General features: G+C 68.9%; 56 protein-coding genes and 1 tRNA gene (1 of these 57 cut by a window edge). 8 read left to right on the forward strand and 49 right to left on the reverse strand.

Annotation, left to right across the window (positions count from 1 at the left end; translation table 11 throughout):
* On the forward strand, positions 1–1,336 hold a 1,336-nt coding region (locus tag GXW79_RS06830; protein ID WP_211873609.1), incomplete at its 5' end, for a hypothetical protein.
* A gap of 69 nt (positions 1,337–1,405) precedes the next feature.
* Here GXW79_RS06830 and GXW79_RS06835 read toward each other — a convergent pair.
* The 4 genes from GXW79_RS06835 to GXW79_RS06850 all read right to left on the reverse strand — a co-directional run bounded on the left by GXW79_RS06835 (position 1,406) and on the right by GXW79_RS06850 (position 3,084).
* Positions 1,406–1,921: a hypothetical protein gene (locus GXW79_RS06835; protein ID WP_211873610.1), complete on the reverse strand. Its 516-nt coding sequence runs from the start codon at positions 1,919–1,921 to the stop codon at positions 1,406–1,408.
* Between the two features lie 82 nt (positions 1,922–2,003).
* The gene (locus GXW79_RS06840) at positions 2,004–2,354 is read right to left on the reverse strand and encodes a DUF952 domain-containing protein (protein ID WP_211873611.1); all 351 of its coding nucleotides are present in this window, start codon (positions 2,352–2,354) and stop codon (positions 2,004–2,006) included.
* Between the two features lie 14 nt (positions 2,355–2,368).
* Positions 2,369–2,809 (reverse strand): cell wall hydrolase, encoded by a 441-nt coding sequence (locus tag GXW79_RS06845; protein WP_211873612.1) that lies wholly within the window; start codon positions 2,807–2,809, stop codon positions 2,369–2,371.
* A complete protein-coding gene (locus GXW79_RS06850; protein ID WP_211873613.1) occupies positions 2,809–3,084 on the reverse strand; it encodes a hypothetical protein in 276 nt (91 codons plus the stop codon). Before GXW79_RS06850 ends, GXW79_RS06845 begins: the two co-directional genes overlap by 1 nt.
* A gap of 114 nt (positions 3,085–3,198) precedes the next feature.
* Between GXW79_RS06850 and GXW79_RS06855 the strand changes: the two genes are divergently transcribed.
* On the forward strand, positions 3,199–3,417 hold the full coding sequence (locus tag GXW79_RS06855) for a hypothetical protein (RefSeq protein ID WP_211873757.1): 219 nt from the start codon (positions 3,199–3,201) through the stop codon (positions 3,415–3,417).
* A 314-nt stretch (positions 3,418–3,731) separates the two neighbouring features.
* Here the strand turns inward: GXW79_RS06855 and terL are convergent, their stop codons facing one another.
* The 11 genes from terL to GXW79_RS06910 all read right to left on the reverse strand — a co-directional run bounded on the left by terL (position 3,732) and on the right by GXW79_RS06910 (position 15,143).
* A complete protein-coding gene (terL, locus tag GXW79_RS06860; protein WP_211873614.1) occupies positions 3,732–5,156 on the reverse strand; it encodes a phage terminase large subunit in 1,425 nt (474 codons plus the stop codon).
* The gene (locus GXW79_RS06865) at positions 5,134–5,466 is read right to left on the reverse strand and encodes a hypothetical protein (RefSeq protein ID WP_211873615.1); all 333 of its coding nucleotides are present in this window, start codon (positions 5,464–5,466) and stop codon (positions 5,134–5,136) included. Before GXW79_RS06865 ends, terL begins: the two co-directional genes overlap by 23 nt.
* Positions 5,463–7,742 carry a glycosyl hydrolase family 28-related protein gene (locus GXW79_RS06870; RefSeq protein WP_211873616.1) on the reverse strand — a complete coding sequence of 760 codons (2,280 nt, stop codon included), beginning with the start codon at positions 7,740–7,742 and terminating at the stop codon, positions 5,463–5,465. Before GXW79_RS06870 ends, GXW79_RS06865 begins: the two co-directional genes overlap by 4 nt.
* A gap of 26 nt (positions 7,743–7,768) precedes the next feature.
* Positions 7,769–8,299, reverse strand: coding sequence for a hypothetical protein (locus GXW79_RS06875; RefSeq protein ID WP_211873617.1), 531 nt, complete (start codon positions 8,297–8,299; stop codon positions 7,769–7,771).
* On the reverse strand, positions 8,299–10,179 hold the full coding sequence (locus GXW79_RS06880; protein ID WP_211873618.1) for a hypothetical protein: 1,881 nt from the start codon (positions 10,177–10,179) through the stop codon (positions 8,299–8,301). Before GXW79_RS06880 ends, GXW79_RS06875 begins: the two co-directional genes overlap by 1 nt.
* Positions 10,176–10,748: a hypothetical protein gene (locus tag GXW79_RS06885; protein ID WP_211873619.1), complete on the reverse strand. Its 573-nt coding sequence runs from the start codon at positions 10,746–10,748 to the stop codon at positions 10,176–10,178. The genes GXW79_RS06880 and GXW79_RS06885 overlap by 4 nt, the downstream gene beginning before the upstream one ends.
* A gap of 117 nt (positions 10,749–10,865) precedes the next feature.
* The gene (locus GXW79_RS06890; RefSeq protein ID WP_211873620.1) at positions 10,866–11,696 is read right to left on the reverse strand and encodes a phage capsid protein; all 831 of its coding nucleotides are present in this window, start codon (positions 11,694–11,696) and stop codon (positions 10,866–10,868) included.
* Between the two features lie 237 nt (positions 11,697–11,933).
* Entirely contained in the window at positions 11,934–12,659 is a 726-nt protein-coding gene (locus GXW79_RS06895; RefSeq protein WP_211873621.1) for a capsid assembly protein, read from the reverse strand.
* The gene (locus tag GXW79_RS06900; protein WP_408901544.1) at positions 12,656–14,125 is read right to left on the reverse strand and encodes a portal protein; all 1,470 of its coding nucleotides are present in this window, start codon (positions 14,123–14,125) and stop codon (positions 12,656–12,658) included. The genes GXW79_RS06895 and GXW79_RS06900 overlap by 4 nt, the downstream gene beginning before the upstream one ends.
* Before the next feature lie 140 nt (positions 14,126–14,265).
* Positions 14,266–14,772 carry a hypothetical protein gene (locus GXW79_RS06905; protein WP_211873622.1) on the reverse strand — a complete coding sequence of 169 codons (507 nt, stop codon included), beginning with the start codon at positions 14,770–14,772 and terminating at the stop codon, positions 14,266–14,268.
* A complete protein-coding gene (locus GXW79_RS06910) occupies positions 14,769–15,143 on the reverse strand; it encodes a hypothetical protein (RefSeq protein ID WP_211873623.1) in 375 nt (124 codons plus the stop codon). Before GXW79_RS06910 ends, GXW79_RS06905 begins: the two co-directional genes overlap by 4 nt.
* Positions 15,144–15,264: 121 nt before the next feature.
* On the opposite strand from GXW79_RS06910, the gene GXW79_RS06915 reads away from it, so the two are divergent.
* Complete coding sequence (locus GXW79_RS06915; protein WP_211873624.1) at positions 15,265–15,909, forward strand: S24 family peptidase; 645 nt, start codon at positions 15,265–15,267, stop codon at positions 15,907–15,909.
* Positions 15,910–15,915: 6 nt separating this feature from the next.
* Here GXW79_RS06915 and GXW79_RS06920 read toward each other — a convergent pair whose 3' ends face one another.
* The 11 genes from GXW79_RS06920 to GXW79_RS06970 all read right to left on the reverse strand — a co-directional run bounded on the left by GXW79_RS06920 (position 15,916) and on the right by GXW79_RS06970 (position 29,953).
* Entirely contained in the window at positions 15,916–16,644 is a 729-nt protein-coding gene (locus tag GXW79_RS06920) for a hypothetical protein (protein WP_211873625.1), read from the reverse strand.
* 9 nt (positions 16,645–16,653) lie between these two features.
* Positions 16,654–17,646 (reverse strand): protein-L-isoaspartate O-methyltransferase family protein, encoded by a 993-nt coding sequence (locus tag GXW79_RS06925; protein WP_246503791.1) that lies wholly within the window; start codon positions 17,644–17,646, stop codon positions 16,654–16,656.
* Complete coding sequence (locus tag GXW79_RS06930) at positions 17,643–20,066, reverse strand: hypothetical protein (protein ID WP_211873626.1); 2,424 nt, start codon at positions 20,064–20,066, stop codon at positions 17,643–17,645. The genes GXW79_RS06925 and GXW79_RS06930 overlap by 4 nt, the downstream gene beginning before the upstream one ends.
* Positions 20,063–20,932, reverse strand: coding sequence for an alpha/beta fold hydrolase (locus GXW79_RS06935; RefSeq protein ID WP_211873627.1), 870 nt, complete (start codon positions 20,930–20,932; stop codon positions 20,063–20,065). The genes GXW79_RS06930 and GXW79_RS06935 overlap by 4 nt, the downstream gene beginning before the upstream one ends.
* Positions 20,933–21,023: 91 nt before the next feature.
* Positions 21,024–22,130 carry a DSD1 family PLP-dependent enzyme gene (locus tag GXW79_RS06940; RefSeq protein WP_211873628.1) on the reverse strand — a complete coding sequence of 369 codons (1,107 nt, stop codon included), beginning with the start codon at positions 22,128–22,130 and terminating at the stop codon, positions 21,024–21,026.
* A 49-nt stretch (positions 22,131–22,179) separates the two neighbouring features.
* Positions 22,180–22,530: a gamma-glutamylcyclotransferase family protein gene (locus tag GXW79_RS06945; protein ID WP_211873629.1), complete on the reverse strand. Its 351-nt coding sequence runs from the start codon at positions 22,528–22,530 to the stop codon at positions 22,180–22,182.
* Between the two features lie 16 nt (positions 22,531–22,546).
* A complete protein-coding gene (locus GXW79_RS06950; protein WP_211873630.1) occupies positions 22,547–23,521 on the reverse strand; it encodes a Bug family tripartite tricarboxylate transporter substrate binding protein in 975 nt (324 codons plus the stop codon).
* 62 nt (positions 23,522–23,583) lie between these two features.
* On the reverse strand, positions 23,584–24,996 hold the full coding sequence (gene pgmG / locus GXW79_RS06955; protein ID WP_211873631.1) for a phosphoglucomutase/phosphomannomutase PgmG: 1,413 nt from the start codon (positions 24,994–24,996) through the stop codon (positions 23,584–23,586).
* 11 nt (positions 24,997–25,007) lie between these two features.
* Positions 25,008–26,315: a UDP-glucose dehydrogenase family protein gene (locus tag GXW79_RS06960; RefSeq protein ID WP_211873632.1), complete on the reverse strand. Its 1,308-nt coding sequence runs from the start codon at positions 26,313–26,315 to the stop codon at positions 25,008–25,010.
* Positions 26,316–26,360: 45 nt separating this feature from the next.
* Positions 26,361–28,307: a lysylphosphatidylglycerol synthase domain-containing protein gene (locus GXW79_RS06965; protein WP_211873633.1), complete on the reverse strand. Its 1,947-nt coding sequence runs from the start codon at positions 28,305–28,307 to the stop codon at positions 26,361–26,363.
* Entirely contained in the window at positions 28,304–29,953 is a 1,650-nt protein-coding gene (locus GXW79_RS06970; RefSeq protein WP_211873634.1) for a lysine--tRNA ligase, read from the reverse strand. The genes GXW79_RS06965 and GXW79_RS06970 overlap by 4 nt, the downstream gene beginning before the upstream one ends.
* 149 nt (positions 29,954–30,102) lie before the next feature.
* Here GXW79_RS06970 and GXW79_RS06975 point away from each other — a divergent pair, with 149 nt between their 5' ends.
* From GXW79_RS06975 to GXW79_RS06985, 3 genes are all read left to right on the forward strand, one after another.
* Entirely contained in the window at positions 30,103–31,125 is a 1,023-nt protein-coding gene (locus tag GXW79_RS06975; RefSeq protein WP_211873635.1) for an aspartate-semialdehyde dehydrogenase, read from the forward strand.
* On the forward strand, positions 31,100–33,895 hold the full coding sequence (locus GXW79_RS06980; protein ID WP_246503792.1) for an ATP-dependent DNA helicase: 2,796 nt from the start codon (positions 31,100–31,102) through the stop codon (positions 33,893–33,895). Before GXW79_RS06975 ends, GXW79_RS06980 begins: the two co-directional genes overlap by 26 nt.
* Before the next feature lie 249 nt (positions 33,896–34,144).
* A complete protein-coding gene (locus tag GXW79_RS06985) occupies positions 34,145–34,459 on the forward strand; it encodes a hypothetical protein (RefSeq protein ID WP_211873636.1) in 315 nt (104 codons plus the stop codon).
* A gap of 171 nt (positions 34,460–34,630) precedes the next feature.
* Here GXW79_RS06985 and GXW79_RS06990 read toward each other — a convergent pair.
* The 13 genes from GXW79_RS06990 to GXW79_RS07050 form a co-directional block, all read right to left on the reverse strand.
* A tRNA-Arg gene (locus GXW79_RS06990) sits at positions 34,631–34,707 on the reverse strand.
* Between the two features lie 51 nt (positions 34,708–34,758).
* Positions 34,759–35,871 (reverse strand): 3-isopropylmalate dehydrogenase, encoded by a 1,113-nt coding sequence (gene leuB, locus GXW79_RS06995; RefSeq protein ID WP_211873637.1) that lies wholly within the window; start codon positions 35,869–35,871, stop codon positions 34,759–34,761.
* Between the two features lie 13 nt (positions 35,872–35,884).
* Complete coding sequence (gene leuD / locus GXW79_RS07000; RefSeq protein WP_211873638.1) at positions 35,885–36,499, reverse strand: 3-isopropylmalate dehydratase small subunit; 615 nt, start codon at positions 36,497–36,499, stop codon at positions 35,885–35,887.
* Entirely contained in the window at positions 36,496–37,917 is a 1,422-nt protein-coding gene (leuC, locus tag GXW79_RS07005; protein WP_211873639.1) for a 3-isopropylmalate dehydratase large subunit, read from the reverse strand. Before leuC ends, leuD begins: the two co-directional genes overlap by 4 nt.
* A 102-nt stretch (positions 37,918–38,019) precedes the next feature.
* On the reverse strand, positions 38,020–38,436 hold the full coding sequence (gene rplS / locus GXW79_RS07010; RefSeq protein WP_211873640.1) for a 50S ribosomal protein L19: 417 nt from the start codon (positions 38,434–38,436) through the stop codon (positions 38,020–38,022).
* A 24-nt stretch (positions 38,437–38,460) separates the two neighbouring features.
* Complete coding sequence (gene trmD / locus GXW79_RS07015; RefSeq protein ID WP_211873641.1) at positions 38,461–39,198, reverse strand: tRNA (guanosine(37)-N1)-methyltransferase TrmD; 738 nt, start codon at positions 39,196–39,198, stop codon at positions 38,461–38,463.
* 2 nt (positions 39,199–39,200) lie between these two features.
* Complete coding sequence (gene rimM, locus GXW79_RS07020) at positions 39,201–39,719, reverse strand: ribosome maturation factor RimM (RefSeq protein ID WP_211873642.1); 519 nt, start codon at positions 39,717–39,719, stop codon at positions 39,201–39,203.
* A 4-nt stretch (positions 39,720–39,723) separates the two neighbouring features.
* The gene (rpsP, locus tag GXW79_RS07025) at positions 39,724–40,059 is read right to left on the reverse strand and encodes a 30S ribosomal protein S16 (protein WP_211873643.1); all 336 of its coding nucleotides are present in this window, start codon (positions 40,057–40,059) and stop codon (positions 39,724–39,726) included.
* A 19-nt stretch (positions 40,060–40,078) separates the two neighbouring features.
* Positions 40,079–41,470, reverse strand: coding sequence for a signal recognition particle protein (ffh, locus tag GXW79_RS07030; RefSeq protein WP_211873644.1), 1,392 nt, complete (start codon positions 41,468–41,470; stop codon positions 40,079–40,081).
* Between the two features lie 254 nt (positions 41,471–41,724).
* A complete protein-coding gene (gene infC / locus GXW79_RS07035) occupies positions 41,725–42,237 on the reverse strand; it encodes a translation initiation factor IF-3 (RefSeq protein WP_211873645.1) in 513 nt (170 codons plus the stop codon).
* Between the two features lie 69 nt (positions 42,238–42,306).
* A complete protein-coding gene (thrS, locus tag GXW79_RS07040; RefSeq protein ID WP_211873646.1) occupies positions 42,307–44,265 on the reverse strand; it encodes a threonine--tRNA ligase in 1,959 nt (652 codons plus the stop codon).
* A 61-nt stretch (positions 44,266–44,326) separates the two neighbouring features.
* Complete coding sequence (locus tag GXW79_RS07045; RefSeq protein WP_211873647.1) at positions 44,327–45,244, reverse strand: glycosyltransferase family 9 protein; 918 nt, start codon at positions 45,242–45,244, stop codon at positions 44,327–44,329.
* On the reverse strand, positions 45,241–46,368 hold the full coding sequence (locus GXW79_RS07050) for a glycosyltransferase family 4 protein (protein WP_211873648.1): 1,128 nt from the start codon (positions 46,366–46,368) through the stop codon (positions 45,241–45,243). The genes GXW79_RS07045 and GXW79_RS07050 overlap by 4 nt, the downstream gene beginning before the upstream one ends.
* Positions 46,369–46,456: 88 nt before the next feature.
* Between GXW79_RS07050 and GXW79_RS07055 the strand changes: the two genes are divergently transcribed.
* Positions 46,457–46,786 carry a multidrug DMT transporter permease gene (locus GXW79_RS07055; RefSeq protein WP_211873649.1) on the forward strand — a complete coding sequence of 110 codons (330 nt, stop codon included), beginning with the start codon at positions 46,457–46,459 and terminating at the stop codon, positions 46,784–46,786.
* A gap of 9 nt (positions 46,787–46,795) precedes the next feature.
* Here the strand turns inward: GXW79_RS07055 and GXW79_RS07060 are convergent, their stop codons facing one another.
* Both GXW79_RS07060 and GXW79_RS07065 read right to left on the reverse strand, forming a co-directional pair.
* Positions 46,796–47,695 (reverse strand): NAD(P)-dependent oxidoreductase, encoded by a 900-nt coding sequence (locus GXW79_RS07060; RefSeq protein WP_211873650.1) that lies wholly within the window; start codon positions 47,693–47,695, stop codon positions 46,796–46,798.
* A gap of 156 nt (positions 47,696–47,851) precedes the next feature.
* Positions 47,852–48,247: a carboxymuconolactone decarboxylase family protein gene (locus GXW79_RS07065; protein ID WP_211873651.1), complete on the reverse strand. Its 396-nt coding sequence runs from the start codon at positions 48,245–48,247 to the stop codon at positions 47,852–47,854.
* A gap of 84 nt (positions 48,248–48,331) precedes the next feature.
* Between GXW79_RS07065 and GXW79_RS07070 the strand changes: the two genes are divergently transcribed.
* Positions 48,332–49,222, forward strand: coding sequence for an alpha/beta fold hydrolase (locus tag GXW79_RS07070; protein WP_211873652.1), 891 nt, complete (start codon positions 48,332–48,334; stop codon positions 49,220–49,222).
* On the opposite strand, the gene GXW79_RS07075 is transcribed toward GXW79_RS07070, so the two are convergent.
* The 8 genes in view from GXW79_RS07075 to GXW79_RS07110 are tightly spaced (at most 48 nt apart) and all read right to left on the reverse strand, a layout consistent with a single transcriptional unit that may run on beyond the window.
* Entirely contained in the window at positions 49,219–49,623 is a 405-nt protein-coding gene (locus GXW79_RS07075; protein ID WP_246503803.1) for an ATP-binding protein, read from the reverse strand. The two genes, GXW79_RS07070 and GXW79_RS07075, sit on opposite strands and share 4 nt — an antisense overlap.
* On the reverse strand, positions 49,623–49,964 hold the full coding sequence (locus GXW79_RS07080) for an STAS domain-containing protein (RefSeq protein WP_211873654.1): 342 nt from the start codon (positions 49,962–49,964) through the stop codon (positions 49,623–49,625). The genes GXW79_RS07075 and GXW79_RS07080 overlap by 1 nt, the downstream gene beginning before the upstream one ends.
* A 48-nt stretch (positions 49,965–50,012) precedes the next feature.
* Complete coding sequence (locus GXW79_RS07085; RefSeq protein ID WP_211873655.1) at positions 50,013–51,131, reverse strand: PP2C family protein-serine/threonine phosphatase; 1,119 nt, start codon at positions 51,129–51,131, stop codon at positions 50,013–50,015.
* On the reverse strand, positions 51,131–52,153 hold the full coding sequence (locus GXW79_RS07090) for a GNAT family N-acetyltransferase (protein WP_367614828.1): 1,023 nt from the start codon (positions 52,151–52,153) through the stop codon (positions 51,131–51,133). Before GXW79_RS07090 ends, GXW79_RS07085 begins: the two co-directional genes overlap by 1 nt.
* Entirely contained in the window at positions 52,150–53,352 is a 1,203-nt protein-coding gene (locus tag GXW79_RS07095) for a pyridoxal phosphate-dependent aminotransferase (protein WP_211873656.1), read from the reverse strand. The genes GXW79_RS07090 and GXW79_RS07095 overlap by 4 nt, the downstream gene beginning before the upstream one ends.
* 31 nt (positions 53,353–53,383) lie before the next feature.
* Complete coding sequence (locus GXW79_RS21600; RefSeq protein ID WP_281414685.1) at positions 53,384–53,881, reverse strand: GNAT family N-acetyltransferase; 498 nt, start codon at positions 53,879–53,881, stop codon at positions 53,384–53,386.
* Positions 53,842–55,044, reverse strand: a complete 1,203-nt coding sequence (locus GXW79_RS07105) for a pyridoxal phosphate-dependent aminotransferase (protein WP_211873658.1) — start codon at positions 55,042–55,044, stop codon at positions 53,842–53,844. The genes GXW79_RS21600 and GXW79_RS07105 overlap by 40 nt, the downstream gene beginning before the upstream one ends.
* Positions 55,045–55,080: 36 nt before the next feature.
* Positions 55,081–55,618: the 3' portion of an ABC transporter permease subunit gene (locus tag GXW79_RS07110; RefSeq protein WP_211873765.1), read on the reverse strand. The gene runs 263 nt beyond the window's last position; only the last 538 of its 801 coding nucleotides appear in the window; its start codon lies off the right edge, out of view — the gene reads right to left on this strand; its stop codon occupies positions 55,081–55,083.

A 55,618-nucleotide genomic window follows, 5' to 3' on the forward strand; every position in this document is an offset into this window, starting at 1 on the left:
CGCCGTGCCGCCGCGGGCGCAGGCACCGACGCCGCCCTCCGCGCCGGCCACCCCGCCGCCGGCTGTCCTCGCGCTGCCGCCGCCTGATGAGGCGCCCGCCATTCGCCGGCTGCGCGCCCTGTTCCCGGCCGACGTGCAGATGAGCTACCGCACGGCCACCGTGGTCGATGAGGCGAGCCAGCGCGTGCGCCTCGAAGGCGTGACGCTGCGCCGCCCCGATTCGACCGTCACCTTCGACGACGTGACGGTCGAGGGCCAGACCGACACCGGTGTCCGCGATGCCGACCTGCGCGGCATCACCATCAGTGCCAACGGCACCCAGCTCTCGATGGCGCGCCTGCGCATCACCGGCCTCTCGATCCCGACTGCCGCCGGCGGCGCCGACCCGCAACCCGAGGAGGTCACCCTCGATCGCCTCGCGGTCGAGGGCGTGCGCATGGACAGTGGTGCCGACGGGATCTACTCGCTTGCCGGCCTGATCATCGAGGATCTTGGCATCGGGCGCAGCACGCGCGTGCGGCTAGAGAATTTCGGTGGCGAGCGCACGACGCCCACCGCGACCAACGGCTTCTCCCTCGCCCGCGCCGCGCTCAGCGGCATCGATGTCGCGACCTTCATTCGTGACATGCGCACCGCCGGTCGCGCGCAGCCGCAGGCCGGTCGCATCGAATTGACCGCCGAAGCCTTCACCTTCTCCGATGGCGGCCGCCCGGTCGGCAGCCTCGACAGCTTCCGTCTCGAATCCGACACCGATGCGGGCCAGAACGGCACCGGTCGCCTGGCGCTGCGCGGCTTCCGAATGGACGGCGTGCCACAGCTCGCGGCCGCCATCCGCCAGCTCGGCTATCAATCCCTGGTCGCGGATCTGACGATGGACGCGACCTTCCAGGCCACTGGCGGCCTGCTCGGCGTGCCGGCGCTGGTGCTATCGGTCCCCGAGTATGGTCGCCTCACCTTCTCTGCGGATTTCGATCGCTTCGTGCCGGGCTCGCCCCCGGAAACGATGATGACGGCGGTGCGCCTGGTCGGCCTGGGGGTACGCTATCGCGACGAAGGGCTTCTGGGGCGCGCGCTGCGCGCCCAGGCGCAGGAACAGCGCCTGACGGAAGCGCAGCTGCGCGAGCAACTGATCGGGATGGTGCGCGGCGGCGCCTCCGGGCCCGGGATGGCCGTGCTGCGCGACCCGGTGGAACGCTTCCTGCGCGGCCAAGCCAGTGAATTGGAGCTGACCGCGCGGCCGCCGCAGCCCATCCCCATTGCTGCTCTCAGCTCGACGCCGCCGCGCGACGCGGCGGATGCGCAGCGCCGCTTCGGGCTGAGTGCGACGGCGCGGTAGGCGTCTGGCCTCGATCACGGCCGGATCAGCCCTGGTCTGCGCCGTCGCTCGCTCGGCGCCCGGACCACATCAAGGCGCGCCGAGGCCGTCCAAGTAGACCCAGCTGCCACGAATCTTCATCGTGATCCCGCTCATTGTTCCCAAAACCGCCCCGACGGAAGCGATCATCGTGCGGTCGAAGGCGGTGCCCATGCGCAGCTGAATGTGCTGCGACGTCATCTCTGCAGAACGAGCGAGGGCTACCGCGCCTGAAATGACCCCTGACGCGACAGAGGCAATTTCGGCCAGATCTCGTTCTTCGTAATCGAATCTTGGTGACAGAAAAATCCAAACGATCCGGAGGATTTTACCATGGGTTGTCGGCCAGATATTAGAGTTTGCATGCATGATGGCATCGCATTGGCCAGACCGACTGAACGAAAAAATCCCGTATCGCGGATTTGGGGGATCTTCCAAGAGTATTTTTTCAACATGGGCCATCGCGAACGGCGAAAACGAATCAAAATTTTCACCGAGATCGACGCATTCTTGGCGCCATTGCGCTTGAATGTCTTTCCAGGATGATCGAGTAACGCGAGAAAGCATCAACATTTCTCCCCATTACGGTCGATCACCACGGCGCTCCGTCATTGAAAACATAGCCCCATTTTTACCATCATCCGATCACTCAAGCGATGCCCTTCGGAAATCGGTGAAGCCCGTCGGCACCCAACGGCAAATCATCCACCGATCGCACCGCACCCATCTGCAGCACGCCATAGAGATGCGGGAACAGTCCGGCCCGCGACCCCGCCGGCTCGAACCGCAGAGCGTCACCCAGCGCCGCCACCTCTACCGCGACCAGTACCAGCCCCGCCTCACCGGCCCGGTGCTTTGCCGCACTCGCGCGCAGCTGGTCCGCCGTGGAGAAATGCAGGAACCCGTCGCGGACGTCATCCGCGCTGCCCGCATAATGACCGAGACGCTCCGCCTCGGCCCAATCCGCGCCGCGCACCATGGTGTAGATGATCGTGTCCATGAGCGCCGCGTAGCTCACATCGCCAGCCGATAGAAGACCAGGCCGCCGATCTCCGCCTCCGGCACCCGCCCCACCGCCCAGGCCGGCAACCGCTCCGCCGCGTGGTAGTGCGTCGCCCCACCCGTGGAATCGGGCAGGACGCCCGAGGCCGCGCGCGCCGCAATGCGCCGGCAGATCGCCAGCGCCATGTCGTCCTCGCCCAACGCTAACATCGGCGCATGGCGCGGATGCCGCGGATGCCAGCACCCGAACTGGAACGGCGCCCGGCAAATGCCGCTCACCCCCCTGCCCCAATGCCGCGGCCCGTCCGGTGCGGCCACCATCCGAACCCGGTTGATGATCGCCGCCGCCACGCCCTCGATGGCGCGCACCGGTCGCTCCGCCGCCTCGCCCCACAAGGTCAGCGCCAATACCTCCACCGAAGTCGCGCTGCGCGCCTGCACCGCCGCCGACATCAGCGCGCATCCTTCTTCGGCGAGGAACACGTCGCACACCCGCGCCCGATCTCGTTGATCTTGCTCTCGATCCGCAGCATGTGCTCCGATAGCCGCCGATCCACATCGCGGATCAGCGACAACGGCACATAGGTCCGCGCCACCTCCAGCTTGTAATCCGCCAGGTCCTCGCGCGTGCGGGTCAGGGCCTCAGCCCCACGCTCGTCAATCCGATCCGACCGATTCAAAAAATCCTGGCGCAACCCGTGAATCATCCAGAACAGGCCAGCGGCCACCGGAATCTCCACGAACCTGACCCAGGACGCAGGATCAAACTCCACAGCCATGACGCGAACCCTTCTTTCTGAGGTGACTTGAAGCGCGAAAGGCCCGGCCCCACCCTGCGAATGATGTGGACCGAGCCCTACCTGGAAACCTGCTGCCGATCGGCGCTGCACCGCCTGACCCTGGTCGCCGACCACGGCCGGCCGCCCGGGCTCAAGGACGGCCCCTGCCTCGACCGCCTCACCAACCTCGGCCTCGCCCACCCCCGCCCCGACGGCCGGTACGAGATCACCGACCCCGGCCGAGCGCGCCACGCGACGGAAGTGCTGAAGGCGGTGGGGTAGAGAGCAAGGCAAGCAAGGCGGGGGGCTTTGCCCCCTCGACCCCCGCCAGGAGCCTGTGGCCCCTGGACCCCCCTTTGTTCGTTTTTGGGTTGGGGTAGGGCTGGGACTTCATCGATGGTGCGCCGGGGTGGGGAGGGGGCGCGTCTAGGGCGTTCCCGTGACAGGGGAGTTCGCTGCGCCCCCTCCCCACCCCGACACGCCTCCGGCGAGCCTCAAACCCCTTCCCAAAACCGAGAACCAACAAATGGAGGTCGAGGATCGACACGATCCTGGCGGGGTCCAGGGGCAGAGCCCCTGGCCTTGCTTTCTTTCTCCTACCCCCCCCGCCAGTCAGCACTCCGCGGCATGGGCGCCGCGCGGGCCAGGCGGACGGGTTCGGCCAGGAGGCAGCCCGCAACCGCGTCCAGGGCGTCGTCGGGTTGGTTGGGGGCTCCGGGGCGCCATTCGGACATTTCGGTCGGGAAGGGCGTTTGCCAGAGGCTGGTGTGGGCGTGGAGGCGCCGCGCTGCGAGTGCGGGTTCAATGGCGCCGAGGATGCGATCGTCCTTGGCGCGTCGGTTCGCGTGGTCGAGCACGGTGCAGGCAGCGCCGGCGCGGGCGAGTTCCCGGCGCAGCAGGGCGGGCAGGAATTTCCCGATACCGTTGGTCTCGATGCGGATGATGGGCAGCAGGAGGTCTCGGGCGATCTGGGCCACCTGGCGGCATTGCTGGGTGGCGGGGTCGTCCGCGGCGTCCGGGTCCACCGCGAGGTAGGCGATGCGGTGGAGGAAGTGGGCGCCCTCGGCGTCCGAATACAGCGCGGCAAGGACGGAGGCATCGCCTCCCGTTCGGCCGAAGGCGGGGTCCCAGAAGGCGCCGCCGGCGACCAGGCGGCGGCCGAGCAGCGTCAGCGTCGGGCGGCCGTGGACTTCGGCGTAAAGGGGTTCTTCGGCGTAGCGGATGAGGGCGGCGGGGTCGAGGCGGACGGCGGTTTCGTCCACCGCCTGGAGGAGCATCTGGCGGCGGAACTGGGTAGGGCCGACGCGGTCGCGCAGCGTGGCGATGGCGTCGGGCGGGAAGCGTTCGGGCCAGGCGCTGCGGCCGGCGGCGTCGGTGATGGGGATGGTCAGGCGCCGGTAGCCGCGGAGGTAGGCGTTGGGCTTGTAGAGGCTGTCGGCGGTGTGCGGGGTGCCGACGAACAGCAGCGTGCCGGTGGGGGTCAGGACGAATTCGGTTTCCGCCAAACGGTCGCGCAGCTCCTCGCGCTTGGCGGCGGTGTCGCAATTGCCGGCGACTTCGACGTCGTCGCAGATGACGAGTTCGGCGCGGTCGCCGGTGATGTTGCCGCCGATGCCCTGGGCGCGCATGGACGCGTCGCGCAGGGCACCGTCGCGGGCCACCGTGAAGCGGTCCGACGCCCAGGCATCGGCATTGCCGGGGATGAGGTGGGCACACAGCGGGTGGCGTTCGATGATGCGGCGGACATGGGTCACCATCTTGCCGGCGAGCATCTGGTCGGCGGCCAGCACCAGGATGCGCGTCTCCGGCCGCCGCGCGAGCAGCCAGGCGGACCACAGGCCGATGAGCGTGGACTTGCCGCAGCCGCGGAAGGCGGTCAGAGCCAGGCGCCGGTCGCCGGCCGCATCGCGCGCCATGAACCACCGCGCGATGCGGCGGTGGAGTGCGGGTGTGGCGAGCGTGTGGGCGTGATTCCAGATCCAGAGGAATTCGAGAAACTCACTCGTCCTTTGCGGACTCATCGATGTCCTGCTCCTCTTCGTGGGTCAGGGCGAGGGCGCGGCGCGCTTCCGCGAGGATGGCGGCGGCGCCGGCGTCGCGCGGGATGTCGGGGTTGAGCAGGCGAGCGACCTTGACCAGCTGCTCGCGATGGCCGAGCGCGGCGCGGCCGGCATTGTGGCGGGCGATGAAGGCCTTGGCGTCGGTATCCTCCTCGACGGGGGCGGTGGCGGCCATGAAGCGTTCGTATTCGCCGATGACCTTGGCGAGCGCGGCGTTGAGGTCGGGCGCCGGGCGCGGCTGAGCGGGCACCAGGGCCTGGCGCGGCTTCATGCTTTCACGACGCGGCCGCGCACGATCCCGGCGCCCAGGTCGATCGCGGCGGCGGAGCGGTTCCAGGCGGTGACGGTGACGATGTCCGTCGCCCCCACCTGGGCGAGGAAGACCACGCCCGAGGTGGCGAGCGAGAAGCTGGCCGAGGCGAAGTCGCCCGGCCGCGCGCCGGTGAGCGGCAGGTTGAACTGCGTGGTGCCATCGGCCGCGATGGAGGGCGGGTCCCAGGACTGCTCGGCGGTCAGCTCGCGCGCGCCATGCGGCAGGTCCGGCTGGCCGAACAGGACCGAGGGCGCGAAGCCGGGGTCGCAGGCCAGCGACATCGCGCGCACCTCATAGTCGCGGCCGATCCGGGCCACGCCGATGATCGCGTAGGCCACCTGCGGGGCGAGGCGGACGACCTGGCGGCGGGTGAGATCCGCGTCGGTCATGTCGACATTGCCCTGCCACCATTTGGCGGCCGCGTTCCAGATGAGCGCCTGGCCGGAGGCGGTGACCATGGTGCCGTCGGCATCGGTGAGCAGGGTCATGTTGGCGTCGAAGCACTGCACGATCATGCGCGGGTCATCGGCATCGATGACGAGGGCGAATTCGCGGCAGGCGTGGGCATCGGCGACGAAGCCCAAGCCGCGCCCGACGGTCAGGATCACGCCACGATCGGTGAAGGTGAAGTTCGACAAGCCGGGAAAGGCGTAGCCCGCGAGTGCGGTGGGCGAGCCGGCGACATTCGAAGAGAGGCAGGCGAGTTTTTCAAAACCCCATTCGGTGTTGGACCAGCGGATGCGCGCCGCGCGCAGGCAGGGCACGGATGCGACGGTACGGCTCGCCTCACGAAAGGCCGCGCCCTGGTGATAGGTGCGCACGACGGCGCCGACGCGGGTGACGCCCACGTAGTCGACCGAGACATTGTAGGCCTGGCTCGCCCAGGCGATTTCGTAGACATGGTCCTGCGCCGGGCCGGTGTGGCGCGCGACGTAGGGCGAGCATCCCTCCATCCGGATGGCGCGCGCCCAGACCGCGCGTGAGGAGACCTGGCACAGGAAGGGAATGCCGCTGATCGGGCGGCCCTCGGCCTGCAGCTCAAAGCCGGGCGCGTCGAAGATGTGGCGGTTGTGCGCGATGTAGGCGCCCGGCTCGGCGGACAGGCGGATGCCATAGCGATCCTGCGTCGGGTAGAGCGAGGAGGCGATGGCGAAGTGGCCGCCATAATAGCGCACGGATGTGTTCCACGCCGCGGCGGTCGCAGTGTGGATGTCGAGGCCGATCTTGTTGTTGATGATGCGGCCAAGCTGGAGCGTGGAGTCCTCGAAGCCGCGCTCCTCGCCGAGCGTGCGGATGCCGATGGTGAAGCCCTCGACCTGGCGGATTTCGATCTGCGTCGCGTCCATGTTGCGCAGCACCAGGCCGATATCGCCCTCGTTGGTCCAATCGGAGATCGCGGCGCGGATGACGCGCAGGCCGTGGTAGAATTTGGTCGCGTTTCGCGTGGCGCTGCCGTCGCCGATGGTGAGCGCGGTGGTGCCGGCCGGGCCGGCATAGACGATCGCGCCACGCATGATCATGCCTGCGGCGGCACCGGGCAGGACCAGCGGCTGGGTCGCGCGGTGGCTGCCTTCGCCGATCACCAGAAAGCGCCCGGCGGCGGCGGCGGCGTTCATCGCGGCCTGGAGCGCGGGCGTGTCGTCGGTGACGCCATCGCCCACGGCGCCGAAATCCCGCGTCGAGAGGGATTGCGAGAGCTTGTCCTCGACGGTCGTGGGGATCGCACCCGTGAAGGGCGCGGTCAGAAGCGTGGAGTTGCGGTCGAACAGCGTGATCGCACCGACGCTGTCAAAGCCGAGCACGCGGTTTGCCCGCGCACCGCGCAGCGGCAGGGTGGTGGTCGCACTGCCTTCGGCGGGGTCGAAGCGGAGCGTGTCGCTGACGTCGGCAGCCACGTCCTGCATGGCCGCGATCTGGTAGTCGAGCTCATCGTTCAGGGCGCTCGCGCGGAGGATCGCGTTGTCCTGGAAATCCGTGGTGCGCGAGATGCGCAGCCGGCGGCGCAGCGCCAGCCGCGTGCCCGGCAGCGGCGGTTCGACGAACCGAACCGTGCCGCCCTCGGAGAGACCCGCGCCGACCACTTCGAAGCCACCGTTCAGCGGCACGCCGTTGACGCGCAGCTCCAGATCCTCCTCGACGAAGATCGGGAAGGGGAAGGTGAAATCGGCCTGGATGCCGTCGGCGACATACTGCACGCGCGGCGCGATATCGCCGATGGTGATGTGCTCGGACATGGGTTTCTCCGGTGGGTCGCGGGGGCTCAGCCGAGCAGGTTGCGGGCGAGCGCGCCGACGCTGTTGCCGAGGGTCAGGTAGTTGGGCGACGCAATCGAGCTGGTGGCGAAGGACCCGCTGGCGGGCTGGAGCAGGCTGCGGCGATTGGCCGCGAGGCGGGCATTGAGCAGCGCGGAATCCTGCGCGTCGCTTGCAGCCGCATCCTGTTGCAGGCCATCGACCAGCGCCTGGGCGGAACCGCCGGAGGGATCCACGCCGCCCGCGGCGAGCCGCGCGCGCGCCTGGGCGATGGTGCGCTTGAGCGTCGCGTCGCGCTGGGCGCGGCTGGCTTCATCGGCCAGGCGCAGCTGCTCGGCGCGGGCCGCCTCATCGGCGACGGTCGCGGCGTTGCGGACGTCCACCTGCGCCTGGCGTTCCGCGACCTGCGCTGCCTGCTGCACCGCCTGCTGGCGCTGCGCTTCCTTCTGGCGCTTCTCGGCGTCCTGCTTCTGCTGGACCTGCCCGTAGATGCTGGCACCGGCGCCGATGACGCTGGCCAGCGATGCGATCTGTGCCATCAATTGGATGTCCTTGCCTCGGTGGTGACGGAAAGCAGCGTGAGCGGCAGCGGCGTGTCGCCCTCGATGCGCCAGGGCGCGTCGAGGCCGCCGCGTCGCCAGCCGATGGCACCGAGCGTGACGTCGCCGGTGAAGGGCTCCGGCGCGGCGTCGAGCCGGTTGAGGTCGAGCCTGCGGAACGGCACCGAGCGCAGGCCGCGCCCGACATCGGCAGTCAGCGCCGCGGTGTCGAGCACGCGGAAGGTGATGGTCACGCTGCGCCGCGGACCAGTGGTGATCCCGATGTTGCTGGCAGCCACGACCGGCATCGGTTCGATGCGGTGGGTGAAGAGCAACCCGGCCTGGCCGCTGCGCGCCGTGGGCGCCAGCGCGATCGCGCCGTTGTTCACCAGCGCGGGATCCCGCGGCGCGCCATCGGCCACCAGCCCCACCGTGCGACCTTCCAGATGATCGAGACCAGCGAGGCTCGTCCGTGCCGCGGTGCCGGCAAAGCTGATCGCGGCGTCGAGCCCGAGCGTGCCGTCGAAGCGCTCGAGCCGCTGGCTGCCATTGCGCTCCACCAGCGCCCAGATGGTGCCGTCGGTCTCCGCAAGGTCGCGGAACAGCCCATCGGTTTCCTGCCGCGTCCAGGCGGTGACCTGCTCGGCGCGGTAGATGGTGAGCGTGGCGAGCGAGCCATCGGCCATCGCGATATGCAACAGCCGAGACCGCGCGTCATAGGCCAGCGCACGCGGACCCTGCACCAGGTGCCGCGCGAGGATCGCGAGGTCGTTCGCCTGGTAGATCTGCTGGAGATCCGTGTAGGTGAACTCATGCACGCTCTGCCCCGAGCGCGAGGCGAAGATGGTCGCGCCATCCACATCGACGGTGGGCAGCATCCGGTCCGTGCGGCTGCCCACGCGCGTCTGCCGCGTGAGCTGGATGGAGGAGGGCGTCAGCGGCTCGCCGGTGACCATCCATTCCGAGCCTGAGGTGAAGACCTGCAGGTGCCGGCCGGAGAACACGCCGCGAATGGCATTGGCCTGGTCGGAGACGAGGGCGAAGTCGATGCCCTCGTCATCGAGGCCGGTGCCCGGGTCGAAATCGAAGCTCGACGCCGTGCGCGACAGGAACAGGCGGTTCGGCAGATCCCGCGTGCCGCCGATCACCAGGCGCTGCTGGTGGAAGCAGGCGCAGATCGGCCAGCCGCGCGCATCACCGAAGGCGGATTCATCCCAGGACGCGGTCGCGGCAGTCCCTGTGAGCGGCGCATCCACCACGGCGGCGGAGACCACGGTGGCGCTGTTCACCGTGTTGATCGAAACGCGCCGTCCATTGATGCGCAGGCGCGCACCCAGATGCCCGGCGCTGAACACCGGCGCCGACGCGGTGACCGTGACGAGACCGGTGGTGCCGGAGGTCGCGAGCGTGATGGCGCCATCGACGAAGCGATGGAAGGGCTCGCGCACCAGCGGCCAGGATGCGAGGCTCCAGCCCGTACCGTTTCGGGCGATGCGCTGCGGCGGCAGGTTCGGGTGCAGGATCAGCGCGGCGTCGTCGCTCTGCGTCCAGGCGATCTGCGGCAGCATCGGCCCGGTCCAGGGTGCCGCGATCTGCGCTGTGCGCACGTCACCCGTGTAGATCGAGAGCAGCCCGTCGGTGAGCACGAAGAGGTAGGTGAGCTCGGCATTCACCTCGAAGGGGATCAGCCGTGCCTCGCCCGGCAGGGTCGCGATGTGGCGAAGGCCGGGGCGGCGCGTGACGCCGCCTGTCGGCTGGATGAACACGTTGCGCAGGCGCCGCGCGCCCGTCTCATAGGCGCGCAGATCCACGCGGCCGAGCAGCTCGGGCGCGAGCTCGCCGGCGGTGAACGCCGTCTTGGCGCGGAAGGAGGCGCTCATGACCGCCCCCGCACGGTGATGAGCGGGTAGTCCTCGATCGCGCGTGGCGTGCCCTGCTGGCTGTCGGTCTGCCGCGCCGCGCGGAATTCGGTGTCGGCGAGCTTGTAGAGAAGCTCCGCGCGCTGCGTGCTCTCGGTCAGCGGAAGGCAGAATTCGGCGGCCAGGCGGGCAGCGAGAAGTGCGGCGAAGAAGGGCGGGAAGACGCTCTCATCGGGGCGGAAGATGTGGGTGAGGATGATCGAGTCCGCGTCCGTGTGCAGACGGTCCTCCAGCAGGCGGAACGGCACGCCGCGGCCGCGCACCCCCTGCCCGGCTGACAGCGCGCGCAGGAAGGTTGGCGGCAGCTGGTAGGCATAGGCGAAGTCCGCAACCGGTGTTGCGGCCAGGCGCGGCAGCGTAGCCTGGCCGGTCGCGAAGCTCCACGGGTGGGCGGAGAGCAGCGCGTCGCGCGTGCCGGCATACAGGGAGGCCGCGACCTCGGCTTCGGCCGTGCCGTCGTCGAAGGAGGCGACCGGGCGCGCGCCGATCTTCAGCAACGCGCGCGAGCAGAGCGCGAGGGCGTTCGCCATGGGTGTCTCCGGAAAAAGGGGAAAAGAAAGGTCGGGGAAAGGAATTTCCCCGGACCCCATTCTTTTATTTTTGCTTTTTGGTGCTGGCTGGGCGGCCAGCACCAAAGCTTGCTGCGCTTATTCCTTGGCGCGCATCCGGACCACGCCGGCGTCATCGATCATCACCGCGCCCTGCGACATCATGTTGTTGATGAAGCTGGCGGCGCGATCGCCATGCCAGGAGATGTCCGTCGTCACTTCCGCGTTCACGGCGTGGCCCACGGCCGTGCGGTGGTAGAAGTAGCAGTACCGCAGGTTGCCCACCTTCGTGAGGCCGGAATGCGGAATCCACAGCGCGCCGAGCCAGCGCTTCGCCTGGGTGCCGCGCCAGGGCAGCTGGTCGTCGCCGATATAGTCCGCGTTCACGAACTCATCGATCGCGAGCAGATCGCTCCACTGCTTCCAGCCGACCACCGCGAAGCGGTTGCCGTCATCGGGCACATTCGCATCGCCCATCTTCTCGAAGGCGAGCAGCACCTTCGCCTTGGTCAGCGGGTCCGTGTCCGTGGTGCCGGCGACGGTGCTGACCGCCTCGCGCGTCGCGGTGTCCAGCGCGGCGATGATCAGCTCGTCGGTCTTGCGGCCGAGGGCGTAGGCGCCGGCGTTGGCGATGACCGTGCGCTCATCGATGTTGGTCTTCAGCTCGTCGAGCTTGTCGATCCACTCGCCGGCATAATAATCCTGCAGGAAGCATTCGACGGCGTCGTAGGCCAGGTTCATCACCGGCACGGTGCCGTTGCGCGCCTTGGCCGCGGCCGTGCCGGTGCCGACCTTGGGGAAGGAGGTGCTGGCGCCGACGACGCCGGACTTGCTGCGCACGGTGGGGCGCAGCTTGGAGCCCATGCGCTGGTAGGCCTCATGGACCTCGGCTTCGAACTGCTTGACGAAGGCGACATCGATCGCGGGCATTGGGAATGTCCTTGGATGTGGGGGATGGGTGCGCCGCGCCCGGGTTCCCCCGAAGGGCCCGCGGCGCGGCGGCGTCCCGCGCGCCCTGGTGGGGTTGTGCGCGGGCAAAGGGATTGCTGGTGGGCGGGCAGCACGGGGGTGCTGCCCGCCCACGCCGGGCCGCGGCCGATGGCCGGCGGCCCCTGCGGCGGGGCGACATCCCAGGGAGGACCGGGACGCTCGAGCCCCGCCGCGAGCTCAGCTCTTCGTCAGGCGGCGGAAGCCTTCGGTGACGCGCTTGACGAAGTCGGGCTCGCGGGTGCGCCAGTAGCGCGGGTCGCGCATCATCACGCGCAGCTCCTGCTCCTGGGACGCGGCGGGCTGCTCGGCGGCGCGCATCAAAGCGGGCTCGCGCTTGGCCATCATGCCGTGCATGGCGACGACGCCGTCATGGCTGGTACTCAGCGCCTCGAAGACGTGCGGCGCCAGGTTCGCGCGGCCCCAGGCGGCGATCTGGCCGGCCATGCGGCGGAAGGCTTCGTCGCCACCGAAATGGGCGCGCAGGCGGTCCACCTCGCGCTCGGCCTCGACCTCGCGCACGGCGTCGGCGATCAGCGGCAGCAGGCGCTCAGCAGCCAGGTCGTAGACGAGTTGCGCCTGCTTCGGCGTGAAGCCCGCTTCGTGCAGACGCGCATTGATGGCGGCATCGGCGGAGAGCAGGTCATGCGGGGCGGTGATGGCGTAGCCATCGGGCTTTTCCGGCACACCGAGGGCGCGCAGGAAGCGCTGGCGCTCCTCCTCCGGCGCGTCGGGCGCCGGCGGGCCGGCGCGCTGGGACAGGCGGCGCTCCAGTTCCAGGTAGGATTTCAGCAGCGCCTCGGTGCGGAGCGTGCCGGCCTCGGCATCCCAGAATTTTTCCGGCACGCCATCGGGGATGGCGGCGGGTTCGGGCTTGCTGGCGGCTTCGAGCAGGTCCTGGCTCATGCGGGCGACACTCCGTTCTGCGTTGCTTGGAGAGGTTTCAGAATCTCGGCCGGGGCGTTGAGGCTGCGGGCGAGCCAACGGGTGGCCGCCGCGGCATCGACCTGTGCGGCGGCATCGGGGCCGAGCTGCCCCACCGCCTGGAGGAACAGCAGCGTATTGGCGGCATCCGCCCGGCCCTGGACCTGGGCGAGCGGGCTCGCGTAGCGCAGGCGCAGTTCCTGCCCATCCTGCGTCTGCGGCGCGATCTCGCCGCGGCGGCGAAGGATCGCGAGGCAGCGCGTCACCAGCGGGGTCAGCAGTTCTGATTGCAGCCGGCCATAGGTGGCGCCGAGGCGCCGGGCGGTCTCGGCGCTGCGGTCCATCACCTCGGTCGCCGTCATCCGGCCTTCGCGCTGCGGCGAGAGACGGTCCGCGAGCAGGGCGGTGCGGATGCGGGCGCGGAGGTCGTTGAGCACGAGTTGCGAGACATCGAAGCGGCCCGGCGCGGCGAGCGGCGTAAGGCCCGCCGAGCCCGGCGCCTTGGGGATGATCGCGCCCGGCACCAGGCGGATGGTCGCCGGGTTGAGCACGCCGTCATCCTCGGCCTGCCAGATTCCGGTGGCCGCGATGGAGGCGTTTTTCAGCACCAGCTCGACGACCAGGTTGGCGGTGCGGATATCCGGCAGCGCCTTGCCGACCGGGCCGCGGCCATAGGTCTCGCCGGGCGCCTTGAGCCAACGGAAGGCGATGAAGGGATTTTCGGCAAAGCGGCCCTCGGCGAGCGGCCATACATGGCCGTCATCGCCGGCGAGCAGCGCGGTGAAGCTGGTCGCGTGGGCATCTGGATGGACGGCTTCCAGGACGCGGTGCCGGGCGGGTTCGCCCTCGCCATCCGCGTGCAGGACGGCGGCGGGCAGCGTCGCGTCCGGGTAGCGGGCGGCGATGGCGGCGGCCGTCATGCTACGGGCGCGCCAGATGGTATCGAGCCGGCCGGAGGTGCCTTCCTCCAGCACCGTCTCCCGCAGCGGCACTGCGGCGAAACGCAGCGCGGAGGGCTCGCCGGGCGCGGCTTCCTCGACGAGGATGATGCCGGTGCCGGTGATGACCAGGTCGAGGAAGGCCTGGTGCATCTCGAGCGCGAAGTTGGAGCGGTCGAGGTGCAGCTGCAGCATCTCGGCCGCGTCTTCCAGCGCCAGCGCGGTGGCGCGGGCGGCGGGGCTGTCATCCAGCGGCCGCGCCGGGGCCAGGCCGAACCAGCGGGACCAGGGCGGGCAGAGTTCCGCCAGAAGCGAGGCGGCGAGCTGTTCCGCCGCATCGGCCGCGGTAGCGTCGAAGAGCTGCGCGGCCTTGCCAGGCTCCGGCAGGGTCTGGTCGTAGCAATCCTGCCAAAAAGCCTCGAAGGGGCGGCGGCGGTCGAGGGCGCGGGCATGGCGCGCCAGCATCTGCTCGAGCGGCAGGCTCTCGGGCGGCGTGGGCCGTGGGGTCACGCTGACACTCCTGCGACAATGGGGGGGCCCAAAAAGCCGCAAGCCCGGACCGCTCCGGTGAAGGAGCAGGCCGGGCCCGCGGAAGTTTGGGGAACGGGAGGAAGGCCACCGGGCGCACGTCGCCCGTTGACAGGAGCTTTCTAGGCGAGGCCGACGGAAGATGTCAAGTTTATTTTCCTATTCCCAAAACCTTTCTGCAACCTGCGGAAGAGCACCGCCGGCGTCAGCGCAAAGGGCGCGTCGGGACCGAGCAGGGCACGGCACAGGGCGACGCAGGTGAAGGGAAGGATCGGCGGAATCGTGCGTGCACGGCCCGGCATGGGCGTGAAGGGGCCGAGAACTGACAGGCCGGCGCGCGTATAGACCGCTGGCAGGTCGAACGCCGCGTCGAGCGGCAGCCGCTGCACCAGCAGCCGGCCCGAAAGTGGGTCGAGGATTGTCCATCCCTCCGCATCGGCGATGGCCGCGAAGCAATGCCGGAAGCCCGGCGAAAGCAGGCGAAGCCACCATTGGTCGGCGCGGCCGCCGAACACGATGTAGATGCGTTGGCCGGCATCGTCCGCGATGCGGCGATGCGCGATCCGAGGCGCATGAGGGCGCTGGAAATCCAGGTTTTCAAAGGCGAACTCATGCACGGCCTCGCTCATGCGACAATCCCCTTCACGCGCAGCGGCCATTCGAGGCGCGAGAGGGCTTCGGTCCAGATCGCGTGGTCGCGCGCCTCGCTCAGGTGGCGCGGCGACGGCTGCACGCCGCGCTCGCCCCACAGACGCAGGATGCGCGCGTGCACCAGGTCGATGCGGCGCTGGCGATACAGGCGATCAAGGCATTTCACCACGTCGTCGGGTTCGCAATTGCGCGGCACGGCCCCGCGATTGGCCACGATGCGGGCACCGTCGCGGCGCGCCATCAGCGCGGCCATGGTCCAGAACCAGGCTTCCTCGGCGGTGGCGAAGGGCACGGCCTTGGACAGCGAGGCGTAGCGGGGGGAGAGGGCGTGGTGGGGGGCAGCGCGCATGGCAGGGAGCCTTCGTTATGTGAACACAACAAGAACATACCCGCCAAGGTTGTGCTCGTCTATACGAAATCTTGAAAATGTTCCTATTGCATTCTGACGGAAGACCTAGGATGTTATCCCCATGCGACACGATGACATCTGGCGGGCGCTCGACGCCCTCGCCGCCGAGAACGGGCTTTCGGCCTCTGGCCTGGCCCGCAAGGCCGGGCTGGACCCGACGGCCTTCAACCCCTCCAAGCGCACAGGCGTGGACGGGCGGGCGCGATGGCCCTCGACCGAAAGCATCGCCAAGGTGCTGGACGCGACGACCACCGGCATCGAGGCCTTCGCCGAGCTCGTCACCGGGCAGCGCGCGCTGCTCTCGGGCCGTGGCCCGGCGCGGCGGCACATCCCGCTGATCGGCTTCGCCCAGGCCGGATCGGAGGGGTATTTCGACGATGGCGGCTTCCCAGTCGGCGGCAGCTGGGACGAGATCTCGATGCCCGAGATTACCGACCCGCACGCCTATGCGCTCGAAATCTCAGGCGAATCGATGGAGCCCGTCCTGCGCGATGGCGACACCATCATCGTCTCGCCGGCGGCCCCCGTGCGGCGCGGCGACCGCGTCGTCGTGCGCACGACCAAGGGCGAGGTGATGGCCAAGGAGCTCACGCGGCAATCAGCGCGGCGGATCGAGCTCAAGAGCCTCAACCCGGCGCATCCGAGCTACAGCTTCGACCTCGGTGACATCACCTGGATGCACCGCATCGTCTGGTCCACCCAGTAGGGCCCGTCAGCACCGCGCGCCGCGAACTGCCCAGAAGCCTGGGCGGGCGGCGGCAAGGGGTCCCAACAGATACAATACGAAGGTGTTGTCCGCATCGGTCGTGACGCGGTGTCTGGGCGATGCATGACCGTCGGTCTCCAGGCACACACCGTCGCGCCCGGCGTCGGGACAAACGCGGAGCAGATCGTCCGGAGGAACTGCCACGCGCCGCAGCGGCATCGGCGGTGGCGTACCCGTATCCACGGTCGCGCGGATCGTCCTGAGCGGTCCAAGCAGGACATTGTCCGCAACAGCATCCCAAAGCGCCGGCGCAGCACCTTCGAGGTGGAGCAGGATGAGGTAGCGGGCACCCGGAGCAGGGTACTCATGGGGATCGAACCAGACATGAAGCCCAGGACGCCGCTCGCTCGAAGACAACGCGAGGGCCCGATGGACGTGAATGGGTTCGACGCCGACGGGGGGCATCACGTCGGGGCCGATCCTGCCAGTCGCGTCCATGTAGCTCCGAACGCTTGATCCGCCCCCCAGCCGGTCCGCGACGGCATTGTAGCGCGCGACGAAAGCCAGCCGATGCGGCCACGCCAGAAAACAGGCACGGTGCGCGACGGTGTCGGACAAGTCCCAGAGCTCATCGAACGGGCTCTCGATGACGTGCGACGTCGCGACGCGGTCCTGGCCCTCAAGCACCGGATTTCGGCAGAGCGCACAAGGCATGCCTGGCCAGAAGATGGCCATGCCTACCGCTCAGGTGCGCGGCGGGTTTGCCGGCGGCCCTGGGGGTGCGACGGGCGTGCCCGGGGGCGCCGCGCGGCGCTGCATCTCGCCTGTCATCGGGATGAAGTAGACGCCCACATCCTTGCGGCTGCGCACGCGGCCCTCGGCATCCTTGGTGTAGATGTAGAGGAACTGCCCGCGGCGGAACGGCTGCCCAATCGGGATCAGCATCCGCCCGCCGGGCTTGAGCTGCGCCAGCAAGGCCGGCGGCACATATTGCGCCGCGCACGTCACGATGATGGTGTCGAACCCACCCTCGACCTCAGGCCATCCGAAGAACCCGTCGCCGACGCGGGTTTCGACATTGCCGTAGCCGAGCGGGGCATAGATGCGCTGCACGGCGCGGCCGAGCGGCTGGATGATCTCGATGGAATACTGCTTCGACACGATGCGCGAGAGCAGCGAGGACTGAAAGCCGCTGCCGGTGCCGATCTCGAGCACGACATGCTCCGGCTTCGGCTCGCAGGCCTGGGTCATGTAGGCTTGGCCGAGATAGTCGGACAGCGCCGAGCCATAGCCGATCGCCCAGGGCTTGGGGTCGGCTTCATACGCCTCGAGCGGGGCCGCGCGACCGCCCTCGTACATGTAGTGGTAGTACTCGCGCGGCACCTCCGCGAAGGCGCGCAGCACGGCCGGGTCGGCGGCTCCGAAGCGGGTGCGGAGATAATTCTCGATGCGGCGTAGCGCCTCGACCCTGCGCCCCTGGATGATGCGGAAATTCGGCTCGGTGAGCGACGTCTCCCGGCCGGAGGCGCGCATCGCCGCCAAGTAATTTGCGTGGCTCCAGGTGCCGCCCACCGGCGTCGTGGTGGGGATGGGCTGCGGCGTCGAGGGCGGGCGCGGCGCCGGCGGTTCCGCGACGGACGCCAATGGCGACTCCGTCGTCGGGTCCTGTGCCCGCGCCAGGTTGGGCAATGCGAGAGCCGCGCCGGCGGCAAACAGGTGGCGACGCTCAATGCTCATCGTGATTCATTCCGCGGGAAAACCGACATGGCGGTTACATAACACAACAATGCACCCACCAGCAGTGCGGAAAGCCCGCTCGTCTTCGCCAAGAGGTTTGCCAGTGGCGTGGAAACCACACTGAAGGCGCCGTTCAGCGCCCAGGCCCAGGGCAGCAGACGCGGCGCATCGCGCGCGAAGCGATCGAGCCCGAGCGGAAACGGCAGGCCGAGCGCAACACCCGCTGGCGCCGTCAACGCGACGACGAGTAAGGCACGCGCAAGCCAGGGCCAATCGAGCGTCGCACCCACCAGATCCCGCAGCCCGAACAGCGCCAGCGCCGTCCATGCAAGGATGACCGCGCCTGCCGCCAGCAAGGCACCGCGTGGCGCGGCGGCATAGCGCCCGGCCATCATGCTCCCGAGCCCCGAAAAGACGAGCATCGCCGTCAGCACGAGCGCGAAGCCCGAGGCGCGATCCTCCAGCAGGAAGGCGGCCTGCTCGATCAGCGCGATCTCGATGAACAGGAAACCCAGCCCGAGTGCCGCGAAGTAAGGCAGGGCGCGCAGCACCATCCCGGCCGGCGCGCCGATGCCGCCGCGACGCAGGGCCGGCAGCAGCGCCACCAGCAGCGCGAGCAGCGCCGCCTGCGCCAGCACAGCGACATTCACCAGCGTGCCGATCTCTGCCTGCGGCAGGATCTCGACCCGCTCCAGCGCCAGCGGCAGCGCGGAGAGGCGAACGAGCGGCGCCAGCCAGGGACGGTCCTCGGTCACCGGCGAACGGTCGAACGCGTCCATCAGCGGCGTGCCGGCCAGCACGCCGGGCGCTTCCTGCGCGATCGCATCGGGCGTGCCTTCTCGCCCGGTCCCGATGCTGTCGGATTCCAGCGTGATCGGCGGCAGCTCGTTCCAGACGGTGCGGTCGGGCGCGACCTCATCGATATGCGGCGCGAAGGAGATGTCGAAGGAGCGTTCCTCGGCAAAGCGGTGCAGGGCCGCAACGCGCTCCGGGGTCCAGGGCACGGGCGAGACGAGGATGCGCAAGTTCCAGGCGGAGCGCAGCACGACCACATGCGCGGCGGGATCGGCGCGTCCTGAAAGCACCAAGGCCGCACGAACCGTGGAGAGCACTCGGATCGCGTAGACCGGCAGCTCGCGGATATTCACCGGCAGCGACAACAGGCCGCCCGCCGCGAGGCGCGACAGTGATCCGGCGATCGCCTCGGCCGCGTAGAGGTGGCGGCTCTGGTCCTCGGCATCGAGGATGTCGCCCGCATAGTCGATCAGGTCGAAGGCGTCGCCAGTCGCCCGCAGTGGATGGGTATCGGACAGCATCACGCGCGGGTCGCGCGGTAACGGCGGCACCGGACCGATCCCATGGATGAGGATATGGCGGAGCATTGGCTCCGGCTCCTGCACGGTGATGCTGCGCGCATCGAGCGCCAGGGCCTCGGCGATGCGAAACCCGCCCGAGGCGCCGATCAGCAGCACGCGCGGCTGGTCGAGCAAGGCGTAGGCGCCGGCCGCCAGAGTTCCCGACGCGTAGGGCGCCGTAATCGGTACGGAGGGGAGAGCCGCGATCCGGATGCCGTCGCGATACAGCCCATAGCTGCGGCCCGGCGGCTCCAGCCCGAGCATCCCCAGATTGTTGGAGATGTCGGTATCCAGCCGCTCGGTGAAGTTATCAAGCAGCTGGTAGACGCCGCGCGGGCTGAGCACCTCCGCCAGGACGCGGCTCTCGGGCACGTTGCGTGCGATCGAGACGGGCTTGTATTCGCTGACGCGCGGGCTTGCGGCGGAGAGGATCAGCGCCTCGGAGGCGAGCAGGACGGCGAATGCCGCGCCCCGAAGCAGAACCGGACGCGCGGCGGGGGTGAGGATCGCGGCGAGCGCCATCACGGGCAGCAGCGCCGGCACCAGGTCGAAGGGATGCAGAAGGTATAGCAACCCGATCGCGGCGATGGCGCCGACGCCGGCGCCGACCAGGTCCCAGCCATACACGCGGCCGATGGCGCGGGCGTAGAGCACGAAGTTCAGCGACACCGCGAGGCCGGTGAGGAAGAAGAACGGAAACAGCGCCACGTAGTAGAGCAGGATGTTCCAGGCCTGACCCTGCCAGGCCACGCCGTTCTGCAGTTCCAGCGGATTGAAGGGGTTCTGGGTGACACCCACCCAGCCCGCGGCACCGGTGGCCATCAGCGCCAACGGCAAGACCGGCAGCAGCCAGGACGCGTTGCGGAGCAGCGTGTCCCGGCCCATCACCATCACCACACCGGAGACGGCGAAGCCGGTCATCGCGATGGAGATGACCCAGTAGCCATACTCCGACCAGCTCGCGACGGCGAAGAACCGCGTGAGCCCGGTCTCAACCGCGACCGCGGCCAGCGAGATGAGGAAAAGCGGCAGCAGGGCGCGCGCGGTGACCGGCGCTGCGGTCACGCCCAAAGGGCTCGGCGCTGCGCGAAATCCGCGAGGAGGGCGTTGAACCGTGCGGCCTCGTCAACGAACAAGGCGTGGCCCGCGGTCTCGAAGACCTCGACCTGCGCGTTCGGGTGCGAGGCCGCGAGGTATTCGCCCTGCGTCGCGAAGTTCGGCCGGATCGCATAGAGCACGGGCCGCCGCGTGCCATGCACCGCCTCGCGCCAGAACTCGCGCGGGCGCGGGTAGGAGAGCAGGTCGATGCTTGCCTGCAGCGGAACGCGGAGCGCGTCCTCGGTCAGGCGCGCGAGGTAGTCGGGCCTTTGCGGTGTGCGGAACATCGAGGCGACGAAGGCGCGCACCGTCGGCTCTCGGCGCGACCGCAGGTTCGGGATGAAGCGCGACCGCCAGGCCCCGCTGGGCGCCGGACCCTCGCCCACCGAATTGTCCACGAGGACAAGGCCGGCGATGCGCTGGTCGCCATGCTCCGCGATGGCGGACAGACCATCCAGGACACCGAGCGACCACCCCACCAGCACGATGCGCGGCGTGCCGAGATGCGCGATGAGCTCGACGATGTCGCGGCCGCGGCGCCCGGGCTCATGCCCGCGCGGCGCAATCTGAGACTGGCCTTGCGAGCGCGGGTCGAATGCGATCACCCGGTGGCCACGGGCAAGGCCCGCGACCTGCTGTTCCCAGATCCAGGCCGGCATGCACCAGCCGGGAACCAGCAGGATCGGGCGGCCCTGGCCGGCATCCGTGTAGTGCAGGCGGATCCCGTCGCTCGTGGTGAAGCTGCGGCTTGCGCCCTGCGCGAGCGCCGGTGCGGCGGGGCCGAGAAGGGCTGCGGCGAGCAGTGCGCGGCGCGAAGGTGACGGTGAACGCATTGCTCGTGGCGGTCCCCAGAAGATGCGCGCTTGTTGCGCCGCTCCGGCGGAAGGGCAAGCCCCTAGTGGGAAGGTGGGGGAAAAGAACGCCTCAGGCCATCCCGCCCCGGGCGCTTACCGGCCAGAGGCATTCGACCCGCCCACCGCGCACCCCGACATACCAGTCGTAGCGATCGACCGTGGGGTCGCAATGGCCGGGGACGAGGCGCAGCTTCTCGCCGAGCCCGGGGGGCGTGCCGCCCTCGATCAGGATCTTGCCGTGCTCGTCGGAGGCGCCGGCATAGCGCAGTCCCGGCCGGTCCCAGACCAGCGGCAATCCTGAATCGATCGCGACCGCCTTGTGTCCGGCATCGACGACGGCGACGCCGGGTATCGCGCGGCTCATCACGGTTGCCAGCACGAACAGGGCGTGGCGGAACGGCGGCGCGTCGCTGTTGCGCGCGTAATCGGCATCCATGAAGGCGTAGGAGCCTGCCTGGATCTCCGTGTAGACCCCGCTCGCGGCTTCCAAGCGGAAGGTGCCGGTGCCGGCGCCTCCGACGATGGAGCAATCCAGGCCACGCTGGCGCAGCTGTTCCACCGTGCGGCGCGACGACTCGACGGCATGGGCGATGGAGGCCGCGCGTTGCTCCGGCGTGCGCTGGTGCTGCGCGCTGCCCTGGTACGCCTGGATCCCGCCAAAGCGCAGCTGCTTCGAGGCCGCGATGTGCTCGGCGAGTGCCACCGCCGGCGGCCCCGGTTCGACGCCGCAGCGCGCGGCGCCGACATCGATCTCGATCAGCACCGGAATGCGCACGCCGGCCGCTTCGGCCGCGGCCTCGATGGCGGCGACCTGCTCCGCATCGTCGACGCAGATGGCGACCTGCGCGATATGGGCCAGCGCTGCGAAGCGCGCGAGCTTGCGGGCGCCGACGACCTGGTTGCTGACCAGGATGTCGGGAATGCCGCCCCAGGCCAACGCTTCTGCCTCCGCGACCTTCTGGACGCATTGGCCGATCGCGCCGCGCGCCATCTGAAGCTTCGCGATGACGCTGGATTTGTGCGTCTTCGCATGCGCCCGCAGCCGGGTGCCGGTCGGCGCAAGAAGCGACGCCATCATGTCCAGATTGGCTTCGAACGCGTCGAGGTCGAGCAGGAGCGCCGGGGTGTCCACCTCATCCTCGGGCATGCCGGGCTCGGCGGGGGGCGGCTGCAACATGCGCGGTCTCCTTCAGGTCCCCGAGGCTACCCGCATTCGGCAGCGATGGTCACGTCGGCCAGGGCGCGGCACCCGCACGCCAGGCGGCGGCGCACCAGGCGCGCGCCTTGCGTGGACCGCGCGGCGTCAGCACGCAGACGGGGTGGAGGCGGTAGACACCCCCCTCATAGGCGGCAAGCCGTCGCAGCGCCGCGGCGGAGGGGCGGATGAGCTCCCCCGCCAGGGCCGCGGCGCGGTCCTTTCGCAGCGTCGGATAGGGCGTTCCACGGAGCCTGACGCGGCGATGACCCAGCAGCACCGCCGGCAGGCCCCGCAGCGCCAGCCGGGCGTCACCGCTGCGCAGCGCGAGCGTGCGCGCATCGAGCAGCGTGCCATAGAGGAAGATCGGCGGCCCGGTCACCGCGTGTGGTCTCGCCTCACTCGACCTGCATCCGCAGCTCGGTCACCAGCGGCCGCACCTGCGCCAGCTGAGCGCGAACATTCGCGCCGAACTCCTCCGCGGTATCGCCGCCTGGAACCGCGCCGAGCTCGGCAATGCGGCTGGCCACCGCCGGGTGGCGCGCGGCCGCGGCGATCTCTTGCTGCAGCTTCGCCAGGATCGGCGCGGGCGTCCGTGCCGGGGCGAAGAAGCCATTCCAGCCGAGCAGTTCGATGTTCGGGAATCCCTGCTCGCGCGCGGTGGGTACGTCGGGAAGTGCCGAGGCGCGCTGTGCCGCCAGGGTCGCGATCGGCCGCAGCGTGCCGCCGCGGATATGCCCGAGCGAGGAAGAGAGCTGGTCACCGCCGAACTGAATACGCCCGGCCAGCATTTCCTGCACGAGCGGCGCAGCACCTCGGAACGGCACGTGCTCCAGGCTGATCCGCGCATCGCGCTTGAGGATCTCGCCCACCAGGTTGATCGTGCTGCCGGGGCCGGTGGAGCCATAGAACATGTCGGTGCGCGTGCGCGCGAGGGCGACGAATTCCGCGAGGTTCTGCGCCGGCACCTGCGCGTTGACCAGCAGCATCATCGGCACGTTGGCACCCATCGAGATCGGCGCGAAGTCGCGCTCGATCGCGTGCGGGGCACGCCCCTGGAATTCGAGCGCGGCGGTCGTCGTGCAGAAGGTGAGATTGTGGAACAGCAGCGTGTAGCCATCCGGCGCCGCCTTCGCGACGACATCCGCGCCGATCGACCCGCCGCCGCCGCCGCGGTTCTCGACCACGACGGATTGGCCGAGCGTCTCGGTCAGGCGCTGCGCGTAGAGGCGTGCGAGGAGATCCGTGGTGCCACCGGCCGGGAACGGGACGATGATGCGGATCGGGCGGCTCGGGTAGATCTCCTGTGCCGTCGCGGCCCGCACCCCCGTTAGCGTCAGGGCTGCGGCGACAAGGCTCCGGCGCGTGATCATGACAGGCGGCCTCCCGATGGCTGTTCTTGTTCCATCGAGCGTGGCGAGCGGCCGCCGGCCCGTCAATGCCCGGCGTTGGCCCCCGAGAAGTCCGGGGCTTCAAGACCGCTGGCGGTGAGATGGCGCACCAGATGCGCCTTGAGGCGTTCGAGCCCGGCATCGCTGCTGGCTTCGGCGCGGGCCACCAGCACGGCTTGGGTATTAGAGGCGCGCAACAGCCACCAGCCATCCTCCGTCAGCACGCGCACGCCATCGACATCCTGCACGCTCGCACCTTCGCCCGCGAGCCGGGCCTTCACCTCGGCGACGACCTCGAATTTGCGCTCCTCGGCGCAGTTGAAGCGCAGTTCGGGCGTGTTGATGACCTGCGGCAGGGCCTTGCGCACGTCCGAGAGTTTCCCGCTCATCCGCGCGACGATGCCGAGCAGGCGCAGCGCGGAATAGGGCGCATCGTCGAAGCCGTACCATTTGTCGGCAAAGAAGATGTGGCCGGACATCTCGCCGGCGAGCGGGCTGCCGGTCTCGGCCATCTTGGACTTGATGAGCGAATGGCCGGTCTTCCACATCAGCGGCGTGCCGCCCGCCTTGGCGACTTCGTCGAACAACACCTGGCTGGCCTTCACATCGGCGATGATGGTGCCGCCTGGATGGCTCTTCAGTACATCGCGGGCGAGGACGATCAACAGCTGGTCGCCGAACAGGATGTGGCCCTCGTCATCGACCACGCCGATGCGATCCGCATCACCGTCGAACGCGATGCCGAGATCCGCCTTCTGCCGCGCGACCTCGGCGATGATCTGTTCGAGATTGGCGGCGACCGTCGGGTCAGGGTGATGGGCGGGGAAGGTCCCGTCGATCGTGCCGTTGATGACCGTGTGCTCACCGGGCAGACGCGCCACGAGGGCCTTGGTGATCTCCGCGCCCGAACCATTGCCTGGGTCCCAGACCACGCGCAGCTTGCGCTCGCCGCCATCATAGTCTTGCAGCATGCGGGCGATGTAATCCTCCGCCATGTCGACCTGGCGATCGTTGCCCTGCGCTTCGGCAACGACATCCCCCGCGGCAGCCATGCGCCCGATCTCCTGGATCTGAGCCCCGAAGAACGGCTTCTTGCCGAGCATCATCTTGAACCCGTTGTAGTCGGGCGGGTTGTGGCTTCCGGTGACCATGACGCCGCCATCCGCCTTCAGCGCGTAGGTGGCGTAGTAGAGCATCGGCGTCGGGCCGCAGCCGACCCGCGCCACCTCCAGGCCGCAGGCGGTGAGACCCGCGACCAGTGCCGCTTCGAGCTCGGGCGAGGAAAGGCGCCCATCATAGCCCACGGCCACCAGCTTGCCGCCGCCCCGCGCCACGATGGAGCCGAAGCAGCGGCCGATCGCGAAGGCATCCGCCGAATGGAGCGTTTTGCCGACGATGCCGCGGATATCGTATTCGCGGAGCGTCGTCGGATCGAAGCTGTGCTGGAAAGCGGGCATGCGGGTCTCCGTCACGGGCGGCCAATGGAATGATAGCGGAAACCGGCCTCACGCATCACGGCCGGATCCCAGACATTGCGCAGGTCGAGAACGACGTCGCCGCGCATCGCGGTCTTGAGCCGGTCGGCCGAGAGGGCGCGGAATTCGTTCCATTCGGTCAGCAGGACCAGCGCATCGGCACCGCTTGCCGCGTCGAGCGGATTTTCGGCGTAGCGCACGCCGGCCGGCAGCAGCGGACGCGCGACCTCGGTTCCGGCCGGGTCGAAGGCGGCGAGTTGCGCGCCGGCGGCCGCCAGCAGCGGCATCACCGTCAGCGACGGCGCATCGCGCATGTCGTCGGTCTCGGGCTTGAAGGTCAGGCCCAGCACCGCGATTGTCTTAGCCGCGACGGATCCGCCGCAGGCGGCAATGATCCGCCCCGCCATGGCTTCCTTGCGCGTCTCGTTCACGGCGACCGTCGTCTCCACCAGGCGCATGGGGCTGCCGTAGTCCTGGCCGGTGCGGGCGAAGGCCAGCGTGTCCTTGGGGAAGCAGGAACCGCCATAGCCGGGACCCGGGTGGAGGAATTTGCGGCCGATCCTGCCATCGAGGCCGATGCCACGCGCCACGTCGTGCACATCCGCTCCGACCTTCTCGCACAGGTCGGCGACTTCGTTGATGAAGGTGATCTTCATCGCGAGGAATGCGTTGGCCGCGTACTTGATCATCTCGGCCGTCTCGACGGCGGTCGCGACCACCGGCGTCTCGATGAGGAACAGCGGGCGGTAGAGGCGCTTCAGCACCGCCTCGGCGCGCTCGGAATCGACCCCGATGACGACGCGGTCGGGGCGCATGAAGTCGCCGATCGCGTTGCCTTCGCGGAGGAATTCCGGGTTCGAGGCGATCTCGATCGCGAGCTCCGGCCTGATCCGGCGCACGATCTCGCGCAGCTTCGCGCCGGTGCCGACGGGCACGGTCGACTTGGTCACCAGCACCACCGGCCCCGTCACGGCCCGCGCGACCTCCTCGGCGGCGGCGAAGACGTAGCTCAGATCGGCATGGCCATCACCGCGACGGGTCGGGGTGCCGACGGCGAGGAACACCGCTTCCGCCCGGCTCACCGCATGGTTGAGGTCGGTGGTGAAATCGAGCCGGCCGTCGCGCACATTCTCGGCGACAAGCTTTTCGAGCCCGGGCTCGTAGATCGGGATGCGGCCCCCCAGCAGCGCTTCGATCTTCGCGGGATCCTTGTCCAGAACGACGACGTCGTGGCCGAACTCGGCCAGGCAGGCGCCGGAGACCAGGCCCACATAGCCCGCACCGATCATAGTGATGTGCATCGTCTCAGCCCTTTTGCCGGCGGAGGCAGAAGCTTCCCGCCGGGGTCATGTTAGGTCCTGCCGCTCACGCAAGAGTAGGCGCAGATTGTCAATATCGTGTTCCGCGCGGCACGCAATGAAGCTCGGCGGCGCCCCTGGTGCGGCCACCATCGGAAACGCGGTCAGGCCGATATCGGCGTAGACGCGCTGCAGCTCGGGACCCACGCGCCAGAACGCCGGATCGACCCGCGCCGATTCGCAGAGATCGCGGAAACGCCAGATGGCGGAGATGCGGTCACGCGTCTCGCCGCCGGGATCGCCAAGCGCGAGCCAGACGCCGCTGCGCTTGAGGAAGGCGAGACCGGCCACGCCCGCTTCGCCGAAGACGGCGCCATCCGCCTCCGGCGGTGCCTCCGCGCCGAGGCTTGCCAGGCGCTCACGGACCTCCGGCGTATAGGCCAGCGCCGGGTTCCGCGCCGGCCGCAGCAGTCGCAGCAGCGCGACAAGCAGCAGAATTGCGGACAGCCCGACGGTGAAGCGCAGCGAATCGGGTGCTGCCGCCGAAAGCACCACCTGCCACCAGCTCGCATCCGCGACCGCGCCATCATAGGCGACGAGGGCCAGGGTGATGGCACACGCCGCGACCGCGCCGAGCGCGAGCGTCGTCTCAGCCGACACCGTTTCCGACAGCAGCCGCGCATCGCGATAGAAGGCGCTGCGCGTCGCCGCCAGCAGGGCGAAGACCAGCAGGAAGGCGCCCCACAACCACCAGGCCTCGCCGCGCAGCCACAGGATCGCCGCGCCGTTCAGCAGCAGCAGCAAGCCCAGCTGCATCGCCACGCGCAGGCGCCGGACCATCCCGTACCCGATCAGCAGCAGCAGCGACCCCACGACGGAGGCCGCGAAATGCGAGGCGATGGCGGCGGTCGGGCCGGCCCATTCCTCCATCAGCGTCCCCTTCACCGGCAGGGCGCCGACGAAGATCAGGACGGTCCCGCCCAACCCGATCAGGGATGCCAGCGCCGGGGCTTCCAGCGCCTCGCCGCCGCGCAGGTTCGCCGTGAGTTTTCCCAACGCGGCCCGGCGCTGGGTCAGCTCGAAGGCCGCGAAGAGGCCGCCGGCCACGAATAGCGGGATGATGTAGTAGTAGAGGCGGAACAGCAGCAGCGCGCCGACCGCGTGTGACGGTGGCATGTAGGGCTGCAGGGCCAGCAGCATGAAGCCGTCGAACACGCCGATGCCGCCCGGCACGCTTGCCGCGATCCCCGCCGTATATCCCGCGACGTAAATGCCCAGGAAGATGATGAAGGTCAGCCCGTCGGCTGCGGGGAGCAAGGTGTAGAAGATGGCCGCGGTCACCGCGACATCCACGCTTGCGAGTGCGACCTGCGCCAAGGCCATCTTCAGACCAGGCAGGTTGATGTCGTGGCCGAAGATGCGAATACGCGACACGAGGCGCGAGAGCACGACGTAGGTGAGGACCGTGGTCCACAGGACGATGGCGATCACCCGCATCGCCCAGCTCGGCACATGGTCGCGGAACCAGGGCAGGATATCCGGCTGGACCATTAGCACCAGCCCGCCCAGGGCAAAGCCCCCGAGCCCGTAGGTGAGGCTGGTGAAGGCGACGATCTTCGCGATCTCGAGCGAGGTCAGCCCCCAGGCGGCGTAGAAGCGATACCGCACTGCCGCCCCGGAAACCGCCGCGAAGCCGAGATTATGCGCGAGCGTGTACGACACGAAGGAGGCAAGCGAGGTGCGCGCGTAGCTCACCGGATGCCCCGCATAGACCGAGCCCAGCCGGTCGTAGATGGTAAGCACCGCGAAGGCGACGAGCGTCAGGCCGCCGGCGATCCAGAGGGCCGATGGCGGGATCGCCGCCAGGGCGGTGCCGATATCGGCGACCGACAGGCCGCGAAACTCGCGCTGCACGACGTAGATCGCGCCGACCAGCAGGGCCAGGCCGAAGGCGGTCGGCCCGTGCCGGCGCAGCAGCGGCCAGGCGGCACTCAAGCCGCCGCATCCCCGGCGCCGCGCGCCAGCGCCGCTTCGATCAGCCGCACGGTTTCGGCGACGCCCATGACGGCGACCGTGCCGCCGAAGCGTGGCCCTTCGGTCTTGCCGAGCAGCACCTCGTAGAGGGCGCTGAACCAGGCGCGGGAGACACCCATGCGGCCGTCCTTCGTGAGTTCGAGGAAGGGCGCCCGGCGGCCGGCATCATAGACCGCGTCCTGGATGGCGCTCTCTCGGGCGGCTCCCGGTGGAATGGCCAGGAAATCCGGCTCCCGTTCGAGCAGCAGGCGCACCAGTTCGCGCATGGCGACCGCTTCCTCCGGCGTCGCGGACCGGAACCGGCGCGCGGGGGCAATGTAGTCGCCCCAATAGGCGCAGGCATTGGCGACCAGCCCATCAAGGAAGGGATCGTTCCCCGGATCGCTCGCCGGGTGATATTTCCGGATATAGGCCCAGAGCTTGGCCGGCTCGGTGGTGTTCGCGATGCCGGCGATGTTGAGCAGGGTGGCGTAGGAGATCGCCGGCGGCGGGGTGTTCGGAAGAACGCCGCCATGGATGTGCCAGGCGGGGTTCTTCATGGCGTCGAGCGGCGCCGCCTCGCCCTCCGCGCGCACCTGCTCGAGCGCCGCCACATAGCCATCCACCGCGCGCGGGATGACGTCGAAATACAGCCTCTTGGCGCGTTGCGGCGCCTGGTACATGAAGAAGGCGAGGCTCTCCGGTGGCGCGTAGCGCAGCCATTCGTCGATGGTCAGCCCATTGCCTTTGGACTTGCTGATCTTGTGGCCTTCGTCGTCGAGGAACAGCTCGTAGGTGAAGGTGATCGGCGGCTCGGCACCGAGCACCCGGCAGATCGCCGAGGACAGCTTCACGCTGTCGATGAGGTCCTTGCCGGACATCTCGTAATCCACGCCCAGGGCGAACCAGCGCAGCGCCCAATCCGCCTTCCACTGCGCCTTGCAGTGGCCGCCGGTGATGCGCGTCTCGAACCGCGCGCCGGTTTCGGGGTCGCGCCATTGCAAGGCATCCCGGTCCGGCAGCACGGCATCCATCGGCACCTGCATCACCACGCCGGTCGCGGGATGGATCGGCAGGAAGGGCGAATATGTCGCGCGCCGGTCGGGCCCCAGGCTCGGCAGGATCACCTGGCGCACCTGCTCGTGGCACTCCGCCATGCGGAGCAGCGCCGCGTCGAACCGGCCGGCGCGGTAGGTCTCGGTGCTGGAGACGAACTCGTACTGGAAGCCGAAGGCGTCGAGGAAGGCCTGCAGGCGGGCATTGTTATGCGCGCCGAAGCTCGCATGCGTGCCGAAGGGATCCGGGATGGCGGTCAGCGACCGGCCAAGATGCTCGGTCAGCATGGCCTTGTTCGGGACGTTGTCGGGCACCTTGCGCAGGCCATCCATGTCGTCGCTGAAGGCGATCAGCCGCGCAGGCAGGCCGGTCATCTGCTCGAAGGCGCGCTTGACCCAGGTGGTACGCGCGACCTCGCCGAAGGTGCCGATGTGCGGCAGGCCGGAGGGGCCGTACCCCGTCTCGAACAGCGCGCCCGAGGGTTTCGGCGTGGCCGCCAGGCGGTCGGCGACGCGCGCCGCTTCCTCGAAGGGCCAGGCCTTAACGCCGCGGAGGGACTCTCGCTCGATCATGCAGGCCAGATGGCAGGGGCGGGCGGCGGGGTCAACGCGGCGTTGCGCGCCCGAACCCTTCGGGCCGCATGCCGGCCCTGCATCGGCGATTGTGGCGTGCGCCGCCGGGTTCGGCTAATCGGGATGTCGTTTGAACAAGGAAGGGTGTCATGCGCGTTGGCGTGATCGGTGCAACCGGGGCTGTCGGCAAGGAGCTGGTGGCGGTGCTGGGCAAGCGGAGCTTTCCGGTCACGGAGCTGCGCCTCTTCGCCTCCACACGCTCGGCCGGCACCCGCACCCATACGCCCTTCGGCGAGGTGGCGATCGAAGCCTTCACGCCCGAAGCCGCGCGCGGGCTGGACCTCGCACTGCTGGCTGTCTCGGGTGATTTCGCCAAGGCGCATGCGCGCGCGCTGGCCGAACAGGGCATCGCGGTGGTGGACAATTCCTCGGCATTGCGGCTGGAGGCGGACGTGCCGCTGGTGGTGCCCGAAGTGAACGCGGGTGCGATCGGCGCCCACCGCCTCATCGCCAACCCCAACTGCACCACGGCCATCCTGGTCGTCGCCCTGGAGCCGCTGCGCAAGGCGTTTGGCCTGAAGCGCGTGATCGTCTCCACCTACCAGGCCGCCAGCGGCGCCGGCGCCGAAGGCATGGCCGAGCTGGAGCGGGAGACGCGCCGCGCCCTGCTCGAGGGCCAGAGCGCCGGGCACGAGGTGTTCGCGCATCCCCTGCCCTTCAACGTCATCCCGCACATCGATAGCTTCCAGCCGAATGGCTACACGCGCGAGGAGATGAAGGTCGTCTGGGAAAGCCGGAAGATCATGGGCCAGCCGGACCTGCTGATCTCCTGCACCGCCGTCCGCATCCCAACCTTCCGCGTCCATGGCGAGGCGGTGACGATCGAGACCGAGCGGCCCATCACCGCCGAGGCCGCCCGCGAGATCCTCGCAGCCGCCCCCGGCGTTGTGGTCGTCGATGAGCCCGGCGCCAATCGCTACCCGATGCCGCTGACGGCGACCGGGCGCGACGATGTCGAAGCCGGCCGCATCCGTGCCAACCCTGTCTTCGGCGATCACGGCCTCGATTTCTTCCTCTGCGGCGACCAGCTGCTCAAGGGTGCCGCGCTGAACGCGGTGCAGATCGCCGAGGGCATGCGCGCGGGCATTGAGGAGCGCCGGCGCGCTGGCTGAGCGCGCGCCCCGGCCACCACGCCTGCTGCTGCCGGATGCGCCGGCGCTGGTGGCTGAACAGGGTCGCGCCGCGCTGCTGACGCCCGACGGGGAGTTCCTGTGGCTCTCCGGCGCCGAGCTGCTGGGTCGGGACGAGACGCCGCCGATGCTGGTGCACGCGCCGGCGACGGCGCGGCGGCTTGGCCTGTCCAGCATTCCCGGCGCGCATGACCTGCTGGAGCTGTTCGCCTTCTGTCGCCCGGCGCAGCCCTGCGCGCCGACGCCGCGCGGGCTCGCGATGGCGCTCGGCATCGAGCCGCCCAAGGACATCGAGGCGCTGGCGGCCCTGCTGCCGGAACTGGCGACCGCCATGCTTCGCGAATTGGCCCGGCGCAGGGCCGAGCCGATCAACCGCGACGCGGCCTCTCTCGCGGCGCGCATGGCCGAGGCGGCGGACTGGCCTTGGGCGGCGTCGGTCCTCGCGGCCCTGGGTCAGGATGATGTGTCACCCGCCACGCATGGGCTGAAGCCCTGGCGACGGCTCGTGGACTGGGAGGACACCGCGCCCCCGCCCCCGGCCGCGAGCTTCGGCGTGGAGCCGCGCGAGGCCCGCCAGCGCCTGGCGGAGATGCTGGGCGAGGGGGCCGAGCAACGCCCGCAACAGGCCGACTACGCTTCCGCCGCCGCGGCCGCCTTCGCACCCCGCGAGGCACCCGGCGCGCCGCGCATGGTGCTGGCGGAGGCCGGCACGGGCACCGGCAAGACGCTGGGCTACATCGCGCCGGCCAGCCTCTGGGCGGAGCGCAACGGCGCGCCCGTGTGGATCTCGACCTTCACCCGCAACCTCCAGCGCCAGATCGACCAGGAGCTGGTGCGCCTCTACCCGGACCCGGACGAGCGCAGGCGCAAGGTGGCGATCCGCAAGGGGCGGGAAAACTACCTCTGCCTGCTGAACCTGGAGGAGGCGGTGGGAAGCGCCGGGCTCGGCGGCCAGACCGTGCCGCTCGCGCTCGTCGCGCGCTGGGTACTGGCAACGCGCGACGGTGACCTCATGGGCGGCGACTTCCCCGGCTGGCTGGGGGAGCTGTTCGGCCAGCAGGCGGTCTCATCGCTGGCCGACCGGCGCGGCGAGTGCATCCATTCCGCCTGCCCGCACTACAAGACCTGCTTCGTCGAGCATTCCATCCGCCGGGCGCGCGGGGCCACGATCGTCATCGCTAACCACGCGCTCGTGATGGTGCAGGCGGCGTTCGGCGGCGGCGAGAATGGCCGGCCGCTGCGCCTGGTCTTCGACGAGGGGCACCACCTGTTCGACGCCGCCGACAGCGCCTTCTCCGCCGCGCTGACCGGCGGCGAGACGGCCGAGCTGCGCCGCTGGCTGCTGGGCGCCGAGGGCGGCCGGTCGCGGGCGCGCGGGCTTCGCCGCCGCCTCGAAGACATCATGGGCGGCAAGCCCGACATCATGACCCCGCTCGAGGCAGCGTTGCAGGCGGCGCGCGCGCTGCCGCCCGGCGGCTGGTACGCGCGGCTCGGCGAAGCCGAGGGCGACAACCCGGCGGAGGGCTTTCTCCGCACCGTGCGCCTGCAGGTCCTCGCCCGAACCGCGGATGCCGACGCCGGCTATGCCTCGGAGTGCGACCTGCACCCGGTCCAGCCGGAGCTGCCGCCCGCCGCGGAGTTGTTCGAACGCGCGCTGGCGCGGCTGGAGGCGCCGCTCAAGACATTGCGGGACCGTCTGACCGCCATGCTCGAGGATGAGGGCGAGGAGCTCGACGCCGGCGCACGCATCCGCATGGAGGCCGCCTGCCGGTCGCTCGAGCGCAGGGCGCTCGCGCCGCTGGCCGCATGGGGCGCGATGCTGCGACGCGTGCAGGAATCAACACCCGAGCCGGGCCGGCGACCGGACTTCGTCGATTGGCTCACGCTGGAGCGCCGTGATGGCCGTGACATCGACGCCGGCATGCACCGCCACTATCTCGACCCGACCATTCCCTTCGCGACGACCGTTGCCGCCGCCGCGCATGGCTTGCTCGTGACCTCGGCCACGCTGCGCGACGAGGGCGGCGACAGCGAGGATGCCGAGGCCGCCTGGCGCGGCGCGGAAGCGCGCACCGGCGCCTCGCACCTGCCGCTGCCGGCGCTGCGCGCGGCGATGGCCTCGCCCTTCGACTACGCCGCCAGCACGCGGGCCTTCGTGGTCTCCGACATACGCCAGGGCGATGTGGGGCAGCTGGCCGGGGCGATGCGCGCCTTGTTCCTGGCCTCCGGTGGCGGGGCGCTGGGCCTGTTCACCGCGATACGCCGGTTGCGGGAGACCCATGCGCGCATCGCGCCGGCGCTGGAAGCGGCGGGCATCCCGCTCTATGCGCAACACGTCGATGCCATGGACAATGCCTCGCTCGTCGACGTGTTCCGCGCCGAGGAGGATGCCTGCCTGCTTGGGACGGATGCGATGCGCGACGGCGTCGACGTGCCGGGCCGCTCGTTGCGGCTGCTGGTGTTCGACCGGGTGCCCTGGCCGCGCCCCACCATCCTGCATCGCGAGCGGCGGACGCATCTCTCCGAAGGGCGCGCGAAGGATTACGACGACGCGATCGCGCGACACCGGCTGCGGCAAGCCTTCGGGCGCCTCATTCGCCGGGCGGACGACAAGGGCGTCTTCGTCATCCTGGATCCGCGCACGCCGACCCGCCTGCTCGCGGGATTGCCCGCGGGTGTCGAGGTGCGCCGTTTGCCATTGGTCGAGGTGGTTCGTTCGGTCGGTGAGTTCCTGCAGCGGCCCGCCGGCTAGCGCCTGATCCGCGGACGCGAGTTTGCCGGAGCGATGAACCCTCGGATGCGACATGGCCCACCGGTTTCCGCGCCTGCGAAAGACGGTGCAGCGAGAGCGAACCGACAGCGAGAATAGAAGCGCGATCGTCCGCCTCTCACCATTGCATGAGCATCGAAGGTGAGGCGTGCACGGGGCGAAACTTCAATTCCGACGCCGCATTGCGTCCGGGTCCGCGCACACACGCGCCGAACTGAAGGAGCTACCGCAATGCCGCAATTCGCATCGACCATCAAGCACGTCCAGGAGGGTGTGAAAGGCTTCACGATCAGCGTCGCCGTGAAGAACATCGAAGGTTGGGAAGCCACGCTCAACGAGATGGATACGCCGGGCGCAAAGGGGATCGTGCGTGACCTGGAGCGTTTGAAGAAGCTGCTCCAGGCCGACACCATCAACGGCGAGAGCGTCAAGGAACTCGTCGGAAAGCTGGGCAAGGCGACCGTGACTCTGGCCGGCAAGGCCGAGTCGAAGAACGCCGAGAAGGCGAAGCAGCTCGGCGAGGCGCTGGCGAAGGCCGCGGCGTAACACTGCGAGGGCGCGCTATATCGCGCGCGCTCGGCTGACCTGATCCGAGGCGGCGCTGCGTCTCCCATTGAAGCGCAGTGCCGACTTGGAACGGTCCGGAAAGAAGCAGGCTCATGCGTGCGGGATTTTGTGCCGTGGCAAGTGTCACGTTGCGTGACGTCTCGGCAATCTTGGCGCGCCCGAAGAGATTCGAACTCCTGACCCCCAGATTCGTAGTCTGGTGCTCTATCCAGCTGAGCTACGGGCGCCCCGAGAGGAAGGGGGAATTAGCCGAGGCGCGGCGGGGCCGCAACCCCCATTCACGCCGCAAGCTTGTCGAGCTCGCGCACAATCGCTTCGCCCATCACGCTCGTCCCGATGCGCGCCATCCCGGCCTGCATGATGTCGGCCGTGCGCAGGCCACCGGCGAGCACGCGTTCCACCGCCTTCTCCACCAGCGCCGCATCCTCGTCGAGCCCGAAGGACCAGCGCAGCAGCATCGCGAAGGAGAGCATCTGCGCGCAGGGATTGGCCACGCCCTTGCCGGCGATGTCGGGCGCACTGCCGTGGATGGGTTCATACAGCGCATGGCGGCGCCCCGCGCCGTCCGGCGCGCCGAGCGTCGCCGATGGCAGCATGCCCAGGGAACCCGTCAGCGCCGCGGCCAGGTCGGAGAGCACGTCGCCGAACAGGTTCGACCCGAGGATCACGTCGAACTGCTTGGGGCGCGAGCAGAGCTGCATCGCGCAGTTGTCGGCATACATGTTCTCGAGCTCGACATCGATGAACTCGGCCTTGTGAACCTCGCCGACTACGGCCCGCCAAAGCCGGCCAGACTGCATGACGTTCGCCTTGTCGACGCTCGTCACCTTGTTGCGCCGCTTGCGGGCGAGATCGAAGGCGACGCGCGCGACGCGCGCGATCTCATCCTCGGTGTAGACTTCGGTGTCGATGCCGCGGCGCTTGCCGTTCGCCATCACCTCGATGCCGCGCGGCTCACCGAAATAGATGCCGCCGGTGGATTCGCGCACGATCATCAGGTCGAGGCCGCGAACCAGGTCAGGCTTCAGCGAGGAGGCGTCGGCCAACGCGTCGAGCACCACCGCGGGACGCAGATTGGCGAACAGGCCCAGGTCCTTGCGCAGACGAAGAACGCCGAGCTCGGGCCGCTGGTCGAACGGCAGCTGGTCCCATTGCGGTCCGCCGACGCTGCCGAACAGCACCGCATCCGCCGCGCGCGCCGCCGCCACGGTGCTGTCGGGACAGGGCGAGCCTTCCGCCTCGATTGCGGCGCCGCCAACGAGACCCTCGACGACGTTGAAGGTAACGCTACGGCGGCGATCCATCCATTCGATCACGCGCCGCACTTCGCGCATGACCTCCGGGCCGATGCCATCGCCTGGCAGGATCAGCAGCGTCTTGTTCGATGCCATCGGGATGGTGTCCTTACGCCTGGACGAGCCAAGGCTGGCTGGCCTTCTGCTTCGCTTCGTAGTCGTCGATCTGCGCGGCGTGCTGCAGGGTCTGACCGATATCGTCGAGCCCGTTCAGCATCAGGTGCTTGCGCAACGCATCGACCGGAAAATGGTGCTCCTCGCCATTCGGGCGGATCACCACTTGGCGTTCCAGATCGACGGTGATGCGCGCGTTGCCGCCGAGCTTCGCATCCTCGATCAGCTGCTCGCAGACCTCCCGCGGCAGGCGCACCGGCAGCACGCCGTTCTTGAAGCAGTTGTTGTTGAAGATGTCGGCGAAATCCGGCGCGATGACACAGCGGATGCCGAAATCCAGCAGCGCCCAGGGCGCGTGCTCGCGCGAGGACCCGCAGCCGAAATTCTCATAGGCGATCAGGATCTCAGCCTTCCGGTAAGGCTCCTGATTCAGCACGAAGTCAGGGTTTTCGGAGCCATCCTCGTTGAACCGCGCATTGGCAAAGAGGTGCTTGCCGAAGCCCGCACGCGAGATGGATTTGAGGAAGCGCGCGGGGATGATCTTGTCGGTATCGATATTGGCGGCCGGCATCGGCGCGGCGACGCCGGTCAGCGTGGTGAAAGCCCTCACGACAGCGCCTCCTGCGGTTGGTAGTCGCGCACATCGGCAAGGTGGCCCGCGAGTGCCGCGGCGGCCGCCATCGCGGGCGAGAGCAGGTGCGTGCGGCCACCGGGGCCCTGCCGGCCCTCGAAATTGCGGTTGGACGTGCTGGCCGAACGCTGGCCGGGCTTGAGCTTGTCCGGATTCATGCCCAGGCACATCGAGCAACCGGGTTCACGCCACTCGAAGCCGGCTTCGAGCAGGATGCGATCCAGCCCTTCCTTCTCCGCCTGCAGCTTCACCAGGCCCGAGCCCGGCACGACCATCGCGCGCACGTGGTCCGCGACGCGGCGCCCCTTCGCGATGGCGGCGGCGGCGCGGATATCCTCGATGCGGCTATTGGTGCAGCTGCCGATGAACACGACATCCACGGACAAGTCCTGCAGGCGCTGGCCAGGCGTGAGACCCATGTAGTCGACCATGCGCTGCAGCTGCGCGCGGCGCGTTTCGTCCTCGGTGTCGGCCGGGTTCGGGATGATGCCGGTGATCGGCAGCACATCCTCGGGGCTGGTGCCCCAGGTAACCTGCGGCGCGATCTCGTTCGCGGCCAGCGTTACCACCTTGTCGAACACCGCGCCCTGGTCTGACGGGAGCGACTTCCACCACGCCAGTGCGCTATCCCAGTTCGCGCCCTTCGGCGCGCCGGGCGTGCGGGCGATATAGTCGAACGTGGTCTGGTCCGGCGCAACCATGCCGGCCCGCGCCCCACCCTCGATCGTCATGTTGCACACGGTCATCCGGCCCGCCATGTCGAGCGCACGGATCGCATCGCCAGCATACTCGATCACGTGACCCGTGCCGCCGGCGGTGCCGATCATGCCGATTACCGCCAGGACGATGTCCTTGCCCGAGCAGCCAAAGGCGAGGTTGCCATCCACCTGCACGCGCATGTTCTTCGCCGGCTTCTGCAGCAGCGTCTGCGTCGCCAGAACATGCTCGACCTCGCTGGTGCCGATGCCAAAGGCGAGCGCACCCATCGCGCCGTGTGTCGAGGTGTGGCTGTCGCCGCACACGATCGTCATGCCCGGCAGCGAGCGGCCCAGCTCCGGCCCAATCACATGCACGATGCCCTGGCGCTCATCCAACAATGGGATCAGCGGCATGCCGAACTCGACCGCATTCTTCTCGAGTGTGGCGACCTGCAGCGCGCTCTCGGGATCCTCGATGCCGGTGTAGCGGGAGGCATCGGTCGCGATATTGTGGTCAATGACGCCGAGCGTTGCATCGGGGCGGCGGATGCGGCGACCGGCAGCCCGAAGACCGTCGAAGGCCTGCGGGGTGGTGACTTCATGGGTGAGATGGAGGTCGATGTAGAGAAGCGCGGTGCCGTCGGGCAGCGTGTCAACGACATGCGCGTCCCAGATCTTGTCGAACAGCGTCTTTGGCATCTCTCGCCTCCTTAGCGAGACCGGGGGAAAGGAATTTCCCCCGGACCCCCAATCTTTTATTTTTGTCCCTTGGTGCGGGCGGGTAAGGCAGCCGCCATACGATCAGTCTTCGGCGGCGGCCGGCGCAGCGGCGACCATGGCGGCTCCGGGGATCGGCTTGCCGGCCAGCTTCTCCTGGATGCGCGCCGACTTGCCGGTGCGGCCACGCAGGTAATACAGCTTCGCACGCCGCACCTTGCCGCGACGGACCACGATGATCTCGGCGACATTCGGGGAATAGAGTGGGAAGACGCGCTCGACGCCCTCGCCATAGGAGAGCTTGCGGACGGTGAAATTGCTGTTCACGCCGCGGTTGGACCGCGCGATCACCACGCCCTCATAGGCCTGGGTGCGGATGCGCTCGCCCTCGACCACCTTCACCATCACGCGCAGCGTGTCGCCGGCGACAAATTCCGGCGTCGCGCGGGTGGCGGAGAGGCGGGCCTGCTGGTCGGCCTCGAATTGCTGCAACAGGTTCATCACAAATATCCTTTCGTCGATGCTTTAGGCGGCGGCTGTCTGGCCGGCAATGGCCCGCGCCGATGTTTCGGTGCCCGTGTGCCGAGCCCAAAGGTCGGGCCGACGTTCACGGGTGATCTTTTCCGCCTCGGCCCGGCGCCACCGCGCGACCTCGGCATGATGGCCGGAGAGCAGAACGGGGGGCACAGACCGCCCCTGCCACTCAACCGGCCGCGTATAATGCGGATACTCCAACAGGGCCGAAGCCCCGTGGCTCTCCTCCTCGGCGCTCTCGGCTGCGCCCATCACGCCTGGCAGCAGCCGCACGCAGGCATCGAGCAGGGCGAGCGCCGCTACCTCGCCGCCCGACAGGACATAATCGCCGATGGACACCTCGCGCAGCCCGCGCGCCTCGATGACGCGCTGATCCACGCCCTCGAACCGCCCGCACAGCAGGACAACACCAGGCCCGGCGGACAATTCGCGCACCAGCGCCTGGTCCAGCAACCGTCCACGCGGCGTCAGGAACAACGCGGGCCGCGGCACCCCTTCAGTAAGCGCGGCATCCATCGCCGCATCCACCACATCCGGCCGCATCACCATTCCCGCCCCACCACCGCAGGGCGTGTCATCCACGCTGCGATGTCGGTCTGTCGCATGCGCGCGAATGTCGCGTGCATCGCACCGCCAGATCTTATCGCGCAGCGCCTTCCCAGCGAGCGACAGGCCGAGCGGTCCGGGAAACATCTCCGGAAACAGGGTGAGGATGGAGGCGTGCCACATGGTCAGGCCGCGGCCTCGCCGTCCTGCGGCGGCACGATGATCTCAGCCGGCGGGATCACCACCAGGCGCCGCGCACCGAGGTCCACCACCGGCACCGCCGCGCGCGTGAACGGGATCAGCTGCTCGCCGCGCCCCTCCCCCACCACGAGGTAAGCGCCCGCGCCATGCTCCTCCACCGCGCGCACGGACCCGAGCGGCGCGCCGGCTTCGGTCACGGCAGAGAGACCCACCAGGTCGGCGAGGTAGAATTCCTCCTCCTCCGTCGGTGGCAACTGCGCACGCTCCACATACAGGCGCGTCCCGGTCAAGCGCGCCGCGGCGTCGCGATCCGCGACACCTTCGATCTGCCCCAGCCCGTCGGCCTTCACGGTGAGCTTGATGCGCTGCACGCCGGCCGCGTCGGTGAGAGCACCCAGCGTGCCGATGCTGGCAGGATCGGTCAGGAAGACGCGCAGCTTCACCAGGCCGCGCACACCGTGCGGCCTGCCGATCTCACCCACCAGGATGCGCTGCGCTGTCACGTCTTCAGCCGGCCGCGGCGGCCGCGGCGCGTTCCTGCGCCTTCTTCTTCGGCGCGGACTGCTTCGGCTGCTCTCGATACACCGGCATCGGCGCCAGCTCCGCCTTGCCCAGGAACTTCGCCACACGATCCGTCGCCACCGCGCCTTGGCTCAGCCAATGCATGATCCGGTCCGCGAGCAGGCGGATGCGGTCCGCATGATCCGACGGCAGCATCGGGTCATAGCTGCCCACCTTCTCGATGAAGCGGCCATCGCGCGGGCTGCGGCTGTCGGCCACCACGATGTGGTAGTAGGGCCGCTTCTTCGCACCCGCGCGCGCCAGCCTGATCTTCAAAGCCATCTATCGTTCTCCGTGTTCATCAGAAGGGGCGACCGCCGCCCCGAAGGCCAGGGGGCAACAAGCCGGCGAGACCGCCGCGCATCATCCCCTTCTGGCCGAGCTTGTTCATCCGCTTCATCATCGCAGACATGTCGTCGAACTGCTTCAGCAGCTTGTTCACATCCTGCACCGTCACACCCGAACCGGCCGCGATGCGCTTCTTGCGCGACGCCTTGATGATGTCCGGCGTGCGCCGTTCCTTGGGCGTCATCGACCCGATGATCGCCGCCTGCCGCGTCAGGATCTTGGTGTCAAGATTGGCATCCGCCATCTGCGCCTTGAGCTTGCCCACCCCCGGCAGCATCCCGAGGATGCCCGAGAGCGAGCCCATCTTGCCGATCTGCTGCAGCTGCTTCGCGTAGTCGGCCAGGTCGAACTGGCCCTTCTGCATCTTGGCGGCGAGCTTTTCCGCCTCCGCCTGGTCGATCGTCTCGGACGCCTTCTCGACGAGCGAGACGATGTCGCCCATGCCCAGGATGCGGCTGGCGATGCGGTCGGGGTGGAAATCCTCCAGCGCGTCGAGCTTCTCGCCCGCGCCCAGCAGCTTGATCGGTGCGCCGGTCACCGCACGCATCGACAGGGCGGCACCGCCACGCGCATCGCCGTCGACGCGCGTCATGACGATGCCGGTGACGCCCACCTTGTCCTGGAAGGCGCGCGCGGTGTTCACCGCGTCCTGGCCGGTCATTGCATCGACAACCAGCAGCGTCTCGTGTGGCTTCGTCGCGGCCTTCACGGCGGCCACTTCCGCCATCAGCGCATCATCGATCGCGAGGCGGCCGGCGGTGTCGAGGATGACGACGTCGTAGAGCTCGCGCCGCGCCACATCCATCGCCCGCATCGCGATCTCGAGCGGCGACTGGCCGGCGATGATCGGCAGGGAGGTGACCTCGGCGCGCGCCGCGAGCTGCTCCAGCTGCAACTGCGCGGCAGGGCGATGCACGTCGAGTGAGGCGACCAGCACCTTCTTGCGATCTCGCGTGCGCAGCCGCAGCGCGATCTTGCCCGAGGTCGTCGTCTTGCCCGAACCCTGCAAACCCACCATCAGAATCGGCAGCGGCGAGGGCGCGTTCAGGTTCAACCCGCGCAGGCCATTGTCGTCATCACCGCCGCCGAGCGCTTCGACCAGCGCGTCATTGACGATTTTGACGACCTGCTGGGCGGGGGAGACGGAGCGGATGACCTCCTGCCCGATCGCGCGGTCGCGGACCTTGGCCACTAGGTCCCGGACAACCGGGAGGGCGACATCCGCTTCCAGCAGGGCCACGCGCACTTCGCGCAGCGCCTCGGCCACGTCGGTTTCGTTCAGCGCGCCGCGGCGGCGCAGCCTGTCGAACACCCCACTCAGCTTGCCGGACAACGCCTCGAACACGAACTTGGCCCCAAATGATAACGCGCCGCTGCGCGAGCCTTCGCGGAGCGACGGAGCCACCCGAAGGTGACCGACTGGAGAGAACGGGCGTATATTACCCGGGTGATGACCGCGTCAAGCGCAAAGACGGGGGAAAAGAATTTCCCCCGGACCCCCAATCTTTTATTTTTATCTATTGGTGCTACCCGGCAGCCGGCGCCAAAAAGCCAAAAATAAAAGATGGGGTTTCGGGGAAATCTTTCCCCCATGCTTGCTTACTTAGGCGCTAGTACCATCACCATCTGCCGGTTCTCGAGCCGCGGCATCGATTCCACCTTGATGACCTCGCCCAGGTCGGTGCGGATGCGTTCGAGCACCTTCACGCCCAGTTCCTGGTGGGCCATTTCGCGGCCGCGGAAGCGAAGAGTGACCTTTACCTTGTCGCCATCGTCGATGAAGCCCTTCATCTGCTTCATCTTCGTATCATAATCATGGTCGTCGATGTTCGGACGGACCTTGATCTCCTTGATCTCGACGACCTTCTGCTTCTTCCGTGCCTCGTTGGCTTTTTTCTGCTGCTCGTACTTGTACTTGCCATAGTCGAGGATCTTGCAGACCGGCGGCACGGCGTTGGGCGAAATCTCGAGCAGGTCCAGGCCCACATCATAGGCGCGCACCAGCGCCTCGCGGGCGGTCATCACCCCTTGCATCTCGCCGTCCTGATCGATCAGGCGCACTTGCGGGACGCGGATTTCTTCATTGACCCGAGGGCCATCGCGGGAGGGCATTTGCTGGGCAGCGGGAAGCGGAGCGCGTGAGATCGTGGACCTCCTCTAGTGGTTATCGGAATTTTCAGCTTATGCGACCGATTGGGGTCGCTCCGCAACCTGAAGATCGGGGGCCGTCCCCTCGGAAACAAGCAGGGCCACCGCCTCGGCCAGTGGCAGGGTCTCCTGCTCCCGTCCCGGCAGCCGGCGCAAGACCAGGCTCCGCTCCTCCGCTTCGCGGCGCCCGACGACGGCCAGGACGGGCACGCGCTGGTCGATATGTTCGGGGACCTTGCGGTTGATCTTCTCGTTGCGAATGTCGAGCGCGACCCGGATCCCCGCTGCCCGCAGCGCCGCGGCGGCCTCCATGGCGAAGGGGGCCGCGTCATCCACGATGGTGGCAACCACCACCTGCACCGGTGCCAGCCAAAGCGGGAAGCGCCCGGCGTGCTCCTCGATCAGGATGCCAAGGAACCGCTCGAACGAGCCAAGGATCGCGCGATGCAGCATGACCGGCCGCCGGCGCACGCCATCCTCGGCGGTGTATTCGGCGTCCAGTCGCTCGGGCAGCACGAAGTCGACCTGCAGGGTGCCGCACTGCCAGTCGCGCCCGATTGCGTCGCGCAGCACGAATTCCAGCTTCGGGCCGTAGAAGGCGCCCTCGCCGGGGTTGAGCGTGTAGTCCACGCCGGCGATGCGGCAGGCTTCCTTCAGCGCGCCCTCCGCCTGGTCCCAGGTGGCGTCGGTGCCGGCGCGCTTGGCCGGGCGGTCGGAGAATTTCACGCGGAAGTCGGCGAAGCCGAAATCGCGATAGATCGAGGAAAGAAGGGCCACGAAGCGCACCGTCTCGTCGGCGATCTGCGCCTCGGTGCAGAAGATGTGCGCGTCATCCTGGGTGAATGCGCGCACGCGCATGATGCCGTGCAGCGCACCCGAAGGCTCATACCGGTGGCAGGCGCCGAACTCCGCCATGCGCAGCGGCAGCTCGCGATAGCTGCGCAGGCCCTGGTTGAAGATCTGCACGTGGCAGGGACAGTTCATCGGCTTGAGCGCGAGCACCCGGTCGCGCTCATCCTCATCCTCGACGCGGGCGGTGAACATGTGCTCGCGGAATTTTTCCCAGTGGCCGGATTCTTCCCACAGCTTGCGGTCCACCAGCTGGGGCGTCTTCACCTCCTGATAGTCGGTCGCGTCCAGGCGGCGGCGCATATAGGCCTCCACCGTGCGGTAGAGCATCCAGCCCTTGGGGTGCCAGAACACGCTGCCGACCGCTTCTTCCTGCAGGTGGAACAGGCCCATTTCCTTACCGATGCGGCGGTGGTCGCGCTTTTCCGCCTCCTCGATCTGAAGCAGGTAGGCGTCGAGCTCTTTCTGGTCGCGCCAGGCGGTGCCGTAGATGCGGCTGAGCATCGCGTTGCGGTGGTCACCCCGCCAGTAGGCGCCGGCCACCTTCTGCAGCTTGAACGCGGTGCCGATATCGCCGGTTCCGCGCATATGCGGGCCGCGGCACAGGTCGATCCAGTCGCCCTGGCTGTAGAGGCTGATCTCTTGGTCCGCGCCGAGGCTTTCGATCAGCTCGACCTTGTAGGCTTCGCCCTTGCAGCGGAACAGCGCGATGGCATCCTCGCGGCTCACAACCTGGCGGGCGAAAGGAGCATTGCGGGCGATGATCTCGCGCATCTTCGCCTCGATGGCGGCGAAATCCTCCGGCGTGAAGGGCTCGTTGCGGGCGAAGTCGTAGTAGAACCCATTCTCGATGGAAGGCCCGATGGTCACCTGCGTGCCGGGGTAGAGCGCCTGCACGGCTTCGGCCAGCACATGCGCGGTGTCGTGGCGGATCAGCTCCAGCGCTTCGGGGTCGCGGCGCGTGATGAAGCGCAGGGAGGCATCGGACTCAAGGCGCGTCGCCAGGTCGACAAGCTTGCCATCGACCGCCATCGCGAGCGCCGCCTTGGCCAGCCCCGGCCCGATCGCGGCCGCGACCTCGGCACCGGTAACCGGCCCGTCGAAGGCGCGCACGGATCCGTCGGGCAAGGTGATCGCAGGCATTGGGCAAAGGGCTCCAGGCGTGGTTTTGGGGGCGGACCATGGGCACCCGCCTTGGCGCGCGTCAAGGCAAGAGCGCGGCCAATGCTGCCCGAACATCCTCCACTGGCAGTTCGCTTAACGGGCTGTGCCGCAGCATTGCAACCGCCTCGCCGCGTGGCGCGCACAAGGCTGGATCACTGTCATCGCCGAACAGCGTGAGGCAGGGGCAGCCGCAGGCGGCGATGAGGTGCATCGGGCCGGTGTCATTGCCGACCGCGTAATCAGCGCGCCGCGCGAGTGCCGCGATCATCGGAATGTCGGTGCGTCCGGTGAGGTCGTGCGCGGAGGGTGCCGCGGCGCGCATCGTCTCGGCGAGCGCCGCCTCTCCCTTGCCGCCCAGGATGACCGCCGGCAGTGCGAGGCCAGCCGCCAGCTCGGCGAAGCGCGCCGCCGGCCAGCGCTTGCCCGGCCGCGTCGGCGCGGCGCCCGGCACCAGCAGCGCGAAGCGCTCGGGCAGGTCGAGCGCCGACAGGTCGGCGTCAAGCCAGGACAGGTCCGGCGCCGGGAAATCCGTGATCCCGGCCATCGCGAGCTGCTCGCGCTGGCGCTCCATCGTATGCATGAAGTCGCGCTGCGGATTGGCGTGCGGATGCGAGGCGCGGCGCGCGATGCCGGACCATTCGGCGTGCGCGCCCACGAGAAACCTGTACCGAGATGAGCGCGACGACGTCTGCAGGTCGTAAACGCGGTCGAAGCGTGCCGCCCGCAGCTTGCGGGCCAGCCGGAACAGCCCGAGCACATCGCGCGTGGCCGGCCGCCCATCCTCCCACACCGCATCGAACCACGGCGCCTGGCGCGCCAGGGCGGCGTAGGGCGGCGTCGTCAGCAGCGTGATGCGCGCGCCGGGATGATGCGCGCGGATCGCGGCGAAAGGCCCGAAGGCGAGCGCGAAATCCCCCAGCGCAGCCAGCTTGATGACCAGGATATTCGCCGCGCTCACAGCAATTCCCGATACACCGCGATGGTCGCCGCCTGCATCGCCTGCGTGCTGTAGCGCGCGAGCACCGCGGCGCGCGCGGCGCGGCCGATGGAGGCCCGCGCCACGGCCGGCAGGGCGAGCACGTAGCGCAGCGCCTCCGCCAGCGCATCCACGTCGCCCGCGGGCACACGCCAGCCGGTCGCGCCCTCCTCAACCGTCTCGCGCGGTCCGCCGAGATCGGCCGCGATGACCGGCCGCGCCATGGCCTGCGCCTCGATCACGGTGCGGCCGAAGGCCTCGGCCTCGGTCGAGGCGTGCACGACGACATCCGCCGCCATCAGCGCCGTTGCCATGTCCGCGGCATGCCCGACCAGGCGCACGCGATCGCCGAGGCCGGCCGCCGCGATCTCGGCTTCGAGGGCCCTCGCATAGGCCTGCTTCGCGTCCCGGTCGCCCACTAGCAAGGCGATGGAATCGCCGCCCAGCTTCGCCATCGCGCGCACCAGAACCTCCTGCCCTTTCCAGCGCGTGATGCGGCCCGGCAGCATGATGACCGCGCGCCCCTCCGGAACCCCCCAGGACGCGCGGAGCGCCGCAACCTGCGCGGGTGAGACGGCGCCCGGGTCGAAGGCGCGCGGGTCGACGCCGCGCGGGATCATCCGCACTTTCGACGGATCCGCCTCGTGGCGCGCGAGGATCAGCGCCTCGATATGGCGGCTGATCGCGATGACGCGGTCGCCGCGCGCCATCACCGAATTGTACAGGCGCTTGCCCCAGAGATTCTCGTTGTAGCTGCCGTGATAGGTGGTCACGAGGCGCGCGCCGGTCCGCCGCGCAGCGACCAGCCCCGACCAGGCCGGCGCGCGCGAGCGGGCGTGGATGATCTCCACGCCCTCCGCCTTCACCAGCGTGGCGAGGGCCGCGGCGTTGCGCCACATCACCCAGGGCGCCTTGCTGTCGAGCGGCAGCGTGACATGGCGGGCACCCAGCGCCTCCAGGGACGCAACCAGTGGCCCACCGGCCGAGGCCACCAGCGCGCGGAAGCCAGCCGCGACCTGCGCCTCGGCGATCTCGAGCGTGCCGCGCTCGACGCCGCCGGTGAAGAGCGCGGGCAGGATCTGCAGGATGGCGGGGGAACGGGTCATGTTCAGCCGCGCTTATACGACCGGCCCGGCGCGGGTCCACCCCATGCGCCTTGACGGGGCGCGGCGTAACCGATTACGGCCAAGAGCAATGTCGCCCTACTTCTTCGCCGTGCTGTTGCTCTCGGGCGCGGCCTTCATCCAATCGAAATCCTCCGCGCCTGAGCTGCGCCCGGAATCGCCGCTGGCGAATACCGCGTGGCGCCTGCTCGGCAAGGCCTGTTTCGTCGCCTGGCTCGCGCTCATCATCTGGGGTGCGCTGAGGCTGCACTGGTCGCAGCCACTCGCTGCAGTGGTCGGGTCGCTGGCCTTCAATGCCTTTCTCGCGCGCCTGGGGCCGCGGCCGTTCTGGCCAGGTCTGTCGATGCTCTGCGGCGTCGCGGGCCTGGCGCTCGCCGGATTTACCGTCTTCTTTCGCTGAACTGCAGGGTCAGCCCTCGCCGGCGCGATTGCCGCCGCCGAGCGCCTCGCCCGCCAGCCGTTCCGAAAGCTGTGCCAGCGCGGTGTGGTCCTGGCCGGGCCCGAGCAGCGCCGCCGCACTCGCCGACAGCTCGCGGCACAGTGCCGAGAAGGGCGTGGGCGTCGTCGTCTCCCGCCCGATTTCGAGCGCGATCGTCAGGTCCTTCACCATCAGGTCCAGCCCGAAGCCGGAATCGAAGCGGCGCGACAGCACGAATTGCTTGAACTTCTTTTGGCTGGAATTGGTCATCCCCGTCGACGCGTTGAGCACATCGACCATCAGCGCGGGATCGAGCCCAAAGCGCTGGCCGATCAGCAGCGCCTCGATACCGATCAGGAAGCCACCGGCGCTGACGAGATTGTTGAGCGCCTTCATCGCCTGGCCCGCGCCCACCCCGCCGCAGCGGTGGATGGAGGTGCCCATGGCGCGAAGAACCGGCTCCACGCGGTCCAGCACCGCCGTCTCGCCACCGGCCATGATCGCGAGCTCGCCGGTCCTGGCCCTCGGTACGCCGCCGGACACCGGGCAATCCACGACCGCGACTTTCTGCGACGTGAGGGCCGCCGCGATCTCCCGCGTGCGGCCGGGCGCGCCGGAGGTCATGTCGATCAACACGCTGCCCTCGGAAAGCACCGGGCCGATCAGCGCCGCGACCTCGGCCACCTGCTTGCTGGTCGGCAGGATGGTGATGATGAATTCGGCGCCGCGCGCGGCTTCGTCAGGGCCATCGGCCGCGATGCCGCCGACCTCGGCCGCGAACTTGTCCGCACGGCCGGGGACGGCGTCGCAGACGGTAACCTCATGGCCCGCCTTGATGAGGTTCGCGGCCATGGGCCAACCCATGTTGCCGATGCCGATGAATGCGATCATGGGAGGCTCCCGTGCCAAAAAAGGCTGGGGAAAAGAATTTCCCCAGACCCCATTCTTAAATTTTTATCTCTTGGTGCTGGCTGCGCAGCCAGCACCAAAAACCAATAAGAAAAGAAGGGGGTTTGGGGGAATTCATTCCCCCATGCTGTCGTCCGATCAGACCTTCGGGATCGCTCCCTCCGCGATCAGCACCTCATGCGCAGCCTTGAACGCGTCGAGGCCGGCGGGAATGCCGCAATACGCCGTCGCGTGCAGCAGCGTCGCCTTGATCTCCTCGACCGTGAGGCCGTTGTTCAAGGCGCCCTTAACATGCAGCTTGATCTCCGGCGTGCGACCCAGCGCGGTCAGCATCGCGAGGTTCAGCAGGCTGCGGGTCTTGCGGTCCAGCGTCGGGTCGCCCCACGCCCAGCCCCAAGCCCAGGCGGTGGTCGCGCGCTGGAACGACATCATGAACTCGTCGGCTTTCGCCATCGAGCCATCGACATACTCGGCGCCGAGCACGGCTCGGCGGATCGGCATGCCCTTGTCGAACAGGGCCTGGTCGTCGGACATCGGTTTCCTCCCAAGGAATGTCGGCGCAAGCTTGCCCGTGGCGCCGCCCCGGTCAACCGGGCGAGGGTGCGAGGAGCACGTGCAATGAGTTTCTTCTCCGGCTTCATACTGGAGACGCGCACCGTCGAGCGCCGTCCCTTCCGCCTGCGCCGCGCTGGCGAGGGTCCGCCCCTGCTGCTGCTGCACGGCAATCCCCAGACCCACGCCATGTGGCACCGCGTCGCGCCGCGGCTCGCCGAGCGGTTCAGCGTCGTGTGTCCCGACCTCACCGGCTACGGTTTCTCGCACAAGCCGCCGGTGAGCGGCGACAGCGCGGCCTATGCCAAGCGTGCGATGGCCGCCGACATGGTCGCCGTCATGCGCGACCTCGGCCACACTCGGTTCCAGGTGCTGGCGCATGATCGCGGCGCGCGGGTCGCTCATCGCCTCGCACTCGACTGGCCCGACGCGGTCAACCGCCTCGCGCTGCTCGACATCGTGCCCACCATCGAGCATTTCGAACGCGTGGACATGGCCTTCGGCCTCGGCTACTGGCACTGGTTCTTCCTGGCCCAGCCGCACCCTTTGCCCGAGCGCATGATCCGTGGTGACGTGGAGGACTGGTTCGACCTGCACACCAGCCGTGAGCCCAAGGACCGCGGCTTCTTCCACCCCGAGGCGCGCGCCGACTATCTCGCCGCGCTGCACCTGCCGGGCACGATCGAGGCGATCTGCGAGGATTACCGCGCCGCGACCGCCATCGACCTGCTCCACGACCGGGAAAGCCGCGCGGCCGGCCAGCGCATCCGCGCGCCGCTCCGGGTCCTTTGGGGTGCGAAGGGCAAGATCGGCGCCTGGTACGATCCGCTGGCGCTGTGGCACGGCTACGCGGATGGCGACGTGTCCGGCGGCCCGATGCCCTCCGGCCACTACCTCGCCGAGGAAGCGCCGGACCAGGTGCTGAAGGCGCTGGAGGGATTCCTCGACGCCGGCTAGCCGGTGAACTCCAGGACCAGCCGGTTGCGCTCTTCGACGCGGGCGTAGGTGGACCGTGTCGCCGAACGCCGGATCAGCAGCAACCCGCGGCCGCCGACATCATCCATGCTCGCCGGCGCGGTCTCGGCGAACTGGCCGGACAAAGGGTCGAACGCCTTGCCCGCATCCTCGAAGATCACGGTACAGCCGCGATCCTCGACCAGGACCTCGATCTCGACCTCGGTCGCACCACCGTGGCGGCAGGCGTTGAGGACGACCTCCTCAAGCACGACCACCGCGCGCGAGGCGACGATGCCAGGCACCCCGGCCTCCTCGAGATGGCCCTGAAGCTTCTTCTCGGCAGCCACGATGTCGGATGTGTCGCCCGACACGCGCAGCTGGAACGGCACGGCGGTGTCCATCACCCACCCACGATGCCGCGCGCCGCGGCCATGTCCGGCGCCAGCGGGATGAGGTCTTCGAGGGCGACGATGTCGAACACCTCGGCAACGGCCGGGACCACGCCGTAGATCGCCATGCGATGACCGCTGCGCTGCAGGACACGCGCGCCGGAAATCAGCACCCGGATGCCGAGCGAGCCCACGAAGGGTACCGCGGACAGGTCGACGATCACGTTCTTGCCGATATGGCCGATCTGCGCGGTGAACGGCAGGTCGAGAACCTCGGCGCCCACGGCGTCGAGCCTTCCCGACAGGACGACCTGCGCCAAGTCCGGAGCAATGTCATGCACTTCGAATTCCATGCCGAGCTTCCTAGCCGAAATGATAACACCCGCGACCTGTAGCCAGGATCAAGGGAAGTCGAGTGACAAAATAGCGACATCGTCTTCCATCGGTCCAGGCCGCGAGGAGTCCCGGATTGCCGCGAGCAGCCGCTCCGGCTCGGACATTCCTGGCTCCGGCGGCGCGGCGAGGTGCGGGATGAAATCGCGCAGCGTCAGCTGCGTACCGTCGCGCGCCTGCACCTCGAAGGCACCGTCGCTGAACAGGGTGAGACGCGCACCTTCGGGCACCAGCGCGGTCGCTTCGCCGAACACCCGCTCGGGCGCTGCGAGGCCGATGCCGGGATTGCGCGTTGAAAGCGGGATCGGCTCGGTGCCAGGCAAGCCGAGGAAGGCGGCATGCTGGCCGGCCGACGCATAGCGCAGCATACGCGTCCCGGGGTCGTACACCGCGTACCAGATGGTGAAATACAGCCCGCCGTGCCGATCCATCTGGAAGCCGCCGTTCAGGCCCGCCAGCACGGCCGCGGGGTTGCCCGGATCGGCGCCGGCCGGGCTGCCCTCGCGCAGCGTATTCATGACGCTCACCGCCAGCATGGAGGCGCCGGCCCCGTGCCCGGCGACGTCCATCAGCCAGACGATGAAGCGCCCATCGGGCAGGGCCCGATAGCCGAAGCCATCGCCGCCGACCCCGATGCAGGGCAGGAAGCGCCAATCGACACGCACGGGCCCATCCGTGATCGGCGGCGGCAGCAGCGCCAGCACGTAGCGCCCGGCCTTGGCGAGGTCGCGTTCCAACGCATCGCCGCGCTCAAGCTGCGTGCGTGGGCCATGCAGGTGCGTGATGGCGTAGGGCCCGAGCCGCAGCCTGGCGCCGGAGCGCAGCGCCTCGCTGCCGTGGATACGCACGCCGTTCAGGTAACAGCCATTGGTCGAGCCGAGATCGGTCACCATCGCTTCGTCGCCGCGCAAGGCGAAGGTGCAATGCGCGCGCGAGATCTCGCTCGACGGCAGCACGATGTCGTTGTCGGGCACACGGCCCACGCGCAACGGCGCGGCGCCCAGCGCCACACGCCGAGGCGCTTCGCCCGGTGCCTCGACGACGAGCATGTGTAGAAGCGGCTCCGCGCCGGCGTCGTCTTGCGCCGGCACGCGCCGCATCATGGTGCGATCACTCTCGTCCGACATCAGGCGCCTCCGGAAGGAAGCATGCCTGAAGCGACGGATTTCCAGAAGATCAAGCTGTCGTTCACCGCCGAATCGGCGCCGACAAGGCCACCCGGGATGCGTCCCACCTCGCGCCAGCCCGCGAATCGGCAGTGGTCGGCAACGCCCGTGTCAGGCAGCTCGCAGGTGATGAGCGACCGGCCATGCGCCGCCGCGGCGGCCTCGACCCGCAACAGCAGCGCTGCGGCGATGGCGCTTCGATCACGGCTCGGGTCCAGCAACAGGTGGATCATCAAGGCACGATGCGACTGCGTCGGCGCCACATCAAGGTCGAGCTGAACCGTTCCGGCGATTTCGCCCTCCTCCCAGGCGACCAGCAGGGCGCAACGTCCCTGGGCGACGCGCGCCGCGACGCCGCGCCAGATGTCGCGCGCGCGTGCCGGCTGCGCTGGCGGCAGGTACGCCTCGGACATACCGTGCGCGGCGGCGTCGACCATGAGCCGGCCCAGGCATCGCGCGGCGCTGGCCGCGGCCGCCGCGTCCAGTTCGGCGACGGCGATGCCGCGAGCCGGCTTGGCGTAGCGAAATTCCAGCGAGTGGGAGACATCGTCGAGCACGCGGATCGGGCCTTGCCGCAGGTAGCCGCGCTTTTCGTAGAAGGCATGGGCGCGGAGGAAGCGCGTATCGGTCCAGAGCACGAGCGCCTCGGCACCCGCCGCCCGCGCCCGCGCTTCGGCGCGTTCCAACAGCGCATCGGCGAGGCCGCCGCCGCGTGCCGCGCCATCGACATAGAGGCGGCAGATTTCCCACGCCGAGCCATCCGGCCGCGGCCGCACGCCAACCATCCCTGCGAGCCCCACCTCATGGTCCGCGACCCACAAGTCGCCGCCCGCTTGCGCGAACCAGCTGGCCAGGCTGCGCAGCTCGGGCAATTCACCATCCACATCCAGCACGCAGCCGGGGTATTCTGCCCAGCAATCCCCGATCAGCCGAATGACGCCTTCCGCATCGTCATCCCGTCCCGGACGGATGGCTGGGATCACCGCAGCGCCTGGCAGAATTCCTGGATGCGCTTGCAGCCCTCGCGCAGATGCTCGGTCGAGCTCGCGTAGGAGAGCCGGATATAGGGGCTCATGCCATAGGCGGCGCCCTGCACCACGGCGACGTATTTCTCCTCGAGCAGCGCGAGGGCGAAATCGCCATCCGTCGCGATCAGCCGGCCGCCGGCGGAGGTCTTGCCGATGCAGCCGCCGATGTTGGGGAACACGTAGAAGGCGCCTTCGGGCTTGTGGCACTGGATGCCGGGCGCGGCGTTCAGCATCTCCACCATCAGGTCGCGACGTTCGCGGTAGATGGCCGCGCGCTCGGCCACGCCCTCCTGCGGTCCATCGAGTGCCGCCGCCGCCGCCGCCTGCCCGACGCTGGACACGCCGGCCGTGGTCTGGCCCTGCATGTTCACCATCGCCTTGATCAGCTGCTTCGGACCGCCGGCGAAGCCGATGCGCCAGCCGGTCATTGCATAGGTCTTCGACGCGCCGTTCACCGTCAGCGTGCGGTCCTTGAGGCGCGGCTCCACCGAGGCGATCGTGCAGAACTCGAAGCCGTCATAGACGAGGTGCTCGTACATGTCGTCGGTCATCACCCACACATGCGGATGGCGCAGCAGCACGGCCGCGATCGCCTCCATCTCGGCACGCGAACAGGCCGCACCGGTGGGGTTGTTGGGGAAGTTCAGCATCACCCATTTTGTGCGCGGGGTGATGGCGGCCTCCAGATCCTCGGGCCGGACCTTGAAGCCGTTGTTCTGCGGGCAGCTGACGAAGACCGGCGTGCCCTGGGCCACCTTCGCCATCTCGGCGTAGCTGCTCCAGAACGGCGTCGGGATCACCACCTCGTCGCCGGGGTCGATCGTCGCCATGAAGGCGTTGAAGATCGACTGCTTGCCGCCATTGGTGATCATGATCTCGTCGAGCGCGTAGTCGAGGTCGTTGTCGCGCCTGAACTTGCGCTGCACAGCCTCCTTCAGCCGGCGGGTGCCGTCCTGGGGGGTGTATTTCGTCTCGCCATTAAGGGCCGCCTGGTGCGCCGCCTCGATGGCATTGGCGGGGGTGGCGAAATCCGGCTCGCCGGTGGTCATGCTCACCACCTTGATGCCCTGCGCCGCCAGCTCGCGCGCCTTGGTGGCCATGATGACTGAGGCGGAGACGGAGAACTGCTTCAGGCGTTCAGCGAGCGCGGGCATCACACAACCATCCTCAACTGCGGCGCAGGGCCTATTCCCCGGCCGTGGCGGCAGGCCGGGCCGGCCGCTCCATCACGTCGTCGAAATCCTGGCACGCCACGAAGATAAACCCCTGGTCCTCCCAGAAGCGCCGTGCCCGGCTGCCCTTCAGCACCTCGATCCGCACCGGCAGGACCGGCAGCGACGCCAGGACCTCCGCCAGCATCCGGGCGCCCAGCCCGCGCCCTTGGACCGCAGGCTCGAGGTAGACGCTGTGAAGCACCATGTGGTCATCCGCCACCACCGTCGCGATGCACCCCACAGGCCGCGCATCCAACTCGATCACCTGGAACGCATCGCGGTCAAACACGGCGCGAAGCCTCTCGCGCCGGCGCGCCGGGTCGAAGCGACCCAGCCGTTCCAGATCCGCGCGCAGGACGCGGATGGAGAGGTCGAGCAGCGCCTCGAAGTCATCCTCCCGCGCGGGACGCAGGCGAAACGGCGGACCGCTCAGCGCAGCCCGGCGCAGAAGGACTGGATGCGCGTGCAGGCTTCCACCAGCGAGGCATCGTCGGTCGCGTAGCTGATGCGGAAATGGCCGGGGAACATAAAGGCCGCGCCGTGCACGGCGGCGACGCCCTTTTCCTCCAGCAGCGCGAGCACGAAGGCCTCGCAACTGTCGATCTTGTTGCCGCCCGCGCTGGTCTTGCCCAGGCAGCCATGCACGTCCGGGAATACGTAGAAGGCGCCCTCGGGCTTGTGGCAGCGGATTCCCGGCGCGTCGTTCAGCATGGACACCACCAAGTCGCGGCGACGCTCATAGACCACGCGCATCGCCTCGATGCTCTCCTGCGGGCCGTTCAGCGCCTCGACCGCGGCTGCCTGCGAGACGGAGCTGGTGTTGGACGTGCTCTGGCTCTGAAGCTTGTCCATGGCCTTGATGAGCTTCAGCGGCGCCCCGGCAAAGCCGATGCGCCAGCCGGTCATCGCATAGGCCTTGGAGCAGCCGTTCATCGTCACGGTACGGTCCTTGAGCCGCGGCTCCACCTCGACGATGGTGGGCATCTTGCGGCCGTCGAAGATCAGCTTCTCGTAGATGTCGTCGCTGAAGATCCACACGTCGGGGTGCTTGAGCAGCACGTCGGTCAGCGACTTCAGCTCGTCCCAGCTGTAGGCCGCGCCGGTCGGATTGCAGGGGTTGTTGAGGATCAGCCACTTGGTCTTCGGCGTGATCGCGGCTTCCAGCTGTTCGCCGGTCATCCGGAAACCCTGGTTCTGGCCGCAGGGAACGATGACGGGCGTGCCCTCGGCAAGGCTCACGATGTCGGGGTAGCTCACCCAGCAGGGGGCGGGGATGATCGCCTCGTCGCCCGGGTTGATGGTGGCCAGCAGCGCGTCGAAGATCACCTGCTTGCCGCCGGTGGCGACCAGGATCTCCTCCGGCTTGTAGTCCACATTGTTGTCGCGCTTGAACTTGGCAGCCACCGCCTGGCGCAGCGCCGGGGTGCCGGCGACATCGGTGTACTTCGTCTCGCCGCGCTCGATCGCCGCGATCGCCGCATCCTTGACGTTGCGCGGCGTATCGAAATCCGGCTCACCGGAGGAGAGCGAGATGATGTCCTTCCCGTCCGCCTTCAGCGCGCGCGCCTTCGCGGTCATCGCAATGGTCAGCGAAGGGGAAATGCGGTCGAGGCGGTCGGCGATGATGTTCATGGGACCCTGGGCCGGGTGTTGCGGAAGGGCGGAAACCTACCCCCCCTCCCCCCCGCCTTCAAGCCATCGTGCGCGAAGCAGCAGCGCGGCGAGCGCAACGCAGAGGCCCGCCAAGGCAAGAATGACGGCGCCCAGCGCGTTGATCTCGGGCGTCAGGCCGAGGCGCAGCGCGGAGAAGACCAGCACCGGCAGGGTGGTGCCGGCGGGGCCGGAGACGAAGCTCGCGATGACCAGGTCGTCGAAGGACAGCGTGAAGGCGAGCAGCCATCCGGCGGCCAGCGCCGGGGCCATCAGCGGCAGGGTGATGGTGCGGAAGGTGGCGAGAGGGCCGGCGCCGAGGTCCATCGCGGCTTCCTCCAGAACCCGCTCGGTCCCCGCGAGCCGCGCCTGCACCACCACGGCGACGTAGGCGGCACCGAGCGTCGCATGCGCAAGCAGGATGGTGAGCGCGCCGCGCCCGGCCGGCCAGCCGATCGCGGCTTCCAGCGTGACGAAGAGCAGCAGCATCGCGAGCGCTGTGACCACCTCGGGCAGCACCAGCGGCGCGCCAATCAGGGCGCCGAACAGCCCGCGG

It is taken from the genome of Plastoroseomonas arctica (assembly GCF_018128965.1).
Taxonomy (GTDB): domain Bacteria; phylum Pseudomonadota; class Alphaproteobacteria; order Acetobacterales; family Acetobacteraceae; genus Plastoroseomonas; species Plastoroseomonas arctica.

Excerpts from the sequence above, each read along its gene's own strand:
- GXW79_RS06835 (WP_211873610.1), bottom strand. The coding sequence starts at position 1,921 with ATGCTTTCTCGCGTTACTCGATCATCCTGGAAAGACATTCAAGCGCAA.
- GXW79_RS06840 (WP_211873611.1), bottom strand. The coding sequence starts at position 2,354 with ATGGACACGATCATCTACACCATGGTGCGCGGCGCGGATTGGGCCGAG.
- GXW79_RS06845 (WP_211873612.1), bottom strand. The coding sequence starts at position 2,809 with ATGTCGGCGGCGGTGCAGGCGCGCAGCGCGACTTCGGTGGAGGTATTG.
- GXW79_RS06855 (WP_211873757.1), top strand. The coding sequence starts at position 3,199 with ATGTGGACCGAGCCCTACCTGGAAACCTGCTGCCGATCGGCGCTGCAC.
- terL (WP_211873614.1), bottom strand. The coding sequence starts at position 5,156 with ATGAGTCCGCAAAGGACGAGTGAGTTTCTCGAATTCCTCTGGATCTGG.
- GXW79_RS06865 (WP_211873615.1), bottom strand. The coding sequence starts at position 5,466 with ATGAAGCCGCGCCAGGCCCTGGTGCCCGCTCAGCCGCGCCCGGCGCCC.
- GXW79_RS06870 (WP_211873616.1), bottom strand. The coding sequence starts at position 7,742 with ATGTCCGAGCACATCACCATCGGCGATATCGCGCCGCGCGTGCAGTAT.
- GXW79_RS06875 (WP_211873617.1), bottom strand. The coding sequence starts at position 8,299 with ATGGCACAGATCGCATCGCTGGCCAGCGTCATCGGCGCCGGTGCCAGC.
- GXW79_RS06880 (WP_211873618.1), bottom strand. The coding sequence starts at position 10,179 with ATGAGCGCCTCCTTCCGCGCCAAGACGGCGTTCACCGCCGGCGAGCTC.
- GXW79_RS06885 (WP_211873619.1), bottom strand. The coding sequence starts at position 10,748 with ATGGCGAACGCCCTCGCGCTCTGCTCGCGCGCGTTGCTGAAGATCGGC.
- GXW79_RS06890 (WP_211873620.1), bottom strand. The coding sequence starts at position 11,696 with ATGCCCGCGATCGATGTCGCCTTCGTCAAGCAGTTCGAAGCCGAGGTC.
- GXW79_RS06895 (WP_211873621.1), bottom strand. The coding sequence starts at position 12,659 with ATGAGCCAGGACCTGCTCGAAGCCGCCAGCAAGCCCGAACCCGCCGCC.
- GXW79_RS06905 (WP_211873622.1), bottom strand. The coding sequence starts at position 14,772 with ATGAGCGAGGCCGTGCATGAGTTCGCCTTTGAAAACCTGGATTTCCAG.
- GXW79_RS06910 (WP_211873623.1), bottom strand. The coding sequence starts at position 15,143 with ATGCGCGCTGCCCCCCACCACGCCCTCTCCCCCCGCTACGCCTCGCTG.
- GXW79_RS06915 (WP_211873624.1), top strand. The coding sequence starts at position 15,265 with ATGCGACACGATGACATCTGGCGGGCGCTCGACGCCCTCGCCGCCGAG.
- GXW79_RS06920 (WP_211873625.1), bottom strand. The coding sequence starts at position 16,644 with ATGGCCATCTTCTGGCCAGGCATGCCTTGTGCGCTCTGCCGAAATCCG.
- GXW79_RS06925 (WP_246503791.1), bottom strand. The coding sequence starts at position 17,646 with ATGAGCATTGAGCGTCGCCACCTGTTTGCCGCCGGCGCGGCTCTCGCA.
- GXW79_RS06935 (WP_211873627.1), bottom strand. The coding sequence starts at position 20,932 with ATGCGTTCACCGTCACCTTCGCGCCGCGCACTGCTCGCCGCAGCCCTT.
- GXW79_RS06940 (WP_211873628.1), bottom strand. The coding sequence starts at position 22,130 with ATGTTGCAGCCGCCCCCCGCCGAGCCCGGCATGCCCGAGGATGAGGTG.
- GXW79_RS06950 (WP_211873630.1), bottom strand. The coding sequence starts at position 23,521 with ATGATCACGCGCCGGAGCCTTGTCGCCGCAGCCCTGACGCTAACGGGG.
- pgmG (WP_211873631.1), bottom strand. The coding sequence starts at position 24,996 with ATGCCCGCTTTCCAGCACAGCTTCGATCCGACGACGCTCCGCGAATAC.
- GXW79_RS06960 (WP_211873632.1), bottom strand. The coding sequence starts at position 26,315 with ATGCACATCACTATGATCGGTGCGGGCTATGTGGGCCTGGTCTCCGGC.
- GXW79_RS06970 (WP_211873634.1), bottom strand. The coding sequence starts at position 29,953 with ATGATCGAGCGAGAGTCCCTCCGCGGCGTTAAGGCCTGGCCCTTCGAG.
- GXW79_RS06975 (WP_211873635.1), top strand. The coding sequence starts at position 30,103 with ATGCGCGTTGGCGTGATCGGTGCAACCGGGGCTGTCGGCAAGGAGCTG.
- GXW79_RS06985 (WP_211873636.1), top strand. The coding sequence starts at position 34,145 with ATGCCGCAATTCGCATCGACCATCAAGCACGTCCAGGAGGGTGTGAAA.
- leuB (WP_211873637.1), bottom strand. The coding sequence starts at position 35,871 with ATGGCATCGAACAAGACGCTGCTGATCCTGCCAGGCGATGGCATCGGC.
- leuC (WP_211873639.1), bottom strand. The coding sequence starts at position 37,917 with ATGCCAAAGACGCTGTTCGACAAGATCTGGGACGCGCATGTCGTTGAC.
- rplS (WP_211873640.1), bottom strand. The coding sequence starts at position 38,436 with ATGAACCTGTTGCAGCAATTCGAGGCCGACCAGCAGGCCCGCCTCTCC.
- trmD (WP_211873641.1), bottom strand. The coding sequence starts at position 39,198 with ATGTGGCACGCCTCCATCCTCACCCTGTTTCCGGAGATGTTTCCCGGA.
- rpsP (WP_211873643.1), bottom strand. The coding sequence starts at position 40,059 with ATGGCTTTGAAGATCAGGCTGGCGCGCGCGGGTGCGAAGAAGCGGCCC.
- infC (WP_211873645.1), bottom strand. The coding sequence starts at position 42,237 with ATGCCCTCCCGCGATGGCCCTCGGGTCAATGAAGAAATCCGCGTCCCG.
- thrS (WP_211873646.1), bottom strand. The coding sequence starts at position 44,265 with ATGCCTGCGATCACCTTGCCCGACGGATCCGTGCGCGCCTTCGACGGG.
- GXW79_RS07050 (WP_211873648.1), bottom strand. The coding sequence starts at position 46,368 with ATGACCCGTTCCCCCGCCATCCTGCAGATCCTGCCCGCGCTCTTCACC.
- GXW79_RS07055 (WP_211873649.1), top strand. The coding sequence starts at position 46,457 with ATGTCGCCCTACTTCTTCGCCGTGCTGTTGCTCTCGGGCGCGGCCTTC.
- GXW79_RS07060 (WP_211873650.1), bottom strand. The coding sequence starts at position 47,695 with ATGATCGCATTCATCGGCATCGGCAACATGGGTTGGCCCATGGCCGCG.
- GXW79_RS07065 (WP_211873651.1), bottom strand. The coding sequence starts at position 48,247 with ATGTCCGACGACCAGGCCCTGTTCGACAAGGGCATGCCGATCCGCCGA.
- GXW79_RS07070 (WP_211873652.1), top strand. The coding sequence starts at position 48,332 with ATGAGTTTCTTCTCCGGCTTCATACTGGAGACGCGCACCGTCGAGCGC.
- GXW79_RS07075 (WP_246503803.1), bottom strand. The coding sequence starts at position 49,623 with ATGGACACCGCCGTGCCGTTCCAGCTGCGCGTGTCGGGCGACACATCC.
- GXW79_RS07080 (WP_211873654.1), bottom strand. The coding sequence starts at position 49,964 with ATGGAATTCGAAGTGCATGACATTGCTCCGGACTTGGCGCAGGTCGTC.
- GXW79_RS07085 (WP_211873655.1), bottom strand. The coding sequence starts at position 51,131 with ATGTCGGACGAGAGTGATCGCACCATGATGCGGCGCGTGCCGGCGCAA.
- GXW79_RS07095 (WP_211873656.1), bottom strand. The coding sequence starts at position 53,352 with ATGCCCGCGCTCGCTGAACGCCTGAAGCAGTTCTCCGTCTCCGCCTCA.
- GXW79_RS07105 (WP_211873658.1), bottom strand. The coding sequence starts at position 55,044 with ATGAACATCATCGCCGACCGCCTCGACCGCATTTCCCCTTCGCTGACC.